The sequence below is a fragment of the Bacillus chungangensis genome (assembly GCF_030812995.1).
Taxonomy (GTDB): domain Bacteria; phylum Bacillota; class Bacilli; order Bacillales; family Bacillaceae_C; genus Bacillus_CF; species Bacillus_CF chungangensis.
In genome coordinates, this window is record NZ_JAUSTT010000027.1 from 1 (window position 1) to 57,671 (window position 57,671).

Genomic DNA, 57,671 nt, shown 5'->3' on the forward strand with positions numbered 1-57,671 from the left:
TTCTTGCGAAAAATATTTTTTGTTCTTCGTTTGGATATATCCGATATTTATATGCTTTCAACATTTTCTACACCTACTTTCTGCCTTGTTTTTCAACGTACTGCTTGATTGTTTCTACAGAAGTACCGCCTGTAGTAAACAAGCAGAAACTTCTTGACCAAAACATTTCTTTCCAAAGTTTTTTGTGAACAATGGGAAAGTCACGTTTTATTAGAAGAGAACTTGTACTCTTATACACATTTAGAAACTTTGATCACTCACTATTCGGATGCGCCTTAAACATGCACATGTTTTTTTATAGTGCTATCAAACTCATATTGTATAGACTAATCATAGAACAATCTTTTGGCTTACGCCAACCGAAAATTCATCTCCCATTTTCATTGGCTATGCCCTTTCACATAGTGGGAGAATTCTTTTCGGAAATCCAGTTAAATGGTTTTAAATAAATTAAATCCCCCTACAGAAGTATTCAATCTAAACTAGCTTCTGTAGGAAGTTTTAACTAAATCTACTTTTTACTTACAGATTAACGAAGACTAGTACAATTGATAATGCTTATGTTCTCCCTAATGTAAACCGGAGCGTACGATTCAAAAATGGTGGGATGACTGAAACATGGTCTTCTTCTTCAAAACAGTGATACTTCACTGTTAATCCCTCGATGCCAGCTGTAGATAAACGGTCATACATTTGCTGGGCATCCTCAACCATATGTGGTTTTTCTTGGCTGCCTACACCAATAATCAGACCTGTCTCGGTTTGGGTATCTGATTTTATAAAACGTTTCGCATCCTTCATAATGTAGTGATTTTTCCACCAAATAGAAGGGCTTCCTGCTGCATAATACTGAAAAGCGGAACGTTTCTTAAACAATGTATATAGAACAAAGAAGCCCCCTAAAGAATGGCCGAAGAGTGTTTGCCGGCGTTTGTCGATCGGAAACGCTTTTTCAATGATCGGCTTCAATTCTGACTCAATAAATGTTAAAAAGTCATCCGCTCCGCCTGTAGTCAGCAATTGAAAGCTTTCCTTGCGTACTGGAAACTCATCTTTGTCCGCATACACAGTATAATCGAAAAATCGTCGATTGGTATCAAACGGTTGGTCAGTATTGTAGCCAATTCCCACGACGACAGCAGGGTCAATCTTATCTTTTCTTCGGGACTGAAGGCGAATCATTTCTACCATTGATCCAAAAACCGCATTCGCATCTAAAATATAAATAACAGGAAAGCCTTCTGCAGGTGTTTCAACATGAGGTCTCCAAGTCATGATGCGATACTTAGAACTATTTTTACTAGTTAATTCCCACTGTTCTGCATGAGGGATCGAAAACAACGAGTGATTGGCAATTTGTTCAATGGCCATTCTGTCAGCTCCTTTTTAACAAACGTTTATTTTTTTCTTGCTCTATATAGTAAATAGATAAAATAAGGAACACCAATAATTGATATAACGATACCAACTGGCAATTCTGCCGGAGCAAATATTGTCTTTCCAATAAAATCACCAATGACCACCATCGCCATTCCAATAGCGCCACATGCAGGCACGACAAACCTATAATGAATTCCAACAAGCCTTCTTGCAATGTGAGGTGCTATTAAACCAACAAATCCAATGCTCCCTGCAACTGAAACACAGGCACTTACAAGCCCTACACAACAAATCAGCAGTACCCCTCGTTCTCTCTCGGTATTGATGCCAAGACCTGTGGCACTCATTTCATGCAATTGGAGTAAATCAAGCATTTTCGCTTTGCTCCATATGATCGGAACCAACATGATTACCCATGGCAGGGCTGTCATAACATGGAGCCATGAAGCACTGTAAATGCTTCCTGCTAGCCAAACAACAGCCATTTCAAAATCATTTGGATTCATTTTCAGTGAAATAAACAACGTTATTGCGCCAAACCCAGAACCTAATGCAATTCCAACGAGTATCAGCCTTTGAGGATCAATAGTCCCACGATGCCTTGCAAAAAGATAAAGCAGCATTACGGCAGCTAGGCCGCCTAACCAGCCAAACAACGGCATTGTCATGACCGAAAACCAGCTTGCGCCTTTGATCGTTCCTTGAAAGAAGAACATATATAGTACGATCGCAGTGCCTGCCGCGGCATGAATCCCTAATATACTAGGATCAGCTAATTCATTTTTTGTGATACCTTGAAGAACAGCCCCTGCAACTCCCAAACCAAACCCCACAACAGCACCGATCACGATACGAGGCAAGCGAAACTCGAAAATGACAAGGTCATATTCTGCTACGGTATGAATTCCAAATAATGTTTGCAAAACATCCGATATCGGGATATCAAACGAACCATTTGTTAAACTTACATACATTCCACAAACAGTCACCACGCATGTAAGAAGAAAGACGAGCCAAAATCGAGTAGAAGGCGAAGATTTTATCATTCTTTTTCTCCCCCTCTCGTCTTAATTAAGTATAGGAAAAAAGGGACGCCAAAAAGAGCCGTTACTACGCCAATTGGCGTTTCAAATGGATGATTGATAAATCGACTGATTAGGTCGCACCATGATAAAAATAATGCGCCTAGCATCGCTGCATACGGAATGATTTTTCTATAATCTTGTCCGATAAGAAAACGCGTGATATGTGGAATGATCAACCCTACGAAAGCGACTTTTCCAGCAATTGCAACTGAGATTCCTGTTAAGATAGCGACACTAAGCATTGCCAGCCCTTTTATTACAACAACATTCATCCCCAATCCCGTCGCTGTTTCTTCTCCAAGCGAAAGTCCTGTGATGGAACGGGCAAGAACGATAGCGAGGCCGATGCCGACAATCGCAAATGGAATAGATAGTTTGATAAGAGTAGGGTCCATTTGATGAAGGCGAGCATTGTACCAAAAACTAATATTTTGTGAAACTTGGTAATATGTAGCCAAAGCTTGCGAGATTCCACCTAAAAAAGTTCCAATAATAGTACCTAAAATTGCTAGTGTTAAAGGAGAGGAACCTCCTGGAAGCAGTCTTGCTGTTCCATAGACAATCGCTGCACCTAATGCCGAGCCCATAAGAGAGTACGAAATCAAAGCCATAGAAGAAACTCCAGGCATCAAAATCATACATAATGTAATCGCAAAGACAGAACCGTCTGAAACACCCATAATAGAAGGGGATGCAAGATAATTTCTTGTCATCCCCTGCATTAATGCACCTGATACAGCCAGAAATGCACCGATAAGAAATGCACCTATCGCTCGTGGAAACCGAGATGTCTGAATAATCAAATGCTCCATATTTTCTGGGTCAAAATGGAATAAGGCGTCCCACATTGTCCGATAACGGATCGTTTCTGTACCATACCGAACAGATAGGATGATCGTGGCAATTGTGAGAACAATCCACAATGCGATAATCACTGCTTGTCGATCTCCAACAGTTGACCGCATCTCTTATCTTCTCCTTTCAGCTACTTTACAAGTTCTTTTAGGGCAGCCTCTAAGAAATGCATTCGGCCCCATGCTGAACTGCCTTGTGCAAGTGGATCAATCACATTAACAAATACATTGTCATTCTTCACAGCATTCATATTTTTTACGATTGGATTATTTAGCAATTCGTCTAGTGCATTTTCGTTATCTGCATTTTCATCGTCAGCAAATTGAATGAACAAATAGTCTGGATTTATTCTCGCTAATTGCTCAACAGAAATATTTTCTTGTGCTTTAGCAGCCGCTACTTCATCTGGCAGCTTCAATCCTAGATCATCGTATAAAACGGGATTAAAGAATACTGCTTCTGGATAAATGAAAACTTGCCCACCCCGAATGCGAACGGCAAGGACATTTTTGTCTTGAACTTCAGCAATTTGCGATTTCGCGGTTTCTACTGCTTTTTGATATTGTTCAATTTCTTTCTCAGCTTCTTTTTGTTTTCCAGATAATTCAGCCAATAAATGTAAGTTAGCTTCCCAATTTACAGCATGATGTGAAACTAAAATAGTCGGTGCAATTTTTTCTAGTTTTTGTACAACCTCTTCAGGAAATTTCGCTGTACCAAGAATAACATCTGGTTTTAACTTTAATATTGTTTCAAAATTAGGCTGCGTTTTTTCCCCTATAGATTCTGCTTTGTCTGTAATAGATTTGTAGATTTCCGGGAACTCACCGCCAAATGTAACCGCTCCAACTGGATGTACATCAAGGACAACCGCATCTTCGAGTGCTTCTATTGCACCTGTAATAACAATACGCTCGACTTTTTCTGGAACTGTATATTGTTTGCCTAAGTATTCAATTGTACGTTCCCCATTCGTATCTTTTGCTTCTTTTGCTTTGGATTTTTCGTCGCTTTTCTCCTTCTCTGGAGCAGAAACTTCAGTGTCTTTTTTCGTGTTTTCTGCCCCACTTTTATCTGTGTTCCCACATCCAGCAAACACGAACATGAGTGCCAGCAATCCTACTAGCCAAATGATTTTTTTCATCTTTTCTATAGAACCCCTTTCGCTATATAAATGAAATAAATATATCATTGATAATGATTATCAATGATAAGCATAGCGAAAAAGCTGCTATATTGACATGGACTAAATCCAGAAGGATGATGGATAATTTTCTGACAGTATCCTCTCTGCTTCATTTAGCATTCGTAAATGTGCATGGGCAGAATATTCTCTCCATGGATCAGAGGTGATATCATGTACCTTGCAGCGCTTAACAGCACGTATCGATTGCCACTCATTAGAAATTTTCATTTTTCTCCATTCGTGAAGTGTTTCACTATCCTGACAAATCAGCATGAGCAGGTGATCTGCCTTCAGTGTATGTAGTTCTTTGACTGTCACAGCATCATTATAGATCCCTTTTCTATTCACAAAAGCTGGTGTTAATGCTAAGTCCTTATACAAAATATTTGCAACACCATGATTACAATACAAATACATATTCTGATGCAGCATTCTAATCACAACAATCGATTCATTGGCGATCGACTGCTGCAGTTGTTTTCTAACTGTGCGAACCTTTTGATCATACTCTTTCAGCCAGTGATTTGCTTGCCAAGTTTCCCCTAAAAAATCTGCTAATAAAACAAACTGTTCGCGCCAATTCTTGCAAGATGAGGGGAGATAAAAAACGGGAGCTATCGTCTCCAATGATTGTTTCTCCTCTTCAGAAATATCCTCCATTGCAATAATCTGCTCTCCTGAAATTTGTTGAAGCAATTGAATATTATCTTGCCAATAATAATTTTGGCGATATGCTTTTAAATGGATAGGGATCTCATTGCGGTAATGCTGATAATAATATTCCGTCCACTTAGGATGAAGAGGTGCTGCATATGGCATGATATTCAATGGCAACAAGTAGCCAAGCAGCTGCGGATGATAGACAATGAGCTTCCTGCGCCGTTTTTTCATATAGATTGTTGGTGAAACGCCAATTACTTTTTTAAATCTTCGGCTAAAGTAAAACTCGTCCGAATAACCGACTTGATGAGCAATATCACGAACACGAACATCCATATTCGCCAATAGTCTTTTTGCCTCTTTCAACCGCAGATCTGCAACATACTCCATAGCAGAAATGCCGTATTTTTTCTTGAATAAATCAACAAAATACTTCGGACTAATTTCTGCCATTTTTGCAAGCTGATCAATCGTTAAAGATTCTGAAAAATGCTCTTCTATATATTGTTTTACAACATGCAGCGCTTCAGATGCATTCTCTGCCTTTACACTATTATTTTTATAGATATAGTAGAGTATTTCCTGAAAATCTATTTGACAACGAAACTCTTTCATTCTTTCTTCGCTGTTCCATCTTTTACACAACTTAGTACACATAGCTGATAAATGCTCCGAAGGATAAATGATCATCCTCTTTTTTGGAAACAGCTTTGATTCCTTGGTCATTTTCATCGATTTTTGATTTTTATCTAAATACATAAATACATCGAAGTGAAATACAAAAAGTTCGAAATCATTGTCCGACGCGACTGTTCCAAACGTTTCATCAGGCATGCAAAGGCAAACGGAATGGCGATCTAGCTCATAGCGCTGATTACCAAGAACAAGCTCAGTTCTGCCACTTTTCATGATGATAAGCGCATAAGAAAAAACTAGCTGTTGCTTTATTCGCGCACCCCAACTTCCCTTTATGAAATCTACTGATCGGAGTCTGAATGATAAGTGATCTAGCATCGATTGAACCCTCCCCCACTTTCTCATCATGATCCATTTCTATCACCATTATATTGATAACGATTATCAATATCAAATTAATTTGTCATGATCGGTTCAAGCCATTAGAAAAAAAGCGGCTGAGAGCATAATCGTTTCTTACTTTAGAAATGACACAAAATTGCTTTACCTCATTCACCACTCATCATTCGTTTTTGTCTATTTATTTTTTTCCTAAGAGTCCATACAAAGCAAATGCAGTTAATTCCTCCTTCAATGCTTCTGAAAAGTGAAGGTCATACTTCTTTTTGCTGATTCTTTCGTGATTCAAAATAGATAGAACAGAGGATGTAAAGCCAAGCCTAAACAATAGAAAATCAGAAATAAGTTTCATTTCCCCTTTATTGATTCTCGTTATAATTTCTTTTTCATACCCATTTTCTTGATCGATTTGTTGAAGGTATATATCAGAAAGTTCATGGTGGTGGAGGCTCTCTGTCAGCAAAATTTTTAGTTGTTCCTGATGCTTCTCAATCCAGTTGATTTTCTCCTTCACATAAATTTTGATTAGACTTTCCGTAGACAATTCCTTGGCATCTTGTTTAGGAGGCTGTTCTTCATTTGGTGTTACACAAGCAATGAGCAAATCTTTTTTTGAGTGAAAATATTTATACACAGCTGCCTCTGACAGATTGCACGCCTTTGCTATTTCACTTGTTTTTGTCATATCGTACCCCTTTTTTGCAAAGAGAGATCTTGTCCTTTCAATAATAAGTTGCTTTGTTCTTTCTCCTTTACTCAACTTTTTCCTCCTTTTAACATTTTTGAATATAAAGTGAAACTTCCATCAGTGGGGGTTTTCTCTCATCCCCCACTGATAAGAAGTAGAACAAAGGCTAAGATCGCAACGTCCTGTTGCAACGCCTTTGTGACCGACATCCTGTCGGCCCGAACCAATCGGACATTTGACTTTCAGTTATCCCCCACCTAGACTTCTTCGATTCCTCTTAACTCTTGAGGTGGGGGCCTTACTGCCAGTTAGATATGGGATAAATAAATAAGATCAGCATCACTTATGCTGATCTTATTTGGCTATTTTCTATTATAGAGGCTGTTCAAAAAGTCTGCAAAAGTCACTAGCTAAAACAGAACTGCTCTTACTTAAATGAAGCAAATCCATGATCAGCCATGACAACACTTCCGTTTATTGCATCTGCTTCATCAAGTGATAGTAAATAAACGGCATCTGCAAGTTGCTCAGGAGTTGTTAAATCATTACCCATTACTTTTGACTTCATTGAATCAAGCAGCCCTTTATTTTTATAGCCCTGAATTATTGGTGTATCAACAATTCCAGGTGCTGCCGCAACAACCCTTATCCCAAACGGCGCCAATTCTAACGCAGCTGATTTCGTCATCATGTTGATAGCGCCTTTCGTTGCATGATAAGCAAAAGTTCCAGGAGAAGCTAAAAACCCAAATACAGAAGTTGTATTAATAATAACTCCTTTGCTGCCAAGCTCCTTCATTTTTCTAGCAGCCGCATAAATTCCGTAAGCAACCCCATGCTGATTGACATCAATTATTTGATGATATATATCCATGTCCATCTCTAATACAGGAGTAGACTTACCCATTCCAGCGTTATTAAACATAATATCTATTCGTCCATAGACATCCACTGCTTTTTCAACAAGCGCCTCCACTGCTTCTAATTTCGTCACATCTGTTTTCACAAAAATGGCCTCTCCGCCTTCAGCTTCGATTAACTTTACAGTTTCTTCTCCTGCGGACTCATTAAAATCCGCCACTACAACCCGATCCCCTTTTCTAGCAAACTTTAAACACGCTGCACGACCAATTCCACTTGCCCCTCCAGTAATAACCGCAACTCGTTTTGTCATATCTATTAACCCCTTTGCCTGAAATATAAGTTAGTACTCACTAACTATTACGGTAAAAAAAATAATCATTCATTTTGTGTTCAAAAAAGTCATTGAAAGGCACACGCAAAATGGTTGGGACGTATGTTCTACTTGGGCTCTCAGCCTCATAAAACGTCCAATTCAATATGGCATCTTACGATAAGACTTATTTTGAACATTGTTTATAGTAATGACTATAATGCAAGTATCTATTATTTTTATTTACTAGTCAACCTATTTGCACACTGCTTATATTATTTTTTAATAAAACGAAAATAGGATTCTAGACCTGCTGATCTAGAATCCTATTTTTAGAAGACAAAAAACTCTCCAAATAGCGAAACAAGAAAGGAAGGAACGGTCGCTCTCTGATATCGATTGAATAGCTAAAAGCGCCTTTTCTTACATATTCATCTTCCTCATTACACGACAATTTGTGTGGAAAACTAAAAAGTAACTTCTGCTTATACCGGTTGAATCGCTATTAAGAGTAGTAATTCTACCACTTTGAAAGCGTTACCAAAAATAAAATTGGTTTTTTATCGATATGACAGCCTAATGTAATGATTTTCTATTCAACTGTAAACAATGATAAAGTAGATTGTTTTATTTTTTCTTTCACATCTTCTATATAAGTATCTAGCTGCATTTTGATGCTGCTTTCGTTTAAGTCCACTTTTGCTTGATAAGTAGAAATCGGTAAATATACTTCTTCCCCTGCTTTTTTGACAAGATAAAAAATATACTCATTTCCTGTCTCAGTCGGTGTATAGCCTTCCGAGATGATTCGTTGGTTGTTATTGAATATCGCATATGGTTCAATGACAACAATTCTTTTTGATTGTTCGTTTACATTGTTAACAAAAACATCTTGAATGATAAATTCATTTTCCGTCCAATAATATAATGGTAGACCATCTTCTGTCGTTTCCATATGATTGATTGATTTATCTGTTGCTGTCACTTTTACGACTAAATCTGAATCTGCAGCTAAATCTTGTGCTTCTGTGTAAATTTTTTCATGCTTTTCATGCATAAAAACATTTTCAATATTTGTTGCAGTCTCTCCCCCATTTTTAAATGTTGTAAAGATAATTGTGATACAAGATACTAACACGATCAAACAAATACCAATGAACAATCGTTTTTTTCGTATATGCTCTTACTCCCCTTTCTATTTGAATCCCGATATTATTTTTAAGACGTCATATTTTAAATTACACTCACTTACCATAAATGGCACGAACAATTATAACTCCAATATAGGTTCTGAAAGCTACTTCGTAAAGAGTATTGGCGTGTATAGATTATAAACGCTTGGCTTGTATGAAAAAAGAGGAGTGGATATTTATGTAAACCAATATCCACGAGCTTATGTTTCTACTTAGTAGATTTTCCACATAAATATGTGCTTATAACGATTTTAATAGCACTTAAGTGACGTTTTCTTCGAAGTTTCCATGACATCTGTTACCCAAGTTTCTGCAGGCATTTGGTAAATTTTAATTATTTATATATGTCAACTGTTAGCATTTTTCTTCCAAAGGAATTCTGTTACTTTTTATACATGAAAAGCATATACCCATGTACTAATTGTTGACGCTAAAATAAAAGTGTGGAGAATCATGTGCTCTACATTTGGTGTCGGGTTATTTTTAATACTAGGCAAAATGATAATCGTTTTCGCAAAGATTCTCTCATGTACTTGCGGCCAAGTTTCGTTGTTTGGCATTTTATAAACGGAAATACCAGTTGTGTAAGGGAGCCACCAATTAAGAAATGCCCCCACCACCACGAGCATCCAAATCACTGCACCAATACCTATGAAGATAGGCTTATCCGTGAGCGTAAGGAAGATTGGAATAAGCATGGTGATGCCGTTTATGACCGCCTCTTTGCGGCGCTCTTTTACTGTATAGTAGCGAATGCCGTTGAAAGGATATAAATCAAATAAGGTAGTTACTTGATGATAAAACAACGTAACGATTTGTATTGCCAGCACTGCAGCCATTCGTTGTTCCTCCTTTATTACTTTATTTGCAAACAAATATTTAGCTAGGAGTCAAATTGCAATTGAAAACCGCTAATAAGAGCATTTAACCCCATTTCAAACCACTCATCGTAATATGCTTGCGGCGCCGTAGGTGGGTCAGGCAAATTGCCTACTTCGGCCAAAGCATGACCAATAACGAACACAGATATCGACTGAATAACAAAAAGCGCCTTTTCTTGCTCGATATTCATTTCTTTCATTGCTGCCAAAATTGGTGCAGAAAGCTGAAAGGCAACTTCATCTGATACTGGTTGGATCGCAATCAATGGCACTACGCCAGGGTGCTTTCGTAATGTAGCTCTAAAATTAGCTGCGAGGCGGCGCAAGGCTGTTGGCCACGATTTCATCGGCATTTCTGGCAGCACAGCTTGAACTGCTGAAAAATCGACGATTTTCTGCAGCAATATCCCCTTGTTAGGTAGATGATAATAAAGTGAGGCGGCCTCAACGTTCAAAGAGGCTGCCAGGCGACGCATCGATAAACCAGAAGGACCATGTACATCTAGAATGTCAAGAGCGGCTTTAATAATAAGATCGTGGTTTAATGACTTTTTTGATGAGTCTTTCATATATTTTAGATTCTCCTTCTCTCTATCTAACAATGTTAGTTTAACACTGTTAGGTTGTTAAACACAACGATTTATTTAAAAAGAAGACACTTTTTTCTTTATGTGCTGCTGATTCATAAAGTTTTCCTTATCCTTTAGTCCCAGGCATTTGGATTTCAGTAATCGTTCACCAAGCACTTCTAATCTTCTATTCTTGAAGCAAAGGCTGTGTTGCAAATGAAATGTAGAATAAATTAATTGTTTTAGTTATTCGTGAAAAAGGCTGAAAAGCAATGCTTTTTTTGTCATGAATTCCTTGACGTTATATGCTAGAATAGGAGAGGAATGATCCAGTTCTTAAAAGTTATTGCACATCCGTTTTTTTATCTCTGGATCATAAAAATAAGGGGAAAAGGAGGGAAAACGATGAGTGAAAAATTACTGCAATTAATCGTTGAGAAACTGAATCATATTGAAACTGATCTTTGCTCCATTAAAGATGAACAACAATTGATGAAAGCTGACATTCAATCTATTAAAGATGAACAGCAATTGATGAAAGCCGAGATCCAAACAATGAAAGAAGATATCCAAACAATGAAAGAAGATATTCAAACGATGAAGGAAGATATTAGAAGATTGGAGGCCAAATTAGATAGCGTCACTACCCAAGTAGGACATAATACCGAAGAAACAGTAAAAATCAATTACATTGCGGATAAAGTGAACGAACATGATTTAGATATTAAAATGCTTAAAAAGATGGTTGCGATGTAAATGAAATAGCTCCTGTATTAGGTGTGAGTAAGCCCGTTTTATTAAAAGGCAAAGCTTTTAATTGCCCCACCAACAACACTTTTAGTTTTTATCACCAGCTCTTAAACCTCGATTAACTTCTTTTGAATATAAAATCTCGAAATTTAGTACAAGTACAATTCATTTATTAAAAAGTTTATGAAAGAAAGAACGGTTTCATTGATGCCGTTCTTTCTCAAAATTTAAAATAACAATAAAAAAATCGAAAAAGTCAACGAAGGACGTTGACTTTTTCAAATATTCATCATTCTAGTTGGTTATATTTTAATTTCTTGATAAATCAACAGCTAAATCATTGATTATTTGAATTTTTAAGGCAAGTACGTACAAGAGAAAATCTTTATTAGTAGACCATATCAAAAATCGGCTGAGAAGAGAACGTACTGTACAATGTCAGAGGAACACTCTTTCCATGCCCTCCTAAACCCACATTATCATAGTAAAGAACCGGTTGCCGATACAAAGAGTTTAAGTGATACAAGTTATTTAGTTGTAACAAAGCATTCCTCTGAACGTCCTGGTTTATAGTAGTATGATCCAAGCTCATGCCTACATATGGTTGTGAGTAATGATACAAGCTAGGGACAGTTTTAATCAATGGCAACCACGTATTATCTACTTTTCCTTCCTCCTTATTAAGATCAATGTTCGTTATATTTTTTGGGGAAAATAGGTTTTTAATTCGTTTCTTCTCATTATCGATATTTATTGTATTATTTGCAGCTGTTCGAAGTTCTGACTCAGCTCGCGTAGGCATAAATTGTTTCTTAGACAAAGGAGTAGGAACATGACGAATATTCATTCTATCCCCCGCTTCAGGAAAATGTCTGGATGATTGTTCTCTTGGAGTGATCAGATAATGACGATAGTCTGTTTTAAAACCCATGGATACATTTTGTTCATTCAACTGCTTTTGAAAGATATCTTTAAATCGAAGGTTAGGGTTTTCGCGGCTACGAATGTTTTGGATATTAGACGCGACCGCCTTCTTCCAATTTTCACCGAACGTACGGTTCCATTTATCAATCCCTTTATTCCACAAGTCATCATGATTTCCTCCACTAACAGCAACTGTACTCATTTGAAAAACTCCTTTCTTTATCGAGGTTTAGCGTTTGAACCTTTCATTGCAACTTTTATCATGTTTTTACTGTACTATTATTGACTTACTTAAGTATTTTGGATTGTCCTAATAATCGTCTACTTTCAAAATGTTGAATTCCGTACTTTGATAAAACCTCCTCCAATGAATACTCATTACACTGTTTGACTGTAAAATATAATAGGGAGCATTCCTCCTTTCTATCTTTTAACAGACTATATTTATAGTCCTTTTTGTTAGAAAAAACGATAAAGTTAAGTGAAACTTCCTTCAATTGTTTTTCTCTTATAGGATTTTAAGCTAAAAAACGCATCTTTGTGCCGATGTGTTCAAGAAGATTTCCTAATCCTATCATAAAGGACATTTACTGGAATAGAAGTGAGAGGTGAGAGATGACCTTCCCACCACTCATAATCTATGAATAGCCTAACCTTCTCGATTACTCTAACTCTTGAGAAGAGGGTCTTAACTTACCAGTTAGATTTTTTAAATATATCGGCTAACGATAGATTATGTTTATAGTCTATAAGATTATTTTTTGAATATCATTAATATAAATTTACATTGTCCAAACGCTCTAAACTCTTTAAGTCGAGTATGATATTTCTCCCCCCACTCATTGAAAAATGTTTTGTAAACGCAAAGTGGTACTTTAAAAAGATACATATATTCCCTTTCTTTAGTTCTCTTCTCTGGACTTCCTCTCTAATATCCTTCACGCTTACCTCAATAGGTCTCTGCGAATAGTAAATAGAGAAAGGCCAAGTTTGTTCAAACAGCAAAGTAGTTCGACTTTCGGTGTTTGCCAATGCTTTCTTATCAGTCATAAGGAGCACTACATCTTTATCTACAGATGAAAGACCCGCCATTTGTTCTGCAATGCTGTTTATTGCTTGTCTATTAAATGGGTCTACGTGATCATTCAACCAAAAGGCATAAAGAATTGGCTCTGCTTCAATGTAAGCCTTTTGTTCAGCGTATATATAGTTCGCTGTAAGCAATGTAACAGACATTAGTAACAATAGACACGTTCCATAGATCCTGTGTATTTTTTTTGGCTTTAACTGATAGTATATGCCTATCTTTCTTATTCTAAGCACTAGTTGTGAGTGGCCTCCAAACCAATTTGCAGACATGCTGCTTTTGGAAAATTGGCTGATGTTAAGCTCTGCCTGCCTGAGAAGAAGCATTCCATAATCGATGCATTCATTCTTTTTTAGCAGACGCATCACTTGAAAATCACATAAAACTTCACTGTCGTCCTGCATTTTCCGCATCCCGAATTGGATAAGGGGATTAAACCAATGGATTGCTTTTAACATATCTCCAATAAAAAACACGATCGTATCCTTCTGTTTATAATGTTGAAGCTCATGTAATAAAATGTACCGCAATTCCTCCGTTTTAAAGTTTTTTTTGCAGTCAAAAGGAAGGAGAATACACGGTTTCAAAATACCGTGAATAACAGGGATCACGCTCCCTGACATCATCAAATCTATTTTCCTTTTAATACCGAGTTCCTTCTTGCAATGGTCAAATATATGAATGATTTCCTCGTTTTCACAAACATTTCCGTTTACAAACAGCTTCTTAAACTTTCGATTGCGATATATGTTTTTTGTTGTAAAAATGATGAAACCGATCAACCATAGAATGCCACATCCTGTTAAAATTCCATTCATAGTAGTGCCAAATTTGTATTGTTCCACCACGGAAGGGTCTTTTATAGTGGCGGTATCGATCGTTAAAGCACCGTCTTTATATACCCTCACCGCTTTTTTGATCTCACTCTTTCCATCATATATATTGTTGATTGCGTTTACTGCGGAATTCAAAACTGGACCAATGCTATACTGTTTTTGATAGAAGTATCTATCGGTCATATTCTCAATACTAAACGTACTCGGAATGTGAAAGGGAAGTATTAACTTTATGAGAACGATAAGCCACAAGCAGTAGATCATCCATGGGTGAAGCCATTTTCCACCTATACGTCGCAATAGTAATATGATTAGGACAATAACAGAAGCAGCAATAGATAATTCCATCACTTTTAAAAAAAGTAATTGTATGGCCATAGACATCACTCTTTTTCGTCTTTTTTCTCAATACAGCGTTCTAATACCTCTTTTAATTCTTTTACGTCATTTTTTGATATTTTTGCGTCTTTTAGAAAACTTGCTACCATTGTGCTGATATTTCCATCATAATACATATCAACAAATTGCTGTCGTTCAAGACGAAGATAATCTTCCTCCTTTACAAGAGGGAAATAATGGTATACTCGACTGTCATTTTCGTCGATGGTGTAACCTACTATCTTTTTATTGACAAGGTTTCTCAGCAGTGTCTTAATTGTTCTAAAATGCCATTTCGAATTTTTAGATACCTCATCAACAATTGCAGCTGCGGTACACGTCTTTTTTTTCCAAACTACTTTCATGACAACCATCTCAGAATTGGTTATATTTCTTGTATTCATCTACCTTCTCCTACAATCAATTTATAGGTAGCACCTGTTACCTGATATTTCTTCGTGGTATATTTCCTCAATTACATTTAGACTATTATTATAGTCTACCCTTCCTGTATAAACAACATTTTCATTTCTTCATACATTTTAACCAAAACATACTTTTCTAACAAATTTATAAGAGAAGGCCTCTATTCACCATTGTTTCTCTCCAACAGATGTACAGCCGTTTAACCTTATATTTCTAGATCTTTAATGATAAAAGAAAGAACAAAGGATCTTAGAATTTACGTTTATCTTAACATTTCATTGAACTAGAAAAGCCAACGACTTCTAAGAAACGTTGGCTTTGCAAATGATTAGTAGTTCCAGTTTTTCACTAGTTAACTGTAATCAATGATAAAGTAGATTGTTTTATTTTTTCTTTCACGCCTTCAATATGAGTATCTACTTCCATTTTGATGCTGCTTTCATTTAAGACCACTTTTGCTTGATAAGTAGAAATTGGTACATATACTTCTTCCCCTGCTTTTTTGACAAGATAAAGTGAAACTTCCATTAGTGGGGTTTTCTCTCATCCCCCATACAAAGGATCTCAAGCTAAAAAGCGCGACGTCCTGTAGGCTCGAACCAATCGGACATTTGACTTTCAGTTATCCCCCACCTAGACTTCTTTGATTCTTCTTACTCTTGAGGTGGGTGAATTACTGCCAGTTAGATGTGGGATAAAAAGTATACTCATTTCCTACCTTCGTCGGTGTATAGCCTGCCAAGGATTTTATACCAGTGAAAAGAAGCAAACATTTAATTCTTCGTTAAAATAATCGGCTCACCCTTTGTAACGACAATTGTGTGTTCTACTTGAGCAACAAGGCTTCCATCCGGAGTTTTGTAAGTCCAACCGTCTCCTGATTCAACGATCATATCCGCTTTTGTGGAGATGAACGGTTCTACAGCGATTACTAACCCCTCTTTCAGCAATGCATTATCCAGTGGGTCAAAGTAATTCAAAATATGGTTTGGCTTTTCATGAAGCGCTCTGCCGATGCCATGGCCAGTCAAATTCATGATCACTTGAAAGCCATTTTTCCTTGCTTCATTCATTACTGCTCTGCCAATTTGATTTTGCCTTGCGCCAGCCTTAGCTTTCGAAATCCCTTTTTGAAAGGCGCTTTCGGCTGTATCGCAAAGTTTGTATAGGATCGAATCGCCATTTCCGACAACAAAAGAAATACCAGTATCAGCAAATAGGTCATTTTTAGAGCCAGAAACGTCAATATTAACTAAATCACCATCTTTGATCACTCGATTTCCTGGAATGCCATGAGCCACTTCATCATTTACACTAATACATGTAAATCCAGGAAAGTTATAAGATTTTTTCGGACCTGATTCCGCTCCATATTGATCAAATAAAATACCCGCACGATCGTCAAGTTCTTTTGTCGTCACCCCTGGAACAGCAAGCGCCTTCAGTTCATCGCGAATATCCGCAACAATCTTCCCGATTTCTCTTAATCCTTTTAATTCTTCTTCATTCGTAACAAGCATCTCGATCTTCCTTTTTCATTTATTTTATAATCTACAGTATGTTAATCATGTTAAAAAATAGCCGCAATCAATTTTTCTAAAACTTTAGGCTGGTTTTTTTAAAATAGCATTAGCTTCGAGCACTAAACAAGCAACACATATACCGTCATTATATTTATATGCATGCCTATGATCTATCTTTCTTCAGCTATTGTCACTCTGAAAGTTTTCTGAGCTTTAGCTGTTTTTGATACGTGTATTTGAAATGCCTTGGAGCGAACAACGCACTTAGATTTAGTTTACATGGACAAATAAAAAAACTCAAAGCAACCTTACGTTTCAAATTTTAAAAAGTGCTAAACCAATATCCGATAGCTGATCCGACATAGTTTCCTACAATATAACCTAACGTTCCAATTAATAAGATAGGAACGATCAATTTTGTCCATCCTTTTGAGATTGCCATAGCTGCGGCAGTTGTTGGCCCTCCGATATTGGCATTACTTGCTAAAATAATTTCTTCCAGGCTAAATTTAAATAGCTTTCCAAGTACAAGCGATACACATAAATTAGTCAGTACCATAATGGCTACAAACACTAGCAATAAAGGTGATTTTTGAAAAATGAGAGTAATGGAAGCAGGCACTCCTATTACAACAAAGAATAGATAGATTAAGAACGTTCCCAGTTCTTGTGCGCCGTTTAATTGCTCAAAAAAACGGGAAAATATCGTGACAACAAGAACCGTTATCGTTGTTAACATCAAATATTTATCTGCTAATATGCCATGGAGCACATTAAAAATGAAAGTTTCATTTTCCCCTGAAGGAATCATGGTGCCAAATAGCTCAGCCATTTTAAAGGAAACAGCCACAAGCGTAAATGCAGTACCGATCGAAAGCGCTATATCTTTTAATGAAACCTCACGTCTTTTCCAATAGGAGGAAGCCTGATTCTCTGCATTAGAAGCTTTTGCTGCTTCATCTATATAAGGTGTATGAAACCGCTTCCTAATAACATGAATAGCTGGGAGGATCATTAATACAAAGAAATACAATGCCATCATCATATTATCTGAGACAACGGCAGCTGAAACAAGCTGGCCAGGCGCCTCAAACTTTGTAGCAAGTGCTGCAAAGTTTACTCCTCCCCCAATATAAGAGCCAGTCATCATCGCTCCCACTTTTTCGAGTCCTGGGATAGCATCTTTTAACAAAAAAAAGCCGATTATAGCTCCAGCCGTCGTTCCAGCAGCGCTTAGAAAAAACATGATAAGCAACCGACCGCTCTCATTCCATATTTTCTTGATGTTCGCTTGAAATAAAAGTAATGGGATAGCTAGAGGTACGACATAACTCCATACCGCATCGTACACAGACGCTTCTGTTGGTATGATATATAAATTGGATAATAGCATAGCACCAACAAGAGCAATGATCGCTCCCGAAACCTTTGCTGCCCATTTATATTTTTGCTCTAAATAAATACTAATCGCTGCCCAACCAGTTAGGAATGCCCACAGCAGCCATGTATCGTCTGGTTTAATCAGAGTGTGACTCATACATATCCTCCAGCTTTTATGTTTTTCTTTCAATGAAGTGTTTTATATTGTAGCTTACATCTCTTCATTTGAAAATACCATTTTGGAATAAATCATGATTGTTTCATCAAGATAAAACAAAAAAACCTTTAATAAAGACGATGTTCTTTCCAAACAAATCATTCTAATTTGTTGATGGAATGAAATGGCAGTTAGAGGTGTTTATTCGTATATCAGATAAAGTTGAACTGCACTCCAATTGTTAGATACACATCTAACAATTGGAGTACAGTTCATTTCTCTTACTCTTGAGGTGGGGGTCTTGACTCGCCAGTTAGATGTGGGATAAAAAAACATGCGTACAAATATGTACACATGTTAGAGCATTTCTATTATTTTTATTACGTCTTAGATCTAGCAAGCAAATAAAGAAAGTATGGTGCACCTATAATGGCTACAACGATTCCAGTTGGAATCTCGGAAGGCTGCAATATCCAGCGGCCGATTGTATCGGCTAGGATAAGAAGCAGTGCTCCTGTCAACGCAGAAGCTGGAAGCAAGAACTCATGCTTTGATCCTACTAGACGGCGAGCCAAATGCGGACCAATCAAGCCGACAAAACCAATGCCGCCGCTTACAGCTACACAGGCGCTGGCTAAACCGACAGCAGCAGCTAATAAAGCTAATCTTTCTCTTTCAATATCGATTCCAAGCCCGATTGCCATTTGTTCTCCAAGGTTGAGTACGTTTAAAACCCGCGCTTTATAAAAAACGAAAGGTAGGAGCACTAAAATCCATGGAAGCAGCGCTAGTACAAATTTCCAGTTTGATCCCCATATGCTCCCAGCGAGCCATGTGGCAACAAATTGATAATTTTCCGGGCTTAAACGAAGCGTAAGTACAATCATAGCAGCACTAATTCCTGCTGCAACTGCAATCCCCGTTAGCAGCAAACGTGTTGGCGACAATCCTTCGCCTTGCTTGTAAGCTAGAATGTAAATCAACGTCGCTGTTAGTCCTGCTCCTATTAACGCGAGCACCGGCAGCAGAAAAACAGGTGCAGCAGTTGTTGTTGGAAAAAAAGAAATAAACAGCATGACAGCCAGACCTGCCCCTGCATTAATTCCAAGAATGCCGGGATCTGCCAAAGCATTGCGGGAAATCCCTTGCATAATACAGCCTGAAACAGCCAAGCCCGCTCCAACTAGTACAGAAATCACAATGCGGGGCAAACGAAATTCAAATAAAATTAAATGCTGCTTCTCTGTCCCAGCGTCAAACAATGTTTGGACGACCTCTATAGGCGACAATCTAATAAAACCAGTATTCATACTAATAATAAAAGCAATAACAATAAGAATTCCAATGATAAAAAGCACAACAGTATTTTTTCGGTTTTTTTTCTGCTCCATTTGAGAAGTATGTACAGTTTGCATCACAGTTCCCTCCCACCTTTACGCGCAAGATAGAGGAAAAATGGCACCCCAATTAGAGCAATAAGCGCACCTACTGGCGTTTCATATGGAGGGTTGACCATTCTAGCTGCTAGATCTGCAAGAACCATCAGCAAGCTGCCAAGCACAACGGAACAGGGAATGATCCATTGGTAATCTACACCTACCAAATGGCGAGTAAGGTGGGGAATGATTAAGCCTACAAAGCCTACTGAACCTACAACCGAGACAGCTGCACCAGCCAATACAAGTACGATGACCGTTCCAACAAGCTTTACCACTGTATTGCGCTGTCCAAGACTTGCCGCCACTTCATCTCCTAAACTAAGGATTGTAATCGAACGCGAAATGATCATCGCACCGATAATGGCAGCAACAATCCAAGGCGCCATTATTTTAAGATGAAGCCATTTTGTACCTGCAACTCCTCCTGCGTACCAAAATGCCAAGTCTTGTCCAATCCGAAAGTAAATGGCAATTCCTTCACTAAGCGCTACAAGCAATGCACTTACTGCAGCACCAGCTAAAACGAGACGCAGTGGAGTAAGCCCGCCTTTTGCCAATGAACCGATGCCGTACACTAAACCAGCACCAAGAGCAGCGCCTAAAAATGAATATAATATTAAGTAAAGATAAGGCAATCCAGGGAAAAACGCAAAGCAAAGCGCTAACACAAAGCTAGCACCAGCGTTCAGTCCAAGCAATCCGGAATCTGCCAACGGATTTCGGGTCATTCCTTGCATCATTGCACCGGCAACAGCAAAACAAGCCCCAACCATTACAGCACCGAGCACACGCGGCAAGCGCAATTCTTGAATAATTTGATGTGAAGTTAAATCTGGATTAAACCGAAACACCGCTTCCCACACAGTTGCAAAATCGATATCCGCAGCACCAAAAGAAACAGAAGCTGCAATAGCCAAGACCAAAGCAGCCACTCCGCCAATTAAGATAAGAGAGGCTGTTATTGGACGTGTATGGACATGAAGCTTTGTATTACCATCAAATTTCTCTGATGCTTCTGTTGATGTAGACATAGACGTCCCCCTTTTGTTCATAAGTAACTTCAATCAGTAAGGGTCCATTAATCCCCTGAAAAATCAAAATCCTAGACAACATTAATTTGCTGCATTCTACTGACCTAGTTTCCATGCAACGTCTGTTTCATTCACTTCATATTTCAATCGATTTCTACTTGCATGGAATGACCATACCGACAACTGCGATTAGGGAACATCATTGATGGCGAAGTCTGCTTCGTTCATGTTTAGTAGACTACTTTTTACTGATAATGATTTTCATAATCAATCATCATTATAACAAACGTTAATTAGATATGGAACTACAATTTGCATAAATAGGCTTACTAAATGCTCCTTTTAAATGAACATAAATACGAAGCACATATTAGCACGCTCGTTTCCCTTGTTTCTACCAATTAGCGGATACAATACTGGTTTAACGGATGATAAAAAATATGTCCGTGAAGACGCTGTATAGAAAACGCCAGAACAAAATATTCTGGCGTTGCATGAATCATTTTAAATGAGATGGATTTTATTAGAAATTCATTAAATATGCCTTATTTTAATCATCCCAATTCCACAGTCGAACCTCTCCAACACGAACCGTTTTCACCCATGGTTCTTCCTGAAGCTTGAGCAATTCTTTCGTTGGCCCAGTAACAACTGCTCCATACAGCTTTACTCCATTCGCTTCCAAATAATCGACTGCTTCGTCAATCTTGAAAGAGGGAGCTATTTGTTTTGTAATGGAACGATATGTTTGCATTAGCTTCAATGTTTGTAGAAAATTTTCCTCACGCAGCTTGCCATCTCCATAAGGATCAACGCTTGGAGTAGAAGAGGATTTAGTAATGACTTTACCGAAAAAGCCTGACTTTTCTTCCTTATAACTATCTACTATCCAGTCATCATGATGCCAGATCGGTGTAGAAGGAAAGCCAACAGGATCATCACCACTATCAGCCTCGATGCCAACATCAGCAGCAAACCAGACAGGCTCCATATTTTGCTGTTCAAATTTTTTTAATAACTCGTCTGTTGTAAACAGCTGCTCAAACGATAGAAACACTTCTGCAACCGTTCCCTCAGGCAATTTCTCTAAAATGTTCCATTCTTCGCTATCTTCTACTTCTGATCGTTTCGTTTTTGGTTCATAAAAATGAATCGTGTCTGCCATACGATCATCAAGCCAAGAAATCGTATGGTTTCCAGGCTTCCCTAACAAAAACGGCATCGAAAACTCACCGATCGATTCATATGAACTGCCAATCTTTTTCTTCAACTTACCGTCCACATCCATTGAGAAAAAAGTATGAACATTGCCGCTTACATTGAGATTAACGTTAGGTCTTGTAACAGCAATGGTTGATGAAACAACATCTCTGTAGGTATCCATTCGGTTTGGCTCTCCTATTCCAAAAAATAAACTCGTCATGGATGAACTAACAATCGTGATGAGCAGCAATACAGACAAAACTGTCCACGTATTCGCTATTCTTGCTTTCCATTTTCCTTTTCGAATAATGGCTTTTTCTTTGCGGATCTTAGGAGGCTGGTCTTGTCCTTTTATATCATGTATTGGCATATTTTCGTCATTCATTACCTTTTCTAGATGAGCTTGGTACATCTCCATTTTTTCCATTTCTTTCTCTATCTCGTCTCTTTCTTCAGCGGAGAGCTTACCCTCTACATAATCCTTTAATTTTTTTTCAAATTCCTTGCTCATCCCGATCCATCCTTTCCTTCTCTTCCCTCAGCTTCTGTCTTGCTCGAAACAGCAAAACCTTGAAATAGGACAACCGCACATCGAGAATATCTGCGGCCTCTTGGTAAGAAAATTGATGAAAATCATACAGCAAAATGGCTTGCTGTTGTTTTTCCGGCAGCCTCATAATAACTTGTCCCATTTCACTCCAACGTTCCTTCTGCAACAGTCTGTACTCAGGTGTTTCTTCATCACCTATCCCATCAAAAAATTCGCTTTCGCTTGTAAAACTGCGGCTATCCTTTCGTTTGAAATCAACAAAAGCATTGTATGCAACACGAAACAACCATGGCTTCACTTTCTCATCCTTGCAGTTCTCTAAGTATAAATAAGCGCGGTAAAAGGTTTCCTGCATCAAATCTTCTGCAGTATGATGTTGGAGACAGAGGGAGTATAAATAGCGATAAACATCATTTACATACATTTGATAAATCTGATCCAAATTGTCAGGCTTCATTCCCTCCTCCTCCTCACATTAAACACGTATCAGATTGTTAAAGGTTACACATTCTTTTTTCGTTTATTCATCAGAAATTTTCCTGCTCTATATTTTCAATGCTAAGTCCTTTATTTTTAAAATGATCAGCTTTCTATCTCATTTAACGGAAGGAGCATATCAGCCAACCGCTTAGATAATATTTCTTCCACATTTGATTGCCGGTACAAATGTGTTGCTGGATAATGGGTATCAACAAACAACTTGAATCCATTTACTACTGCTCTTATACAAAAATGCCGATCTTCACCTGGAAAAGATACATTTTTTATTTCCCCAAAATGAACGCCTGCTTCTAAAACGCTTCTCTTAATAAGTGTAAGGGCACCTAATCCCCCAACTTCATAAATCCCTGGTTTTCGTAATTTATTGAGGAACTCCATTAAACGTTTATTAATCTCTTCATCAGTTAAATGCTCTCCAAAATCTTGATCAAACAATGTATAATTATCCTTTACCCATACTTGTGGGAGCTCCATCCCATTAGGTGTCCATCTCGTCCAAAATATTTCAGACACAATATCTTTATCAGCTTTCATTAATTGCTGCAATGTCGATGGGTGAAGGAGGAGATCAGAGTCAACAAAGAATAAATAGTCATAATTTTCTTTTAACACATGATCAATGATGTGATTCTTGATGCGAGCTACTTTTTGGATAAGCGACCCTGTCCAATAGTGTGTACGCTCATCCTTAAAGTAACTCTCATCTTGCATGTCATGATAGCTTTCTATAGTGGTATCTTGTCTTCTTCCGAATATCTCTAAAATCTTTTTTGATAGTTCATCATTATTATCATCAACAAAAAAATAATCGACCTTAACTCCCTCTTTTTCCAATTGTTTTAAAGACAATAAATATAGCTTTAAAATAATAGGATCTTGGCGTACAGGCGTTCCGATTAATACTTTCTTCATGTGCTTCCTCCTCAAGCATATTAATCAAATCATTCGTATACTATGAAGCAAAAACAAATAACGTGAACACATTCAAGAAAAATGACACTTAACATCGGTAATTGCCGGAAAATATTCATTTACCTTGTGACCCATTAGAAAAAAATACTCTTATTTTCGCTTTTTAAGCATATGGTAAAAATGAATAAGCTTTTTATAAAGGAAGCCGGACTTATTAGACGAGCGTTGTTATGAACCTATGAAAGTCAGCACGTTACAGTAAACAACATGTAAGAATACTTACATGAATACTTTTTATCTAGAAAGTTTTTAAAAAGTAGGAGGGGGAGATGGAAAAATGGAGTCTGAACCACAGCTAGTCCTTTCTATGGCAGTAAAAAATGAAGAAAATCGTTATTTAAAGCAGGCTTTAACATTGCATAAGTCATTTGTAGATCATGTAGTCATCATTGATGATGCAAGTACAGATCAAACTGTTTCACTTTGTGAAGAAATGTTGGAAACTGTCCCGCATACATTGATTAAAAACGAGACATCTATGTTTCATAACGAAAAAGAGCTCCGAAAAAAACAATGGGAAGAAACAACTAAAGTAAATCCAAAATGGATACTCGTATTAGATGCAGATGAAATATTCGAGTCAACCTTTGCTACGCAAGTAAAAGAAATCATTTCCTCATCTGAGTATGATGCTGTCTACTTTCGTTTATTTGACATGTGGTCTGAAACTCATTATCGAGATGATCAGTATTGGCAAGCTCATCATTACTATCGTCCTTTTTTAGTAAGATACCGCCCTGAGATCGAATACGAGTGGAAGGACGCCTCTATCCATTGTGGAAGATTTCCAAAAAATATTCACCATTTTCCATATACTCTTCACTCGGCAAGAATAAAACATTATGGGTGGGCGCGGAAAATAGACCGTATAAGAAAGTATGAACGCTATAATACACTTGACCCCAATGGTGAGTTTGGGTGGAAGGAACAATACGAATCGATCTTAGATCCCAATCCTCATCTCGTTAAATGGGAGGAACACGAATCATTGTAAGTATATCGAAAAAAAATCATCCCCATATATGTTAGAGATCAAATAAGCCCCATCAAAAAGGAGGTACAGCTGTTGAAGCGTGTACCTCCTCCTTTTTCAAATCCCAACGTTATTTTTTTCACTTTAGATCATTTAACAACATCACTATTTATGGAACATTTTCTTGTATCTTAACATTAGATAACGTTTTTAGTGCAGATTGAATCACTTCTTTCTTCGTATTGATAACATGGGATAAACCTAATGCCTCTAATTCAATAGAAGCTAAAAGCAAATTAACAGCTTCCTTTCTAATATTAGAAACTTCAGAAGCATTGCATTGAGACATGCTACATCTTCCTTTCGTTATTTTTTTCATTTCTTTATTCTATTAATATAAGAAAAATTGTTAAAAATGTTCCAATGCCGATAACACTGCTAGTTGCAAGCATTTCAATACGTTTGCATTTCTGTCGCATGTGACTACTTGAGACAACTTATAGTATGATTAAAGTTGTGCGTATCTATATATAGAGATGGAGATGAAAGTATGAAAACAATTTGTGTTTATTCTGGTTCAAACCTTGGTGCCGATGAATTATATCGAATAAAGGCAAAAGAACTTGGAAAAGCCATTGCAAAACAACAATACCGCCTTGTTTATGGAGGCTCTAAAATAGGATTGATGGGTGAAATTGCTAATGAGGTGCTTGCTCATGGCGGAGAAGTAACTGGGGTTATGCCTAGAGGTCTTTTTAAAGGAGAGATGATTCATACAGAGCTGACAAATTTCATTGAGGTAGAAGATATGCATGCTCGAAAAGCTAAAATGATGGAATTAGCAGATGGATTTATCGCTATGCCAGGCGGATTTGGAACATTTGAAGAATTGTTTGAGGTCTTATGCTGGTCACAAATTGGCATCCATCAAAAACCGATTGGACTTTACAACATTAGAGGTTATTTTGATCCAATGCTGCAGATGGTAAAACATAGTATTCAGGAAGGTTTTTCAAACGATACACATTTGGACCTAATCGTATCCTCACAAGAACCAGGTGATTTGATTGCTGCCATGCAGCAATATACACCACCAACAATGAAAAATAAATGGGAGCAGCTAAAATAACGTAACATTTGCTTCATAACAATATCGTTTGCTTTTTTCCATGCAGTTACCTATCCTATTTATTGCAGTTCCCAAAAAATAATTCAATATAGAAAAAACAGTTTGCCGTCTTTATCATAAGAATGGCAGGCTGTTTTTTTATAAAAACAAAACTTCGAACAAGCTTGCCTCGTCAAATAAGTAAGAGGTTAGGAGGTTCAGATATTGGAAGAATTTGTTTCTGAAGCGCTTCAAGCAGCAGATCACGATGTGCTGTTTGATAGAATCATGACGGAGTATGGCCAAAATATATTAAATCTCGTATATTCATACGTTAAAAATAAAACTGTGGCCGAGGACTTAACGCAGGAAATCTTCGTGAAGTGCTATCGGTCGCTTCACACATTTGAACAGCAATCGAAAATCAAAACGTGGCTCTGTAAAATCGCGATTAACCATTGTAAAGATTATTTAAAAAGCTGGCATTTTCAAAGAGTGCAAAGCTTTGATCCGAATGACATGCCTGTCACCGCTTGTGAGGATGACACTGAAAATAAGGTGATCAGGAAGGATGAACAGCAAGAGGTGATAGCCGCACTCTTTCAATTGCCTCTTAAATACCGAGAAGTGATCTACTTATATTACTTCGAAGATTTATCATTAAAGGAAATGGAACAGTTAACGAAAATAAAACTGAATACAATCAAAACAAGAATGCGAAAGGCAAAAGAACTGTTAAAAAATGCATTGGAGGACTGACGAGTGGAACGTTTAAAAAACTTAAAACACGCTGGCAATAAAGTGATGTTCAACAATCTTCAATTTACAGAACAGCTGCGCCACAATATATATGATGCTATTCAGAAAGACGAAGAAAAAGATGAAGATATCCTTATTACTGTGCTGCAATTGCTCATGCAACCAAGAACTGGCTTTACGCTTCTATGCAAATTACGAAGCCGCGGTTTTAGAAAATTTGAAAACAATGAAGGATTTCTATACACCTTGCTCCATGAGTTAGAAAAAAAAGAATGGATTGAAACGGAATGGAGTACAGATCATGTAAAGCAATATATAATTAGTCAAAAAGGGAAAAAGATGCTGCACAAAGCAGAGAAACAATCCCATTCTTCCTCCATCAGTCTAAAAAATCTTATCAAGGGAGAAATGCTGTATGAATGAAAAAGAGACCTTTCTAAACACAATTCAAAGCAGCATTCGCTCAAAGGAAGCAAAGCAGTTTGTCTCTCTAGAGCTGAATTATCACATTGACGAAACTGTAAAAGGGTTGATTGAAGAAGGATCGACAAGAGAAGAAGCAGAAAAACAAGCAATTAAACAAATGGGCGACCCAATAAAACTCGGTATAAAACTAAACAAACTCCACCGTCCCAAAATAGATTGGAGCCTGCTTGCATTGTTTGTCGTTACTATCGGTATAGGGTTCCTTCCTCTCATGATTTTGCCTGATGCTATTCCTGATGGTCCTATACAGTATACAGGAAAAATAAAAATAGCGACTGGCATTTTCGGAACAGCCTTGATGATTGCGATGATGCTTTTTGATTATCGTCATTTAAAGAAGTATTGCTATTTCTTTTATGGACTTGGAGTAATGCTCTTATTGGCAATAATATTGTCCCATACCCAAATAAATGGAGCAATTATTTTGATTTTGGGTGGAGGAATTCGCATCACTTCTATCATTACCCTGCCGTTGTTTTTATTAGCATGGGCAGGTTTTCTGCAAAAAAAAGCAATGAATCTATGGGTATTAGCAGGGTTGTTTTTACTTCCTTTTGTCCTATTGGTTGCAATCTCCGATATTACCGGCATCATGATATTTACTTCTTTTATGGCGGTTATGTTTTTATGGAAAATGAAAACAAATAGAAAGATCATGATTACCTCCATTACTGCGGTTGTTCTTTTGGCAGCCAGCAGCATCCTCTTTGTATTGTTGGTAGGACTGCCTTATCAAAAGCAAAGATTGATTGAATTTCTACGCGCTGAACAAGAAGGATCTATATACTGGCAATTGAAGCGCATGATAGAAGAGGCAGGCTGGTTTGGACAGTATATGACGAATCGTGACTTCTCCATTCCTTACACTCATACAGGAATGATTACAGACATGGTTTTCACTACCTTAACGTATGGATTTGGCTGGTTGTTCTCCATCACGCTAACAATCGTGTTAGCAGCATTTTCTGTTAGAATGGCGTGGATGACGAAAAAAATAAGAGATCCATATGGCCAACTTTTAATTATCGGTGGACTTACCTTCTATACAGTGCCTTTTGTATATAATGTATTAATGTCGATAGGCTTTTTACCTTTTCTCGACTTTTCCCTTCCGTTTATTAGCTATGGGATCATGCCTACACTTTTACATGCATTTGTTATTGGCATCATTTTAAGTGTTTATCGACGAAAAGATCTCGTTCTATCAAGGAGCATATAACTCAGATAGAAACCACCTGTATATATCCAACATACAAGACGGACATAAAGTGAAACTTCCATCAGTGGCGGTTTTCTCCCCCCACTGTGGTTAGTTGAACCAATCGGACATTTACTGGCAGTTTCCCCCACCTAGACTTCTTTGATTCCTCTTACTCTTGAGGTGGGTGTCTTACTGCCAGTTAGATGTGGGATTAAAATACAATGTCTAACAACATTTTGCAAAATTGATTTATGTTAGAAGGGCAATTAAATGGAATCACATTTGATTGTCCTTAGATCTAGTACGCGACAACAAATAATATTTACATAGAGAACAATTTAAGGTCGTATACTTCCTTATGGTTTGTCCTCAGGCAGGCGGCTATAAAGTGAATCCTATTCATTTATGTTCGATCTGCCATTTTTTTATCAAGGTCCATTCCTTTCGCAATTGAAAGTATAAGCTAAAAATCGTATATTCAAGCACTTGGAAATTGGATTAGCTTTGAAGAGATAATCGCAGATTTTTTCGCACTAATTACTTTTTAAAAAAGCGATACGATAAAAATATTTATAAAAGGAATCACTTTACAAAGAGGTATTTCACCATAAAGTGGGAAGGGAGAAAAAGTGATTTTCTCCCATTTATTAGAATGGTTCCTCAGGTCACTATCATAAGGGGGATGATTAAAACAAGACTTTACGGCAAACTCTCATAACGAACATCAACCCATGCATTTTGGTACAATTTTAATCCTAAATCAGCAGCAACGTTAGGTGTTAAATCAATTCCCGCAGGATTTAACACTTTGCGTCCACTTTGATCTTTGCCGCCATTATGGCCGTTCGTATATGCTTCATAGGCCTGCGGAGAACCTAGACTTAAGTCAGTGAATTTACGTCTCGGATTGTTGCCATTTTTTGAATCCCAGTAATTATCATCTGTATTCCATGGCCCAACATCATCTACTTTTACGTTTCTTACAGATTTATTCGTATCGGGATTATAAATATTCACCGTATACGGGGGATTGCCATACGTAGACCGCAAATGAGATGGGATGTCATTCTTCCATCCGAGGTTGGCAAACTTAACATACTTATCTGGCAGTGCTACTTCATAAGCTCCACTCGTATTAGGAAGATATTGCGTTGCAAAAATACCTACTATTTTGTCCTTATCAGCTTGAATACTTGCTCTTGAGTGCAGCCATTTATTTCTGTATTCTATTTCGTTTTGCCACCATACAGCAATCCATTCTTCAAATAAAGGATATTGTTCTCCAAATAATTCTTTTAAGGCTGTGTTTCGTTCTTGAAAAACACGGCTTGCAATACTGTTAAATAAGTCGACATTTTGTGTCTCCTCAAATTGAAATGATGTCAGCTCGGCTTGAATCAACTGGCGTTCTTTTAAACCCCAATTTCTTAATTGTTCCATCTGGTCATCTGATAGTTGAAAAGTTTGCTGTAATGCGATGACATCGTTTTCTAACTTCTCATCCACTGTCCACAGCAAGTAGTTCAATACCTCTTTATCTGCATATAAAGGGTTATTGAATCTTGCATCTGTACCTTCCTTTACTACAGCATGATCATAAGCAAGACTAGGTGCCGAAAATAACCCGATCATGAAAGCAAGCATGAATATTGACGCCAACATTTTTCTCAACATATACATACTCTCCTTCATAAATGTTATTCCTGAACACATCCTACTAAGTACAATAACGTAACTTAAATGTTAATTTCTTGAAAAACATCCCCCCTTTTCATGAGTAAAATCCTAAAAAGCAGTATCGTGTTGGATTGGTTACATGCTAAACGTAAAAAACCTTCTATACATGTAAGACGATCTATCGCTATTAAATATAACGATTAAAAAAGAATTTTTTGAATAACTTTACAATTTATTGCTAATATATTACAATTTACTCATAATTGTTGCCAACAACGAACTCACAGAGAATAGAATCATTTTTCTGGAGGGAGATATAGTATGGAACAATGGCATTCTCTCATATTCACCAATGTTAGTGATATGGAACATGATCTACAAGAAATGATCTATGATTCTCTTAGGAATTTCCTTTATCAAGACATCTATTTCTTATTGAACGACCATGCTTTTACGGAGGATGTTATCCAAGAAATATACTTGAAAGTCGCAGCATTGGGAAAAGAGTCGCAAATTTCTAACAAAAAGGCTTGGATTAAACGAGTTGCACGCAATACAGCCTACGATCTGCTAAAGAAAAATAAGAAATATCATTATATTTTCGATTCATTAGTCGAAAAAGACTATCTGCCTCTTCTGTATCCCTCACATGATGAAGTTGCTGTTTCTAGCCAAATAGAGGAAAAAATACAAAACGATTTACTTTATCAAGCGCTTACAGAATTAAAAGAAGACTATCGAACCGTACTGCTTCTATACTATTTTGAGGAAAAATCTTATAAAGAGATAATGGAAAAACTCTCTATCACTCAAGGGGCTTTAACCCAAAGGCTAGTCCGAGCTCGAAAAAAACTTCAACAAAAATTTTCAGAAAAATATGGTTGATATGAAAAAGATCATTTCACGAATCATGTATAACACAACAACACACATCACTTGATTCGAAAAACCGCTCCTTCGTTTATCTCCATTCACTTCATAATGAGTTCACACATTATCGATGTTTCTAAAACATATAAACCCTTTAAGTAAGGCACATGTAAATAACAGACTGCATTCATCAAGTGTATGATGAAGTAAATCTCCTTTTGTAACTATGTATGTCCTTTTTTTCGCATTGAAGAGATTGGCTTAAATAGCAAATTCAAAAAAGACGACTCAAATGAAATGTTGCACGTGGAGCCGTCTTTTTTTTATGAATCGTAATTCGATATACGATTTTTACTCTTAGAGGACTTTTTAGGTATTCTCTTATTCTTCGTGAAGAGGGATGCTTCCTTTTGATGAAAGTAATGTAGAGGCTGCAATGATAACGTTTGTGTTCATATCGCCGCAATATTCTGTGAGGTTTACTTTCTGCAATCTTATAGAGAGAAAATAGATGAAAATATGAATGAATTTTAACTTTATCAATCTTTTTTTAACGTTTGTGGCGAACGAAATGCAACGAAAAACCAAATAATATTAACGATTGAAGCTGCTATGTTAACACCTACAACACCAAATGATGCAGGAAAGATCGCTTCAACAAATACACTTGTCACGATAATAACTACAATGAACGATAGATTCATGAACACTCCTAGTCCACAAAGAATGGCCATGATGTACCTCATCATATCCACACCTAGCATATATATTCCGAGAGGCAGGATATAGCATAAAAGAATAAAGCCTATTGCGAGCCACATGCCCTGGCTGCCAAATTGATTCGCGTTAGGCCCTAAATCTGCAAGTGGTGAAAGTGAAGTAATGACCACCAAAACGCAAAAGAGGAATGCAGAGGCCAAGGTCATGACAATAACACGATTTCTTTTCTTTTTTTCCATGGTTCTTTTTCACTCCTTTCTTAAAGGCTGCCTGGCAGAAGGTTTTATTTCACCCGATTAGATTTCTTCAGAAAAAAAGTTCACTGATGATCTCCTAAAAACCGTCTGCCATTTAAGTGTATGGAATTCCAATAATTATTCTTTTTCGATTAAGTTAATAATTTCTTTTACAATGAGATCAGGATCATCATGATGGACGTAATGTCCTGCTCCTTCGATAACAATCTGTTTGCTTTTATCTGACCATTTCGTAAAATCCTTTTGTGTTTGTGACCATTTTTTCTCTTGATTATTTTTTCCTGAAGTGAAAAGGGTTAGTGGGATGTTTTGCAATCGCCCGCCATCTATCACTGTTTCTGCATTTTTTGTAACGTTATTCGATTCTTGTATTAAATTCCGATTGTATGTATTCTTATTGACCATCACTGCATTTAATTTCTTTAATTTTTCAGGAGTTAACTCACCGTATCCTTCCTGTGGTTTCGTTAGCAGATTAGCAACGCCGTCAAAATGCATGAGCGTTCGTAAAACACCTGTATGTTTTAACATTTGGATCCCATATAGAGGCAGAGCAGGGGAAGATTTATCGGATTGATAGAATTCTGGACTGCCGCCGTCCAACATCACGATTCCAGCCACTTCATCTTCATACATTTGGGCAAATCTAATAGATTCTAATGATGCAAGAGAATGGCCGACAAATAAGTAAGGAGGCTTCTCTCCCGCTTTTTCCAGAAGCGTATGAATTTCCTCTGTAATGATATCAACCTCTCGATTATCTTTAGTCGTTTCACTCCAGCCATAACCTGGACGTTCATAAACGACGACGCGAGTATGCTTAGATAATTTGCTATATAATGGATAAAAATCTACATATGGACTTGGAGTACCAAAACCAGAACCAAGTACAACCGTTATTTCTCCCTCACCTTCTCCATACATATGCATCCGGTGATCATTCACTTCAATCATTTTACCAACTGGAGGATATTTTTGTTGATCAGCTCGAAGACTAGCTGCTTGGTAGATAGCCCCTACAATGAAAACAACAAGGAGGAATGCTAAAATTCCTATCACTATCTTTGTCGATCGTTTTCTTTTTCTAGATTTCGTTTTTTCTATTGTTTGCATCAGCGTCTCCTCTTCATCTTGTATTCTAACGTTTAGATTCACGAACTACTATGTGTTCACAATGTCCCTTATCCTTTAACAAAAGGAAATCAGATGGAATTTATCCACCTGATTATTTTATCATAAGCGAGAAGGCTCATTTTAAAACGTGTTTAGCCTTCTGCAGTTAACTTATTCTATCGTATAATAGAAAAGTTTTATGCGTCATTGGTCGGAAGATGGTTTTTTTTCTACTGCTGAAGGCTGAGACGTTCAATGTGAATCTAAACAGATTACAAACAAAATCTCGCAGTCTTAAACCTTTATCCCACATCTAACTGGCAGTAAGACCCCCACCTCAAGAGTTAGAGTAATCGAGAAGTCTAGGTGGGGGATAACTGCCAATAAATGTCCGATTGGTTCAACTAACCATCAGTGGGGGATGAGAGAAAACCCCCACTGATGGAAGTTTCACTTTATTTGCACTCATTCATTATAGAAAGAAAACTTCTCTTTTAGATAGTAATATAAGCCATTCTCTGCGTACGATAAACTAGTTGTTTCCTTGGCATGGCTTTTAACATAATCTGAAGCATTTGCCATTGCTGCAGCATGTCCAGCAAATTGGAACATTGGCAAGTCATTCTCACTATCACCAACTGCAAGCAAGTCCGTATTGCTAATCTGGCAACTATCTAATAACACTTGGAGACCGGTCGCTTTCGAAACGCCAGCAGCCATCATTTCCACATTATGCTCTGAAGATGAAAATGCAGCAAATGGCGAACTTTCTCTCATTTTTTCTAAGGTTTCCTTCCACTGATGCATTCTCTCTTTTTCTTTGCTGAAAAAATACATTTTCATCACTACGTCATTATTATTTATCGATTCCGCCCAAGCGATCTCCTTTTTCATTGCAAAAATACGTGATCTCCATTCATTGTCTTCAACACTAGACGGCTTTGCACCCGATATTTCTTGCTCCATCAACCCTTTATCGTGTATGAGTGCGTACCTACTAGCAGTATGGGGATGAATTTCATAGTAAATGTTCGCTTTTCGCGCCTCTTTTGTTACGTGTTTCACAAGTGAATGTGGTACATGGTGTTGTTGAAGAATCTTTCCTCTACTATACGTTAACATGCCATTTGCTGCAACAACCCCATCTACATCTAGATGAGGGAGGATATGCGCCATTTCATTTACTGTTCTTCCCGTTGCGATAAATAATAGCAGACCTTTCTTGCGTAAATGAGTTAAGCAACGAACGGTGTCATTCTCTAGCTCATTGTATGGATTTAAGAGGGTGCCATCTAAATCTAAAGCAATCGCACGAATTCTCATGATTTCATCCTTTCATTATCACTGCTGCACGGAAAGAAGTACATTTCTAACAATTTACATAATAAATGATAAATAGGCAAATGCAGCTCTTGAACTGCAGGAGTAGATTCAGCAGGAACTTTTATTGCTGCATCACTATAATGACACATTTCCCCACCTGCTTCACCTGTTAACGCGATTGTTCTTATGCCAAGCAATTGTGCAGTTTGTAACGCATAAACAACGTTGCGAGAATTTCCAGAAGTACTAATGCCTAATACAACATCCTGTTCGTTTCCGTAGCCATATACTTGCTGAGCAAATATTAAATCAGCAGCTACATCATTAGAAAATGCTGTATTTAGTGCCTGCTGATTAGCAAGGGAAATTGCTGGCAATGCACCTTGCAGATGTTGAGCCAAATATTGACCGCTTGCTCCAAAGCGATTTTCCCATGCTTCTTGCTGTTTTTCCGCAAGCGGTCTTGTATGCATAAATCCTTTCATTAATTCTCCAACGATATGATCGCTATCAGAAGCACTGCCGCCGTTTCCACAAATGAGCAGCTTTCCTTTTTGCTGATAAGAGTTCTTTAATAGCTCAAATGCTTGTATGATTGAAGTTTCACAAGACTTTAAACACTCATATTTTTGAAAAAAGCGAGTAAGAAGCGATTCCATTTTGTCTTCAACTCCCTTTAAGTTTATCTAAAGTTGACATGTTGAATCATCTCATATTGTTCATTATTTCCATTCCTAGTCTTCATCACAAGTCTAATGGAATAAGCTAATTAATTTTCCTAACAAAATACCTACAACACCAAAGTCTGCATCACCGAATGTCGACTCTTGAAATCCTAGATCACCTAAGACCGGCAATAATAATGCAGGTAAAAATGAAATGAGCAGCCCATTGATAAATGCACCTAATATAGCTCCCCTTCTTCCCCCGGTGGCATTACCATAAACACCTGAAGCAGCACCGGTAAAGAAATGATTTACAACCCCTGGTACAATCACTTTTAATCCGAATATCGGCAGTAAAAACATCGATATTAGCCCTGCAATAAAGCTAGATAAAAACCCAATTACAACTGCATTTGGAGCAAAAGGAAAGACGGTTGGACAATCTAGCGCTGGTTTTGCATCAGGAACCAATTTGTCTGCAATCCCTTTAAAAGCAGGAACAATTTCTGCAATCAGCATCCGCACACCTGCTAACACAACGTATACACCAGCAGCGAATGTAATCGCCTGCAATAATGAGAAAACAAACATATTTTGTCCGCCGCTTAATGTCGTTTCTACATATTCTTTTCCAGCAATCGGAGCAACAATTAGAAACAATAACACCATTGTTAAAGAAATCGATACAGATGTATCACGAAGAAAGCCAAGTGATTTCGGTACAGGAATTGTTTCAGTAGATTTAGATTTGTCACCAAGTTTTGCACCTATAAAACCAGAAGTTAAATAGCCTAGTGAACCAAAATGCCCCATTGCAAAATCATCTGAATTTGTTACTTTTCGCGTAAACGGCTGTGTCATAGCAGGAGAAAATACCATGAGCGCACCTAATAAAATGGAACCGATAATGACTAAAGGAACGCCAGTAATCCCTCCAGTTGAAAGAACAGCCGCTAACATACATGCCATAAATAAAATGTGATGGCCAGTTAGAAAAATATATTTAAAACGTGTATAACGAGCAATAAGAATATTCACAATCATACCGAAAAACATAATAAGGGCTGTTTCTTTCCCAAAGACATCTTGCGCAATCGCAACAATGGCCTCATTATTCGGAATAACTCCTTCAATATGAAAAGCTTCTGTAAACATTTTTCCAAACACATCTAAAGAGCCAATTAATATCATTGCTCCACCATTTAAAATTAAAAAACCCATCGTTGTCTTTAAGGTACCTGATACAACATCTGCAACATTCTTCTTTTGTAGCAATAAACCTAACAGTGCAAACAATCCGACTAAAATAGCTGGTGTAGCAAGAATATCGTTCATGATAAAATCAAGCATGCTGATCCCTCTTTTCATTTTAATAGTAAAAATCATCATGTTTTGTAATAGAGAGCATGTTTGGTAGCTACTGAATAATTATGAGATAAGATTAAGAAGGAAAGAAGGGAGACAGTGCCAATGCCGCCCAACTATCTTCCTTAAAATACTTTTTGTAAAGCTTCTTTAATCTCATCTAAATCTAAAATGTTTTTCAATCCGATTACTTGGCGCTCCCCATCTTCTAGAAGCGATACAATATCTTTAGAGCCTAAATAAATATCTGCTGTTTCTGTTTTGCTCGAAGCTAAATCAGTGTGGCTCACTTCAGCTTCTACGCCTAATTCATTTAAGATTTTTTTCACATTCATCTCCACAACAAAACTGCTTCCAAGTCCATTTCCACACACAACCAATATTTTTTTCATGTTAATCCTCCTCGATAGAATATTGTTTTACAAGAGCTAGTACATCATTTGTATCATTGGTTTCAATTAATCTATTAATATTGCTTTTATTAGTAAGAAGTGTCGTTAATTGAGCTAAGGCCTTTAAATGTGTTTCATTATCGATTGCCGCTAGAACAATCATTAACTGTACTTGATGTTCAGGCTGATCGGTAAATGAAACAGGCTCCTTTATACGCAAGAAGCTCATCCCTAGTTTTTTCACTCCATATTCGGGGCGAGCGTGAGGAATCGCAATTCCAGGAGCAATCACGATATAAGGGCCTAACTCTTTGACATTCTGAATCATTGCTTCTTCATATGCTTCTGTAATGTACTGTTTTTCTACAAGTGGTTGGGCTGCGCATCTAATTGCTTCTTCCCATGAATCTAAACGTTCAATGAATTGAATATAATCTTTCGTTAATAAATCCGATAACAAAGGCTTCCCCTCCTCTACAAGACTATGTGGTTCATAAAAATATTGACGCAAATCTCTAATGAGTGCTTTTTTGTTTTTAATAACAGCATGTTTGCTAATTAATTGAAGCAATGATTGCACTGAATTATTTGTCGCATTGCCTCCTAAAACCATGTGTACATTTTTAAGCAGCAATGTTTTTTGTTCGTCCGTTAAAATAGGCTGCACCATGATAACAGGGACTTTTGCGGAAGGAAGTGATACAGTTGAGAAAATAAGATCAACGTTAGGCATCGTCTGTTCAAATTCTCGTTTCGATAAGGTAGATTGGATATCGATAAATGTAAACAAATGCTTTAATTGATTTTGTAAAATTCGCGACGTTCCTACTCCATTTGCACATACGATAATTGCTTTCTTGCGAGTGATCGGAATAAGTCCTTCCTTTTTTAGCCATCCGCCAAAATGCATCGCGACAAAAGCGATTTCATCATTTGTCATTTGCTGTTTCGTTAAAGCTTCAAAATGTTGAATAACTGTTTTTGTCAGATGAAAGACTTCTGGATAGCATTTGATGATCGTATGGGTGATTGCATTTTCCATCTGGATATTATACTTCAAGCGAAAATAAGCTGGTTTCAAATGGAGCAATAAATCATTTTTTAAATCATCAACATCCGAAAAGAAAACACATGCATTTTTTTGAAAATCTTCGACCATTTTATCGATTACTTGCTGAATTAGTGTAATGTGGTTTTGCATATTTTCAAAACGTTCCACACTTTGGACTTTGGCTCCTAATAAATGTGTCGCAATATAACATATTTCGTCTTCTGGCATAACGACATCATAAATGGATTCTATTCCCTCTGCTATATATTGAGCCGCTTGGTAGTGCTTTGTCGTTTTCAGCACTTGTTTCTCATCAAGATCAATAGAAATAGCATTGCCGTTAACAAAACGCTTACAAAATAAAAACAAATAAACGCTTAATTTTTCCAGCACCTCATCTGTAAACGACAAGTGAAGCATTTGTTCACTTGAAACAAGCCTTTGTTGAATTTGTTCTATTGTCTTAACCGAAAAAAATAATCCAGCCGCTGCTTTTATGCCATCTAGCAGACTGCCTTGGTCCGGTATCAACCATGTAACATATGAAATGAGCGCCCTTCTCTTATGGAATTCATCTCCTTGTATCACATAGCCGAGCTTATGATTGAACTCAAGCCTCAAATAAAAGCGCTTCAAATCACGATTAAGACATTTTAAATCAGTCAGTGTTGTGTTGCGGCTAACCCGATTGCGGGTCATAAAATCTTCTAGTAAAAACCGATGGCCGTCTGTTAATAATAGTAGAATAATTCTGGCCTTGCGCTCTTTAGGGGAATACTCATACTGCCAATGGTTTAATTTTTTTACATTTTGTCTTGCTATTTCTTTCGTTTTCTCATCTAAGCTGTATCCTAATGATTTCACATATACGATACGGTGCAACCCTTGCTGTTGAAGCCAGTAGTTAATTTTTTCAATGTCATAATATAATGTACGGGTCGAAATTTGAAACTTATTTGTTAACGTTTTTAAAGAAAGATGGGTTTTTTCTTCAATTAAACAATTTAGTATTTGCACAGAACGATAATCCATTGACATGTTGATTCACCCTTGTGTATACTTTTTTGCAATATACAATTCGAAACGGACTGTTTCTATGAAAACGCAACATTGACTAACCTAACTTTAGTATAGGTGCTTTGTTAGGAGATGATAAGTCCAATTGATGTAGATAGCGTCTGCAATAATTGGACTCCCTTTGATGTAAAAAATATGCACGCTATTCCGATTGTTTGGTTTTCGTTTTCTGCTCCCCGTCCGTTCGATTTGTACAAATAAAAGAACCCATTTAAACTTTTTAAAATGAGCTCCTTCCAAAATTGCTTGAATGCTTTATTTGCTACTAATTTCTGTTTATCAGCAATACCTTCCAGTAGAACAGGCTTAACATACTGCAGCCATTTAAATAAAACGCCACTGCTAAGGCCTTTGAAGTGTATATAGTTAGGAAAACAGCCTTTAGTAAAAGGTAGAAAAGGTATGGACAAAAAGAACTCGAAAAGACGATCGGCATATTCCGGGTCGTCTACTCGGTTCTGAAACTTTTTTAGTGATCGATTTCATTGATTGCGGCTGCCAATAGTGCGACGGCATCTTTCTTATCATACTCACCCATTTTTTGTTTCATGTCGTTCGCTTCCCGCTGGAGCTTGCGCAAGTGTGCTAAAAGGCTTGACGTAACTAAATTTTTCTCCTCGAGAAATAGACAAAATCCATTCTTGGCAAAGGATTTAGCATTTAGAATTTGATCGCCCCTACTTTGGTTTTCAGGCAAAGGAATGATCAACATTGGTTTATGCAAAGACAAAAACTCAAATATAGCGTTGGACCCGCCTCTAGTAATCACATAATCTGTGGCAGCTAGAATATCAGGAAGTTCATCATGAAGATATTCTACTTGCTTGTAGCCAGATACGATCTCCAGCTTGCGCTCGATATTTCCTTTCCCACATAGATGCATGACCTGAAATTCTTTCAATAATTCCGGCAGCACCTCTCTCACAGCTTCATTGATCCTTTTAGAACCAAGACTTCCTCCCATAATCGTAAGAATAGGACGATCGTCATAAAAACCCATCAACGCTTTACCTTTTTCTGTATCTCCTAAAAATAAATCCTCCCGAATCGGTGATCCCACTACATACGTTTTCTTTTTTGGAAAATAGGCTGCTGTCTCTTCAAAAGAAGTAAAAATCTTTGCGGCAAACCACTTCGCTATTCTATTAGCCAAACCGGGGGTAATGTCACTTTCGTGTAAAAACACAGGAATGCCTAACGTTTTAGCGGCTATGACAACTGGTACGGATACAAACCCCCCTTTTGAAAAAACAACTTGAGGTTTTAAAGATTGAAGGATTTTTCTTGCTTCCCATATTCCTTTTAAAACACGAAATGGGTCTTTTATATTCTCTAAGTCTATATATCTCCTAAGCTTCCCACTGGAAATTCCATGATATGGAACTCCGTTATTCGTTATTAACTCTTTTTCAATACCTTGATGAGATCCGATATAATGAAACGTCCACCGTTCTTGATCAAGAGCGTTCATGATCGCGATATTAGGGGTAACATGACCTGCAGTTCCACCCCCGGTAAAGACGATGACTTTTTTCTTATCCATTTTCTCTTTCTCCTTTAGTTGCATGTACGATAGCTCAAATTAGCTAACAGTTGTCTCATGGATCAATAAGAATCTTCCAATCAAGTGAAGCCTATCCTCACCTGTTTGCCGGATAGTTCAAATATTTGATCGTTTCCTTTTATACTAGCCTACTAATCATCTCACTTCAAAAAACAAAAATTTCATAACCTATTAAATTCATTTTGAAAATAAGTACCATAATATGTAGGTGGTGCATCAGGAAATTTTTATGGAATTCTATAAGCGGGATTATTTTATCATCTCACGTTAAAAACACGGATGTTCTTATTGCTTCGGGAGCTTTCCCTATCCCATAGACACCCGGATCAATTGGATATTTGACTTTCCGGTTATTCCTGTATGGACTTCTACGATTCCTTTAATTTGAGGTGAGGTCTTGTCTAATGTGGAAATTTCATAAGACTTTTTAAAAACAAATTCTTATAAAAAATGAATGAACATTCTATTTCAGTATACTCCTCATGGACAATTTATGAAACACCCGTCTGTACAGGAACGGCGATTTGTCACTTGGTCAAAGTCTTTTTGAACAACAAATTTAACTTATTGATGCTCCTCGAAAAATAAAATAACACTTTAAGAAGCAAATCTCAAAAAAACACTCCTTCATGTTAAAAATGCATGAACAGTATTTTTTTGTTTGCTTTATAAAGTGTACTTCCTTTTAGCAGTATTTTCTTATCCATGTAAAACGATGAAACACCCGCTAGTTGTCGTTAATCGAAATCGTTATCTTATTTTCTTGCAGACATAAACCATCTCATCGCTATCGTTTGAAATAGGAGTTTGATTCCAATCCTTATATATATGTTCAATTTCAAATCCATTATGAGACAATAAGCGTTCCATCTCTTTTGGAAAGACATATCGCAAGCTTATATTCGTACTTTTCTCTTTTACAACAAAACCTTGTTCACTTTTATATTTCCTATTTGTTTGATAATGCTGAATTTGGTTCAGTGAATCATAATTGCTAATCGTATAAACATCGACTAACAAACCACTTTCTTTATCCTTATATGTTCTCCAATATTCCTCGCTATTTGGCTGGAGTAATTCTTCTTTGCTAGGAAATCTTGTATTAAAGATAAAGATTCCGTTATTTTCTAAATGTTGATTGACCGATGTTAAAAGCCGGTCTTGAGCATCATTTGTTAGAAAGTGCTGAAACGAATTTCCAACCATATAGATGAAATGACTCTTTACATTGAGAGCGAGTTTTGTGCAATCTTGTTGTATCCATTGAATTTGTATATTTTCTTTATTTGACTTCTTTTTTGCTTGTTCTAACATCCCTTTATGCAAATCAACGCCAATCATTTTGAATCCTTTACACGCCAAGGGAATAGTCACTCTTCCTGTCCCACAAGCTAAATCAATGATGATTCCGTTTGATTTCTCAACCAAATTTAATAGAAAGGAAATCTCAGCTATCATGTCATTTTCGTTATCATATAAAACAGGATCATCATATTCTTCCAAATTATATAATACTGCTTTTTTATCCATGGAAATCTCCCCTATGAATTCATTTTCTTAAAGGCTAACATAACTATTAATATTTGGAATCTATACCATTTGCTAATATGAGATAGCAACTGCTTTATTTACTGTCTCTCTTAAAAGTTTAATCGCTTTATTAGACTTCAACAAGCATCTTTTACACATCTTTATCATCTCTGTTCGGTACGGGTAAATAAGTTGGGACGGAAACTTCATTGATAAAAAGAATCGCATCGTAGGCCTGTTGCGGTGACATTCTTTTTGGGTATTTTCCCATCTCAAGTAATTCCCATTTTCGTTGATACCACATACGCTTGCTAGACTCTCTTGCACCTGTTAAATCTAGAAATAAATACCCTGAATACAACTTGTAAAACAATGACTCAAGATAACGCTTCTTTAAATCTGCTACTCCCAGATTCACACGCAAATAACTTGCCATTTCTCCGCTTCCAGCATAGAGTCCAATACAATACACTTCATCATGATACTTTTCTGTAAGTGCTTCTCCAACGGGCTTCATCTTTATCAGCCAATTAGCAATGGTCCTAGACTTTGTTATATGGTAATTATGAGCCCAGATTATCATCTTTTCGTCTTTATAATAATCTTCGATGAGCCATTCTAGATTTTTAAACATAAAGGCGCTTCTTAATGCCCCAGATGAAAAATACCCTTTCATACATACTTGCAGCCACTCAATTCGATTGAGAATGCCGCGCCGTATGGCCTTGAGCATTCGCGGATGATGATCCTGATGGGCATTTATGTATTCATCAAAAAGTGCTAAGAAACGTTCGTAGCGATGCATAGTGTCCTCAACTTGCGGCTTTTGCCTCTTTTTTACTTTCAAGCGAATTTGTTCGTCTAAATCAAAAAAGCGTTTATCCAGTTCCTTGTATTCTTCGCTTATAGTCAAATCAACATTTTTCTGCAGCCACATTTGTACATGTCTGGAGACATTAGGATAAGTAGGTTGCACATCCATTCCGGTTAGGTGAAGCCTTTTTCCCCACTCAACATCAAAAAGAGGCAGCATTTCTTCCGTATGGTAAATATCTAAACATGCAGTTTGAACCTTTTTTTCTAGCGAATATTCAGATAATAAATCATGACATAATGTTGTTTCCATGAATCCGTTCTCTAAAACGACGACATGAAAACCATGGTTATCATGAAGATAGCGAATGAGCTCTATTTTTGCCGTTTGATAATCACCTACACCATGACTGCTTTCGCCTAACATGACAATTCGTTTTCCTTTCACATATGAATCGATAAACGAAAACGATGCTTCTTTTCCTGGCGTTGCCTCGTGAGCGGATTCACTTATTTGCTTTTTCCATTTTTTTCGAACTCTATTGCATAAATAAAACATCCGTAGCCTCCTCTCTGATATATCCCTTCTATCATTAGAATTCACTACGTTTACTATACCAAAATAAAGCGTGCTCATAATGGATTATTTTTAGAAAATAGTGTATGTAAGTATTCATTCTATAAAAGTCTGTTAATAGGGTTAATTCTAGGCAACTAATTCATATTTACACAGGAATTTGCTAAGATGTTTTTAGTCGGGCTGTTTTTATGAAAAACAACTTGTTTAATTGGCGCTAAACATTAAATAGTCAGAAATATTAGACCGATACAAATAATGAATCCATTAAAACTGTGGATGAAAGGGGAAAACAAATCATGAATCAAGTCGTAAAGCTTGGAAAACCAATTTATTCCTTTAGTAAAGATCATCAGCCAGTTTTCCATACAAAACCGGGGGAACGCCTGACAGTGGAAACATACGACTGCTTTGAAAATCAAATTACATCCAGTGACACCAATATTAGCGGGATTGATTGGAATCGAATTAACCCTGCAACTGGACCGATCTACGTAGAAACAGCACAACCTGGAGATGCACTTGCTGTCACGATTCATCACATTGACATCCATGACCGCGGTGTTCTAGTGACAGGCGCCAATATTGGTGTTATGGGGCATCGAATCGATGGATTTGACGTAAAAATGGTTCCCATTAAAGATGGCAAAGCCATTTTTAACGACAAGGTGCATATTCCATTAAATAAAATGATCGGTGTGATCGGCGTTGCTCCTGAGAAAGAAGCAGTGCCATGTGGAACGCCTGGAAATCATGGGGGAAACCTAGATACGAAGCTTATTACAGAAGGAGCGACTATTTATTTTCCTGTCTTTCACGAAGGTGCTTTGTTCGGTCTTGGAGACATGCATGCAGCAATGGGAGACGGGGAAATCGGCGCTTCTGGGATTGAGATCGGCGGCAAAGTTGACTTAACAGTAGATGTCTTGAAAGCGAAAAATTTACGTCATCCTGTCGTAGTCAATGACGAAGGTGTTAGTGTACTCGTTTCCGCTGATACTTTGGATGACGCCATCAAGACCGCTGTTGAAGAGATGATAGATCTTTTACTTCCCCATCTTGACATGAGCTTGAGTGAGTTAACGATGTTAATGAGTGCCATTGGGCAGACACAAATATCCCAAATCGTTGATCCAAAACTTACAGCAAGATTTTTCGTACCAAAATGGTTTTTAGATGCTTGCGACGTGAAGCTTTTTTAAGAGAGAGAACGTTCTTTGACAGTGGGGATCACAGCTTTGCCCCACTGTTTCTCATGATTGCTTTAAAATTAAACCCGCTATAAAGCGATTAAGAACAAGTATCCAGAACGCAATGACAATAAAAGTATACACAAGTTCAAAGACTGCCTTTAAAAAAACGTTAGCAACTGATTGGCCGACAATTCCACCCCCAATGATGATACAAAACGAAGCGAAGAGGGAGGCAACAATAAAGGCGCCTATCGAAGATAAAAAATGATAAAGAGACAACCCTTTCGTTTCCTGCCAAAATCGCAACACCATACATGCACCTGCTACAGCTAAGAAAATGATGGGCCATACAGATTCAGCCCAAATCTTCGTTATGATGAAATAAAAGATTAGTGCTGCTAAAGCAAGCGAATTTAGATGCTTAGACATTCCTTCATCCCCTTCAATGTGAACCTTTATTAATGCTATTATACAAAGTAATTTGCAGCAGCGAATGAATTAACAAATATAATCTAAAGTTTATTCTAAAAGAATGATGAGCGGATAGGAAAACAGTCTTCTCTTTTATCCCATTAAACGAACAATATCCCCTTTCTTGGAAAGAAATATAGTCCTAACTTGATTGTATTTTTAGGAATAATTGTTCTGGAATCTGTTTACATACTTCCTTGCCGATTTCAATCGCTGCAGTTGCTGCTGGTGATGGAGCATTGCAAACATGAATACTATTTTTTCCATTAATAATAAAAAAATCATCTACTAAGCTACCGTCACTTCGTAAAGCCTGTGCTCTTACCCCAGCTTCGGCTGCAACCAAATCATCCGCCTCGATATCTGGCATTAATACTTGGACACTCTCGACAAACTTTTTCTTACTGAAGGAACGAACCATTTCATCTATTCCTTCTTTCATATATTTTTTCGCAAGCTTCCAAAAGCCAGGGTACATCGTCACTTCAGCAACATCCTTTATATGAAAATCTGTTTTGCGATACCCTTCCCTTTTTAGTCCAAGAACAGCATTTGGACCTACATCTACTTCGCCACTAATCATTCTTGTAAAATGAACCCCTAAAAATGGAAAATCAGGGTTGGGCACAGGATAGATTAAGTGATTGACGAGATAACGTTTTTCTGGCTTCAACTTATAGTACTCCCCACGAAAAGGAACGATCTTCATGTCTGCATCATACCCGGCTAACATTGCAATGCGGTCGCTTTGCAAACCTGCACAATTAATTAAGAACTTGCTCTTAAACGTTTTCTGCTCTGTTTCTACTATTACTTCGTCTTCTGTTTCAACGATTTTCTTTACCTCTTCTGCCAACATGATTTCTCCATCTTTGGCTTGAATCAAGTCCGCCATTTTTTCGGAAACTTGTTTGTAATCAATAATTCCCGCCATCGGAACATGGATCGCCTTCACGCCATTTACATATGGCTCTTTTTCATGTAGTTCTTCCTTATTTAAAGCCTGAATATCGAGTCCATTTTGCAAACCACGTTTAAATAAATGATCTAATAAAGGAAGTTCGCTTTCGTTAGAAGCAACGATTACTTTCCCGCAAATATCATAATTTAATCCATGCTGTAAGGCAAAATCTCGCATTGAGTTACTGCCTTTTTTTGCAAACAATGCTTTATAACTGTTGGGCTTATAATAAATTCCTGAATGAATGACACCACTATTATGACCAGTTTGATGTTGTGCTAGCTTTTTTTCTTTCTCAATGATGAGAAGTTTTGCGGACGAATATTTACTGCAAATTTCCATTCCAACAGATAATCCAACAATTCCTCCACCAATGATAATAAAATCATACATCCTTATTCTCTCCTATTATATTATCTACTTCACAGCTTTCCGCTAATAATTCAATGAGATGAACGACTTTTATGTTGTTTTGTAAGCCTTCTCTTCTAACTCCATGCATCATTTGTAAATGGCAGCCAGGATTAGTCGTTACGATGACTTCTGGCATTATTTCGTGGATTATCCTCATTTTTCGATCCAATATGTCCATTGCTTCATCGTAATGCATCATGTTATAAATTCCAGCAGATCCACAACACATATCCATCTCTTTCATTGGTGTATACGTCATGCCAGGAATTCTATTAATAAGTGCAATTGGTTCATCCGATACTTTTTGAACATTTTTCAAATGACATGAAGGTTGATAAGTGACATTCTTCCGAATGGGGGTCTTAAAAGGCAGTTCTAATTGTGCTAATATAATAGTCGCATCTACACATTTTTCTGAAAATTGTTTTGCTCGCATATACCATTCATCTTTGTGATCAAACAAATGATGATATTCGATAAGCATCGCACCACATCCCCCGATGCTGTTCACCACGTAATCAAACTCATGCCGTTCAAAGACTTCGATATTTTTCTTTGCAAGATTGATTGCCATTTCTTTTTCCCCAATATGGTGATGTAATGCTCCACAGCAAGTTTGTTCTTTTAATAAAATAACTTCACAGCCGGCAGCAGTTAATAATTTCATACTTAAATCATTCACTTTTGAAAAAAAAACATCCATCACACAACCGACAAAAAACCCGATCTTATAGCGAGGCTGCTCTGCTTCCTTCATTCTTTTTTGCTTGCGTTTCGCTTTTTTTGGTATGAGGGGTACAGCCTTTTCCATCTCCTGTAAAGGCTTTGGCAAGATGGTTGTTATACCCAATTTACGAGCTAATTGATCGAACCGTGTATGTTGATATAAAGATAATCCTGAACCGATGAAATGAAGTACGTTTCGATAAGGGAACATATGTGCAAAGACAAGCTTTCTAATGACTTTCTCGGCAACAGTACGTTTCTGTTTGTTATAGTCAGACAATGCTTCCACTGCTGACGCTAAAATCTTTCCGTACTGCACATTTGTTGGACATGCTGTTTCGCAAGCTCTACACCCAAGACATAAATCGATCGGTTCTTTTAATGCTTCGAGAGAAATGTTCCCTTCCGCAGCCATTTTCACTAAATGAATACGTCCGCGAGGGGAATGTGTTTCTTTCCCCATTGTTACATAGGTAGGACACGACGGTAAGCAGTAGCCGCATTGAACACAACTAAATGTTTCATGATATGCTAGTTTTTGACGCAGTTTTTCGTGATTACCCATTTGTTAACACTAACTTTTGTCCAGGCTCAGGAAAAATCTTACCTGGATTTAATATGTTATTAGGGTCCCATGCTTGCTTTATCCGCTTCATCATCTCTAGTCCTGTTCTTCCTAGCTCCATTTCCATAAAAGGGGATTTCATATTGCCAATTCCGTGTTCCCCTGATAACGTTCCACCTAGTTCAATTGCTGCTTTAAAGATCTCTTCTACTGCCTTTTCTACACGCTTCATTTCTTCTATATCCCGTTCATCTGTTATAATGTTTGGATGCAAATTACCGTCGCCAGCATGTCCAAAAACAACTAACTCGATTTGATATTTATTTTCAATTTCTTTTAATCTTCTAAACATTTCTGGTATTTGACTTCTTGGTACTGTTGCATCTTCGGAGATTTTCGTCGGCTTCCTCCTGACGATTGCAGGAGAAACCAATTGCCTTGCTTTCCATAATTCGCGGGCATGCTCGTCATCTTTTGCGATGACAATATCTCGTGCACCAACTTCCAAGCACGTTCCTTTTACTTTTTTCACTTCTGCTTCAATCGCTTCCGGATGACCGTCAAGCTCTAACAGTACAATGGCCTCTATATCCATCGGCAAGCCCATCGGTTGATACGCTTCTACTGCGATGATAGAAGCTCGGTCCATTATCTCCATCTTTGAGGGAAAAATGCCAGAACTTAAGACTTTAGAAATAACGCGGCCGGAATCAACAAGATCATCAAATAACACCATGATTGTTTTAGACGAAAGAGGTTTAGGTATGAGTCGAAGTGTTGCTTCCGTAATAATACCTAGAGTGCCCTCAGAACCAACGATTAATTTCGTTAAGTCATATCCTGTTGCATTTTTGACTGTTTTCCCGCCCGTTCTCATAATATCACCCTCAGGTGTTACTATTTCCAAACCAATGACATAATCTTTTGTCACACCGTATTTTAACCCTCGTGGTCCTCCTGCATTTTCAGCCAAATTCCCGGAAATGGTAGAAACATGGGCACTGCTTGGATCTGGTGGATACATTAATCCCCATTCGTTCGCCTTTTCATTGATTTTGGCAGTTATCACTCCTGGAGAAACTGTAGCAATTAAATCTTCGGCATTAATAATTAATTTATCATCCCATTGCGAAAAATCGAGAACGATTCCTCCATGAACCGGCAAGGGGCCTCCACTCAAGCTAGTTCCACTTCCACGTGGGTAAATTGGCGTTTTAAATCTGTTCGCTAACCGTACAATCCCTGCCGTTTCTTCCGTTGAAATAGGCTGTAAAACCAAATCAGGTCGATATGTACCGAAGGATGCATCAAAGGAATAACTGTATAGATCAGACTCGATTTGTAAAATTCTCTTCTCACTCGTCATCACTTTCTTCATTTCCGCGATAAACTCTTTGGACAACTTCCCCATTTAGCTGCCTCCTCTAGCATTTTTAAGTTAGTAAGTATATGCTTTTTCCACAAATAGATCATTGCATATTCCTTGTCGTGCTCCTGTCATTAATAGCAGGATGAAATATATCAAGAACATGGAATCATTATTCATAATCATTCCATAGCTATATCAGTTCAATTTCTATCGTACTAATGCTTTCGTCGCCAAGCTTGATTCTTGTATTGATGAGATGCCGTTTCATATTATAAGCAGCAGCTTTACTATCGCGACTTTCTATAGATTTAAAAATAGCTAAGTGTTCCGAAAGAACTTGCTCTCTTTTTCGTGGCATTCCAATGTTTTGTTTGAGTGAAAAATTGAGCGTTTTTTCGTATAAATCTCGCAGGCTATCTACTGAATGTAATAAAAATGGATTGTAAGATGCTTTTACAACCTCATGATGGAATGCAAAGTCTGCCTCATGCCCAATAGATTGTTCATCTTCCATTGTTATAGCAAATTCATCTAAAGCTTTTTTTATCGCCAATAAATCATCGTCTTTCCATCTGATTGCAGCAAGTGCTGCTGCCTCGGATTCTACAATTGTTCTCATTTCTAGTAAATAAAAAACTTCTTTTACATCGATCACTTCAAACATATACGAATCCAATAAATTCACTAAATTTACTTCTGTAACATAGTTGCCCCCGCCTTGTTTAGAATCTACTAATCCACTAGCCTCAAGAACACTTAACGCTTCACGAACAGGAGACCTGCTGACACCAAACATTTTTGCTAATTCATTTTCTGATGGAAGTTTACTTCCGGGGGGAAACCTTTTTTCTTTTATCAATTTTTTTAATTCTATTGCGATTTGTTCTGATATTTTTTTTCTTTGAATTGGAGATACCATCCATTTCTCCTCCTAGAAGTGATGAGTCTCTTAAGCAGCTGTTGTAGCAGTCGAAGTTTTTCTCGCTCTTCCAATATTGATCACAACCAAGAGAGCCATAACCGATATTCCAACGATATCGGTAGCCAATCCAGGTTTGATTAAGAGCAGCGAACTTCCAAAGAATCCAATTCTTTCAATCAAATAAAATCGAGTAGAAAAGAAATTATTTATTGCTACAGCTAATGAAAAAATACCTAAAATACCACTTATTAACACAAGTATAACCTCAATTACAGCAATTTCATTTCCATCAGGCGACTGCATAATCATAATCGGGTTATAAGCAATCATGAACGGAATAATAAACCCTGGCAATGTTAAGCGCAGAGCTGTCCAAGATGTTTTCATTGCATCTGCACCTGCAATGCCAGCGGCAGTATAAGAAGCTAAAGCGACAGGGGGCGTTACATTTGAAAGTGCTCCAAACCAAAATACAAAGAAATGGGCTGCAACAGGATGTACGCCTGCATTGATTAAAGCAGGGGCTGCAGTAACTGCAACTACTATATAAAGGGCGGTTGAAGGCAGGCCCATACTTAAGACGATGCATGTAAACATGACTAATAATAATATGATCCATAAGGTTCCTCCAGAAACTGCCAATATGTTAAAGGCTATCGTAGAACCTAGCCCTGTCATTGTAACAACTGCAATGATGATTCCAATTGCTGAACATGCTATACCTACTTGAATACTGCCCTTTGCTCCATCAACAAGCGCTGCAAAAGCCTTCTTCATTGTGATGCGATTTTCTTTATTTTTTGTTAGCCAACTTGCCGCAATCACAGATATAATACCTGCAAAGCCTGCGAAAAGCGGTGTTTTCCCCATTAATAATGTACTGATAACGACTATTATCGGTAAACCTAAAGCTCCGCTATCCTTTATGACATTCCATACTTTAGGAATAGAATCCTTACTAACCCCCTTTAACCCTAGTTTTTTCGCTTCTAAATCAATTGCGATAATTAATGACCCATAGTAAAGAATACTTGGAATAATGGCTGCTAAAATAACGACTGTGTATGAAACACCTAAAAATCCCGCCATAATAAATGCCGCTGCTCCCATAATTGGCGGCATCATCATTCCACCGGTGGAAGCAGCCGCTTCCACTGCCCCTGCAAACCGAGGTGAAAGTCCGATACCTCTCATCAGCGGGATTGTAAAGGTTCCTGTAGTCGCAACATTCGCAACCGCACTTCCGCTTAATGACCCTGTTAGCGCACTTGAAATAACCGCAACTTGTGCAGGCCCTCCCCTTTTTTGACCAGCAATGGCCAATGATAAATCATTAAAAAACTTTGATGCGCCGCTTGCGGACAAAAATGCTCCAAACAAAATAAACAAAACAATATAAGTAGATGCTATAGACAATGTAATCCCAAAAATTCCTTCGCTTGTCATATACATTCTATAAAGGAACCGTTTTATCGTAAAACCAGAATGCGAGAACATACCTGGAAAATAAGGCCCAAATAACGCGTAAATAATCGCAATAACAGATAGCAGAGGGATAAATATCCCTATCGTTCTTCTTGCCGCTTCCAAAAGAACGATCATTGTGATTATTGCAAATATATAGTCCGTTAGAATAGCTTGTGAATGGCGCTCTATATGAATGATGGAGTAATAAAATAAAATATAACCGATGCCAGCTAGTCCAAAGATTGTAAAAATAATATCCATAAGCGACATCTTACTATTTACAGATTTTTTTCCCGATGGGTACAAAAGAAATGTAAGCAGCATTAAGAAACCAACAAAAATGATATTACGATAAATTTCTTGTGTATTCGTAAAACCATTTATATAAATAGAAAATATCGATAATCCAGCTGCTGAGATGAAGAAAAAGTTGTAATAACCTCCGCTCAATTTTCTCACAGCATTACTTGCTTCTTTATCTATTGTTTTACTTCTATCTTGTTTTAAAGACAACATCCATTCTCCCCCTCTTTATAAAAACTAGCAGGAATCCTTGCAGTTTTCCTTTTTTAAAATTATCGTGCTTCTGGTGGAATTAATTCATCACGAATTTCAAGGCCAACTTCTTTAAAATATTTATAGGCGCCAATATGCAAGGGAACTGGAAGACCGTCCAAGGCCGTTTCTAACTTCATATTTTTGGCTGAATGATGTGATTCATACATAAAGTCTAGATTTTCATATAGCGTTTTCGTTAATAAATAAACGGTATGTTCATCTAATTTCTTTGATGCTGCTAAAAAGTTTGGTTGTGCAATTGTTTTAATATCTTCCTCTTGTTTCGGATAAGTACCTTTAGGAATAATAAACTCATACCATGTATGATATATCTCATTTATTTTATTCAATTGCTCATCCGTTACTTCTAAAATAGAAGCTTTTACCCCACTTGCATACATATCGGTAATAGCAGATACTGGAACTCCTGCACCTAATGATCCGCCATCAAGACGTCCATCACGCATCGCTGAAATAGTATCGTCGTAACCTAAATATTCTGATTTAATATTATCTTTTGTTAGATCTATTCCTTCCATCATAACGAGAGTAGATTGTTCCGTACCACTCGCTTGGGGGCCAACAGAAAATGAAGTTCCTTTCATATCGCTAATCGTGCCTGATTTTATTTTCTCATCCATTAACACAAAATGTTCGACATTCGGCCAAAGCATAGATATAGCTCTTAATTCAAGATAAGGTTCTCCCTTAAAGCTTTCTTTTCCAGTATAGGCTTGTACGCCAATTAAACCTTGTAAAATTGCTAATTGTGCCTCGTCATTTTTAATTAAATCAATATTTTCTATTGAGCCCGCCGATGATTGTCCACTAGCTTTTATTCCTTCACTATATAGTTTTTCTGACCAAAGATTTCCCATTCCAACACCAATTGGATAATACGTGCCTCCAGTTGAAGCAGTTGCGATCGTTAAAAACTGTGTTTTTTTCTTTTCACCGGAAGCATTTTTGTTGCAGGCACTTATAAATAGCAAGGCAATCATCAAAATAATACAGTAATAGATTTTTTTCATTTTACCAAATCTCCTTTCTTTAAAAATGAAAGCGCTTTTATAAGTCGTAATACAAGTATACAATATTACAAATTATTTTCAATCATCAGAATTTATAGTCAGTAAAAAATATAGGAGTTGATTATTTGAAGTTTAAGCGATTTTCAAGATCATAAAACCAACAAATATTAAGTGAAGAATGGAAAGAGCGTATGTTATGAATATATCTTTATAGAACGAATGCTTTAAAAATCTTTAATTACAGGAAACGCTAACATACATATTTTATTTCCATTTGGTAAACATAATATTAATTTTATCGGAAAATGGAGGTGAAAAGATGAGTAATCAACCTCACTACGAAGAAGAAATAAAAGTAAACAATGATAACATTTTCAGTTCAGTCACAGAGGAAGAAAAGATAATAGAGAATAAAACCAAATCTGAAAAAATGCGATATAAAAATGCAGATAATATTTATGAGTGAACACGTTTAAATGCTTTAACACGAGGGAAGATTGATGAGAAAAACATGATTCTGCAGTTGCAGCGTATAATAGAGCCTAAAACAAATACAAAGCAAGTAATGAAATAAGCAGGATTGAAAATAGTCCTAGCAATCGTAACGATTTATTAACCTTTATATTACGACCGGATAGAGATTTAATACATTTTAATAACACTTTTTGCTAAATTCTTTCCACCTTTTTTCATGGAGATAGTAGTAATGACAAAAACAGAAGCCAAATGCCTTACGCCCTTTAAGGCGCTTCGGATGACAATATAGGATTAATATATATAAACGCTTCATTCTCTTGCACTTCTATTAACATCATCTAGCTAATTTTCTATATATGCAGAAAAAATCGCACCAACATCATTGCCGACATCTATACATTTCCTCATTGAAACAAAGCGTAAGCCTAATTGAACTGATAACAAAAGACCTTCACAATGGAAGGTCTTTTACTTGTTCATATGCATCTATATTCGAAACAGGAGAGACTAAAACTCGCCTAATATTCATTTGAAGTCAGGTGGCTTGATTTCCACCTCTAACCCCCTAAGAGTTAGAAGCATCGATTCAGGATAAAAGAAAACTTCTTCATTTCAAGAAAAAGCGGTTTCCTTTTTTCAAGGAAGCTTGTGTAATAGCTGAGATTCTCAGTATGGGAAATCCCAACTAATGGAATTTACTCTAAAATACAGTTAATCGTCCAATCCCATTTCTTCTTTCACAACTTTTGTAATTCGTTCTACATAAATATTACAATCTTCAGGAGTAACCGCTTCTACCATGACACGCACTAGCGGTTCGGTACCAGAAGGACGGACAAGGACGCGGCCATTGCCTGCCATTTCTGTCTCTACTTGAGTAATGACTTCATTCACCCTTTTATTGTCCGTTACATGGTGTTTATCAGTAACCCGTATGTTCACAAGCTTTTGAGGGTATTTCGTCATTTCCTTAGCAAGCTCAGATAATGGTTTTTTTGTTTGCTTCATGATATTCACGAGCTGTAATCCGGTTAGAAGACCGTCTCCAGTTGTATTGTAATCAAGAAAGACAATATGGCCTGACTGTTCACCACCTAGGTTATAGCCGCTTTTTTTCATCTCTTCCACAACATAACGATCACCTACAGCAGTTTGAACACTCTTGACTTCGAGCTCTTCCAAAGCTTGATAAAATCCAAGGTTGCTCATTACAGTTGAGACGACTGTATCTGCTTTAAGGGTGCCTTCTTTTTTCATATACTTGGCACAAATATATAAGATTTGATCTCCATCAATCACATTGCCATTCTCATCAATTGCAATCAAACGATCTCCATCTCCATCAAACGCGAGACCAACATCTGCCTCTTTCTCTTTCACAAGTTGTGCCAAAGCCTCTGGATGAGTAGAACCTACACCATCGTTAATATTTAATCCATTTGGAGAATTGCCCATCGTGGATAAATCGCAATCTAAATCAGCAAATAAATGGGTTGCTAAGGATGATGTAGCTCCATGAGCACAGTCGAGAGCGACATGGATGCCAGAAAAGTCATCATCAACCGTTTGCTTTAAAAATTGCAAGTACTTTTGACCGCCTTCAAAATAATCATTAACTTGTCCGAGAGCCTCTCCAACCGGACGTGGAAGGTCATCTTGCTCTAGTTCTAATAACTTCTCAATTTCTGCTTCTTGTTCATCTGAAAGCTTATATCCATCTGGTCCAAAAAACTTAATGCCGTTATCTGGAACTGGATTATGAGAAGCTGAAATCATTACGCTTGCTTGTGCACCCAATGCTTTCGTCAAGTAGGCGACACCCGGAGTTGAAATAACACCGAGCCTCATTACCTCTGCTCCGATCGAGAGCAAGCCTGCAACTAGAGCCCCCTCTAACATATAGCCAGAAATTCTTGTATCACGGCCAATCATCACTTTTGGTCGTTGCTTATCTTTCGTTAACACATAACCGCCATAACGGCCTAACTTGAAAGCTAACTCAGGGGTTAACTCTGCGTTTGCAACGCCCCTGACTCCATCAGTTCCAAAATATTTACCCATACTTCATTTCGCTCCTTCTTCGATTAAGATCAGTGTTTAAGCACTGCTGCTTTCTTTTTCTATTAACCGAATTTTAGCTTTATTTTCCGATAATTTCCAAGAGATGCCATTTGGCGCTTTTACTTGCAAGTCTACTTCATGCTCTCCCAGTTCTAAGCCAGCTGCATTAAAAAATATCTCAATCTGCTCTGGCTGCAATCCTTTTACCAATTCGCTCAAGCCGCTTGCCTCCATGTCAACTTTGCCATCTGCTGGCTGAACAAATTGTAGTTCAAAATCATCTGTCACCCCTAGTCCATGAATAGCTAGGTTAGACAAAGTTCGAGTTTCTATAGGATCTTCTACTTCCGTTTTTACTACTTCTACCTTCACAGTCATTTTTTCAGGCTCTGTTTTATAGATTCCATTTGGGAGACTAATCGGGATTTCTAGATCTGTATCTTTGTCAATATTATTGACATCAACCTCCACTTGAATATTATCTAATTTATTTAATGCCTCTTCATTGCCAAAAAGGATCAGTTCTTTTGGGTTAAATGTGATGTTTTTAATTTGATAGCCTTCTTTTGGTAATCCTGTTTCTTTAATTCCTAAAGGAATTTTCTTGCTTAAACTGCGTACAGGAACCTTTAACCGTACGGATTGCGGCTCGACAACGACATCCAATTTATTTAAATCGCGATCAAGAACTTGCACTTTCGCTTCTCGAGTAAACGTGTTCTTCATCTCGCCGTTGACATTCAACGTTGCTTTTACAAAAGAGATTTTTTCAATAACGTCTTTTGCCCCTGTAACATTCACTGTTGCTGGTTCAACAATAGGTGAATCCGTTTCATACCCTTTAGCGACAACATTTTTGTTAATTTCTGCATCTACTTTAAATTCTTTGGTTACTTTCTCTTGTACAGACACTTCTATTTGAGAAGGATCTATTTTTACCTTCAGTTTATCTGATATATTTTGGTGTTCCATTCTTACTATTTGATTGCCAATCTGTGCATCGGCCAAATCAACAAATACTGTAAAGTCTCTTAGCGCTTTCGTTGATTGAACGATGCTTTTTGGGCCTTCTACGATAACGTTAACAGTATGTGGAACACCAGTGACAACGAGATTTTCTTCATCATAGTGAACTTCGACAGGAACATTTTGAATTGTTTCTGTATCACGCTGCTGTGTAAACCCATTTCTTCTAGTAATTTCTTGCTCATCAAAATTTACAGAGGTGTAAAGAAGTACAGCTAAAAGCATGGCAACGATTCTCATGAACCATTTACTGTCCATAAATTTATCCATTTTGCTTCTTCCCCCTCCTTAAAATTGATGAGGAAGCTTGTTTTGCTCTCATAGAAGCACTAAGCTCTTTCTCTAACATTTCTCGGAAAACATCTGTATCTAGGTCTCTGTGAAGATCGCCATTTTTTGTAATCGATACACTGCCAGTTTCCTCCGAAACAATAATCGTCAAGCTGTCTGTCACTTCACTTATACCCAATGCTGCCCGATGTCTTGTACCCAATTCCTTAGAAATAAAAGGGCTTTCTGATAAAGGCAAATAACAAGCTGCTGCAGCTATTTCTTTTTTTTGAATGATGACAGCACCATCGTGCAACGGTGTATTAGGAATGAAAATATTAATGAGAAGCTCAGATGATATTGTAGAGTTCAGTGGTATCCCTGTCTCAATATAATCGCTCATTCCTGTTTCTCTCTCAATTGAAATTAAGGCGCCTATCCGCCTTTTCGCCATATAATTAACAGATTTAGTAATGGCTTCAATAATATGCTTTTGCTCTTCCTCTTCTTGAGTGCCTGACCTTGAGAATAGTCTACCTCGTCCCAATTGTTCAAGGGCACGACGAAGCTCTGGTTGAAAAATGATAATGACAGCAATAGACCCCCATGTCAATGCTTGTTCCATCATCCAACTTAACGTGTGGAATCCAAGAAAACCGCTCAAACTTCTTACAATAATAATGACGAATATTCCTTTTAAAAGTTGCACGGCTTTTGTTCCACGGATGACCATAATGAGTTTGTAAATTACGAACCATACCAGGAATATATCAACG

The 57,671-nt window shown here is 37.4% G+C and carries 54 protein-coding genes and 1 pseudogene (1 of these 55 running past the window's edge); 9 read left to right on the forward strand and 46 right to left on the reverse strand.

Features of this window, described 5'->3' with window-relative positions; translation table 11 throughout:
• The 12 genes and pseudogenes from J2S08_RS22625 to J2S08_RS18110 form a co-directional block, all read right to left on the reverse strand.
• Positions 1-64: helix-turn-helix domain-containing protein (locus tag J2S08_RS22625; RefSeq protein WP_370875695.1), on the reverse strand; the 64-nt coding region annotated here is incomplete at its 3' end.
• A 9-nt stretch (positions 65-73) separates the two neighbouring features.
• Positions 74-283 (reverse strand): annotated as a pseudogene (gene tnpA, locus J2S08_RS18060) (IS200/IS605 family transposase); the annotation flags it as partial.
• 275 nt (positions 284-558) lie between these two features.
• A complete protein-coding gene (locus J2S08_RS18065) occupies positions 559-1,371 on the reverse strand; it encodes an alpha/beta hydrolase (RefSeq protein ID WP_307232044.1) in 813 nt (270 codons plus the stop codon).
• Positions 1,372-1,397: 26 nt separating this feature from the next.
• Positions 1,398-2,426, reverse strand: coding sequence for a FecCD family ABC transporter permease (locus tag J2S08_RS18070; protein ID WP_307232046.1), 1,029 nt, complete (start codon positions 2,424-2,426; stop codon positions 1,398-1,400).
• The gene (locus J2S08_RS18075) at positions 2,423-3,430 is read right to left on the reverse strand and encodes a FecCD family ABC transporter permease (RefSeq protein ID WP_307232048.1); all 1,008 of its coding nucleotides are present in this window, start codon (positions 3,428-3,430) and stop codon (positions 2,423-2,425) included. The genes J2S08_RS18070 and J2S08_RS18075 overlap by 4 nt, the downstream gene beginning before the upstream one ends.
• Positions 3,431-3,450: 20 nt before the next feature.
• Positions 3,451-4,464, reverse strand: coding sequence for an ABC transporter substrate-binding protein (locus J2S08_RS18080; protein WP_307232050.1), 1,014 nt, complete (start codon positions 4,462-4,464; stop codon positions 3,451-3,453).
• A 102-nt stretch (positions 4,465-4,566) separates the two neighbouring features.
• Positions 4,567-6,180 (reverse strand): AraC family transcriptional regulator, encoded by a 1,614-nt coding sequence (locus J2S08_RS18085; protein WP_307232052.1) that lies wholly within the window; start codon positions 6,178-6,180, stop codon positions 4,567-4,569.
• A gap of 202 nt (positions 6,181-6,382) precedes the next feature.
• On the reverse strand, positions 6,383-6,961 hold the full coding sequence (locus tag J2S08_RS18090) for a TetR/AcrR family transcriptional regulator (protein ID WP_307232054.1): 579 nt from the start codon (positions 6,959-6,961) through the stop codon (positions 6,383-6,385).
• Positions 6,962-7,316: 355 nt separating this feature from the next.
• The gene (locus J2S08_RS18095) at positions 7,317-8,063 is read right to left on the reverse strand and encodes an SDR family NAD(P)-dependent oxidoreductase (protein ID WP_307232056.1); all 747 of its coding nucleotides are present in this window, start codon (positions 8,061-8,063) and stop codon (positions 7,317-7,319) included.
• 592 nt (positions 8,064-8,655) lie between these two features.
• The gene (locus J2S08_RS18100) at positions 8,656-9,201 is read right to left on the reverse strand and encodes a hypothetical protein (RefSeq protein ID WP_307232057.1); all 546 of its coding nucleotides are present in this window, start codon (positions 9,199-9,201) and stop codon (positions 8,656-8,658) included.
• A gap of 444 nt (positions 9,202-9,645) precedes the next feature.
• Positions 9,646-10,095: a hypothetical protein gene (locus J2S08_RS18105; protein WP_307232059.1), complete on the reverse strand. Its 450-nt coding sequence runs from the start codon at positions 10,093-10,095 to the stop codon at positions 9,646-9,648.
• A gap of 44 nt (positions 10,096-10,139) precedes the next feature.
• Positions 10,140-10,706 (reverse strand): TetR/AcrR family transcriptional regulator C-terminal domain-containing protein, encoded by a 567-nt coding sequence (locus J2S08_RS18110; RefSeq protein WP_307232061.1) that lies wholly within the window; start codon positions 10,704-10,706, stop codon positions 10,140-10,142.
• A 405-nt stretch (positions 10,707-11,111) separates the two neighbouring features.
• Here J2S08_RS18110 and J2S08_RS18115 point away from each other — a divergent pair, with 405 nt between their 5' ends.
• Entirely contained in the window at positions 11,112-11,462 is a 351-nt protein-coding gene (locus J2S08_RS18115; protein ID WP_307232063.1) for a hypothetical protein, read from the forward strand.
• Between the two features lie 382 nt (positions 11,463-11,844).
• Here the strand turns inward: J2S08_RS18115 and J2S08_RS18120 are convergent, their stop codons facing one another.
• From J2S08_RS18120 to J2S08_RS18170, 11 genes are all read right to left on the reverse strand, one after another.
• Complete coding sequence (locus tag J2S08_RS18120; protein ID WP_307232065.1) at positions 11,845-12,582, reverse strand: hypothetical protein; 738 nt, start codon at positions 12,580-12,582, stop codon at positions 11,845-11,847.
• A 569-nt stretch (positions 12,583-13,151) separates the two neighbouring features.
• Positions 13,152-14,681, reverse strand: a complete 1,530-nt coding sequence (locus tag J2S08_RS18125; protein WP_307232067.1) for a M56 family metallopeptidase — start codon at positions 14,679-14,681, stop codon at positions 13,152-13,154.
• 5 nt (positions 14,682-14,686) lie between these two features.
• Complete coding sequence (locus tag J2S08_RS18130) at positions 14,687-15,085, reverse strand: BlaI/MecI/CopY family transcriptional regulator (RefSeq protein ID WP_307232069.1); 399 nt, start codon at positions 15,083-15,085, stop codon at positions 14,687-14,689.
• A 370-nt stretch (positions 15,086-15,455) separates the two neighbouring features.
• On the reverse strand, positions 15,456-15,635 hold the full coding sequence (locus tag J2S08_RS18135; protein WP_307232071.1) for a hypothetical protein: 180 nt from the start codon (positions 15,633-15,635) through the stop codon (positions 15,456-15,458).
• Between the two features lie 245 nt (positions 15,636-15,880).
• Entirely contained in the window at positions 15,881-16,627 is a 747-nt protein-coding gene (map, locus tag J2S08_RS18140) for a type I methionyl aminopeptidase (RefSeq protein WP_307232073.1), read from the reverse strand.
• Positions 16,628-16,952: 325 nt separating this feature from the next.
• Positions 16,953-18,167, reverse strand: a complete 1,215-nt coding sequence (locus J2S08_RS18145; protein WP_307232075.1) for a DUF819 family protein — start codon at positions 18,165-18,167, stop codon at positions 16,953-16,955.
• Positions 18,168-18,547: 380 nt separating this feature from the next.
• The gene (locus tag J2S08_RS18150; protein WP_370875715.1) at positions 18,548-19,558 is read right to left on the reverse strand and encodes a FecCD family ABC transporter permease; all 1,011 of its coding nucleotides are present in this window, start codon (positions 19,556-19,558) and stop codon (positions 18,548-18,550) included.
• A 23-nt stretch (positions 19,559-19,581) separates the two neighbouring features.
• The gene (locus tag J2S08_RS18155; RefSeq protein ID WP_307232079.1) at positions 19,582-20,637 is read right to left on the reverse strand and encodes a FecCD family ABC transporter permease; all 1,056 of its coding nucleotides are present in this window, start codon (positions 20,635-20,637) and stop codon (positions 19,582-19,584) included.
• A gap of 550 nt (positions 20,638-21,187) precedes the next feature.
• Positions 21,188-22,351, reverse strand: a complete 1,164-nt coding sequence (locus J2S08_RS18160; RefSeq protein WP_307232081.1) for an anti-sigma factor — start codon at positions 22,349-22,351, stop codon at positions 21,188-21,190.
• On the reverse strand, positions 22,335-22,847 hold the full coding sequence (locus J2S08_RS18165) for a sigma-70 family RNA polymerase sigma factor (RefSeq protein WP_307232083.1): 513 nt from the start codon (positions 22,845-22,847) through the stop codon (positions 22,335-22,337). Before J2S08_RS18165 ends, J2S08_RS18160 begins: the two co-directional genes overlap by 17 nt.
• A gap of 125 nt (positions 22,848-22,972) precedes the next feature.
• Entirely contained in the window at positions 22,973-23,803 is an 831-nt protein-coding gene (locus J2S08_RS18170; protein WP_307232085.1) for a glycosyltransferase family 2 protein, read from the reverse strand.
• 337 nt (positions 23,804-24,140) lie between these two features.
• On the opposite strand from J2S08_RS18170, the gene J2S08_RS18175 reads away from it, so the two are divergent.
• Positions 24,141-24,857, forward strand: a complete 717-nt coding sequence (locus J2S08_RS18175; protein ID WP_307232087.1) for a glycosyltransferase family 2 protein — start codon at positions 24,141-24,143, stop codon at positions 24,855-24,857.
• A 148-nt stretch (positions 24,858-25,005) separates the two neighbouring features.
• On the opposite strand, the gene J2S08_RS18180 is transcribed toward J2S08_RS18175, so the two are convergent.
• Positions 25,006-25,185, reverse strand: a complete 180-nt coding sequence (locus tag J2S08_RS18180) for a hypothetical protein (protein WP_307232089.1) — start codon at positions 25,183-25,185, stop codon at positions 25,006-25,008.
• A gap of 201 nt (positions 25,186-25,386) precedes the next feature.
• On the opposite strand from J2S08_RS18180, the gene J2S08_RS18185 reads away from it, so the two are divergent.
• The 4 genes from J2S08_RS18185 (at position 25,387) to J2S08_RS18200 (ending at position 28,408) form a co-directional block, all read left to right on the forward strand.
• Positions 25,387-25,965, forward strand: a complete 579-nt coding sequence (locus J2S08_RS18185) for an LOG family protein (RefSeq protein ID WP_307232091.1) — start codon at positions 25,387-25,389, stop codon at positions 25,963-25,965.
• Between the two features lie 204 nt (positions 25,966-26,169).
• A complete protein-coding gene (locus J2S08_RS18190) occupies positions 26,170-26,703 on the forward strand; it encodes a sigma-70 family RNA polymerase sigma factor (protein WP_307232093.1) in 534 nt (177 codons plus the stop codon).
• A 3-nt stretch (positions 26,704-26,706) separates the two neighbouring features.
• Positions 26,707-27,126 carry a PadR family transcriptional regulator gene (locus J2S08_RS18195; RefSeq protein ID WP_307232095.1) on the forward strand — a complete coding sequence of 140 codons (420 nt, stop codon included), beginning with the start codon at positions 26,707-26,709 and terminating at the stop codon, positions 27,124-27,126.
• Positions 27,119-28,408: an FtsW/RodA/SpoVE family cell cycle protein gene (locus J2S08_RS18200; RefSeq protein ID WP_307232097.1), complete on the forward strand. Its 1,290-nt coding sequence runs from the start codon at positions 27,119-27,121 to the stop codon at positions 28,406-28,408. The genes J2S08_RS18195 and J2S08_RS18200 overlap by 8 nt, the downstream gene beginning before the upstream one ends.
• A 681-nt stretch (positions 28,409-29,089) precedes the next feature.
• On the opposite strand, the gene J2S08_RS18205 is transcribed toward J2S08_RS18200, so the two are convergent.
• Positions 29,090-30,064 carry a hypothetical protein gene (locus J2S08_RS18205; RefSeq protein WP_307232099.1) on the reverse strand — a complete coding sequence of 325 codons (975 nt, stop codon included), beginning with the start codon at positions 30,062-30,064 and terminating at the stop codon, positions 29,090-29,092.
• Positions 30,065-30,388: 324 nt separating this feature from the next.
• On the opposite strand from J2S08_RS18205, the gene J2S08_RS18210 reads away from it, so the two are divergent.
• Positions 30,389-30,952 (forward strand): RNA polymerase sigma factor, encoded by a 564-nt coding sequence (locus tag J2S08_RS18210; RefSeq protein WP_307232100.1) that lies wholly within the window; start codon positions 30,389-30,391, stop codon positions 30,950-30,952.
• 524 nt (positions 30,953-31,476) lie between these two features.
• Here J2S08_RS18210 and J2S08_RS18215 read toward each other — a convergent pair.
• The 11 genes from J2S08_RS18215 to J2S08_RS18265 form a co-directional block, all read right to left on the reverse strand.
• Positions 31,477-31,896, reverse strand: coding sequence for a DUF5391 family protein (locus J2S08_RS18215; RefSeq protein WP_307232102.1), 420 nt, complete (start codon positions 31,894-31,896; stop codon positions 31,477-31,479).
• A gap of 135 nt (positions 31,897-32,031) precedes the next feature.
• On the reverse strand, positions 32,032-33,027 hold the full coding sequence (locus J2S08_RS18220; protein WP_307232104.1) for an alpha/beta fold hydrolase: 996 nt from the start codon (positions 33,025-33,027) through the stop codon (positions 32,032-32,034).
• A 465-nt stretch (positions 33,028-33,492) separates the two neighbouring features.
• Entirely contained in the window at positions 33,493-34,350 is an 858-nt protein-coding gene (locus tag J2S08_RS18225) for a Cof-type HAD-IIB family hydrolase (protein WP_307232106.1), read from the reverse strand.
• A complete protein-coding gene (locus tag J2S08_RS18230; protein WP_307232108.1) occupies positions 34,347-35,009 on the reverse strand; it encodes a D-sedoheptulose-7-phosphate isomerase in 663 nt (220 codons plus the stop codon). Before J2S08_RS18230 ends, J2S08_RS18225 begins: the two co-directional genes overlap by 4 nt.
• Positions 35,010-35,102: 93 nt before the next feature.
• Positions 35,103-36,365: a PTS ascorbate transporter subunit IIC gene (locus tag J2S08_RS18235; RefSeq protein WP_307232110.1), complete on the reverse strand. Its 1,263-nt coding sequence runs from the start codon at positions 36,363-36,365 to the stop codon at positions 35,103-35,105.
• A gap of 140 nt (positions 36,366-36,505) precedes the next feature.
• Positions 36,506-36,772, reverse strand: a complete 267-nt coding sequence (locus J2S08_RS18240) for a PTS sugar transporter subunit IIB (RefSeq protein WP_307232112.1) — start codon at positions 36,770-36,772, stop codon at positions 36,506-36,508.
• A 1-nt stretch (position 36,773) separates the two neighbouring features.
• On the reverse strand, positions 36,774-38,861 hold the full coding sequence (locus tag J2S08_RS18245) for a BglG family transcription antiterminator (RefSeq protein ID WP_307232113.1): 2,088 nt from the start codon (positions 38,859-38,861) through the stop codon (positions 36,774-36,776).
• Positions 38,862-38,965: 104 nt separating this feature from the next.
• Entirely contained in the window at positions 38,966-39,310 is a 345-nt protein-coding gene (locus tag J2S08_RS18250; RefSeq protein WP_307232115.1) for a hypothetical protein, read from the reverse strand.
• 59 nt (positions 39,311-39,369) lie between these two features.
• Entirely contained in the window at positions 39,370-40,443 is a 1,074-nt protein-coding gene (locus tag J2S08_RS18255; protein ID WP_307232117.1) for an undecaprenyldiphospho-muramoylpentapeptide beta-N-acetylglucosaminyltransferase, read from the reverse strand.
• 771 nt (positions 40,444-41,214) lie between these two features.
• Positions 41,215-41,994 (reverse strand): class I SAM-dependent DNA methyltransferase, encoded by a 780-nt coding sequence (locus J2S08_RS18260; RefSeq protein WP_307232118.1) that lies wholly within the window; start codon positions 41,992-41,994, stop codon positions 41,215-41,217.
• Between the two features lie 151 nt (positions 41,995-42,145).
• Positions 42,146-43,366 carry an erythromycin esterase family protein gene (locus tag J2S08_RS18265; RefSeq protein ID WP_307232120.1) on the reverse strand — a complete coding sequence of 407 codons (1,221 nt, stop codon included), beginning with the start codon at positions 43,364-43,366 and terminating at the stop codon, positions 42,146-42,148.
• 317 nt (positions 43,367-43,683) lie between these two features.
• On the opposite strand from J2S08_RS18265, the gene J2S08_RS18270 reads away from it, so the two are divergent.
• Positions 43,684-44,586 (forward strand): acetamidase/formamidase family protein, encoded by a 903-nt coding sequence (locus J2S08_RS18270; RefSeq protein WP_307232122.1) that lies wholly within the window; start codon positions 43,684-43,686, stop codon positions 44,584-44,586.
• Positions 44,587-44,637: 51 nt separating this feature from the next.
• Here J2S08_RS18270 and J2S08_RS18275 read toward each other — a convergent pair whose 3' ends face one another.
• The 7 genes from J2S08_RS18275 to J2S08_RS18305 all read right to left on the reverse strand — a co-directional run bounded on the left by J2S08_RS18275 (position 44,638) and on the right by J2S08_RS18305 (position 53,061).
• Positions 44,638-45,006 (reverse strand): hypothetical protein, encoded by a 369-nt coding sequence (locus tag J2S08_RS18275; protein WP_307232124.1) that lies wholly within the window; start codon positions 45,004-45,006, stop codon positions 44,638-44,640.
• 184 nt (positions 45,007-45,190) lie between these two features.
• Complete coding sequence (lhgO, locus tag J2S08_RS18280; RefSeq protein ID WP_307232126.1) at positions 45,191-46,402, reverse strand: L-2-hydroxyglutarate oxidase; 1,212 nt, start codon at positions 46,400-46,402, stop codon at positions 45,191-45,193.
• On the reverse strand, positions 46,395-47,714 hold the full coding sequence (locus J2S08_RS18285; protein ID WP_307232128.1) for a (Fe-S)-binding protein: 1,320 nt from the start codon (positions 47,712-47,714) through the stop codon (positions 46,395-46,397). The genes lhgO and J2S08_RS18285 overlap by 8 nt, the downstream gene beginning before the upstream one ends.
• Positions 47,707-49,125 carry an FAD-binding oxidoreductase gene (locus tag J2S08_RS18290; RefSeq protein ID WP_307232130.1) on the reverse strand — a complete coding sequence of 473 codons (1,419 nt, stop codon included), beginning with the start codon at positions 49,123-49,125 and terminating at the stop codon, positions 47,707-47,709. The genes J2S08_RS18285 and J2S08_RS18290 overlap by 8 nt, the downstream gene beginning before the upstream one ends.
• Positions 49,126-49,273: 148 nt before the next feature.
• On the reverse strand, positions 49,274-50,002 hold the full coding sequence (locus J2S08_RS18295) for a FadR/GntR family transcriptional regulator (protein ID WP_307232132.1): 729 nt from the start codon (positions 50,000-50,002) through the stop codon (positions 49,274-49,276).
• Positions 50,003-50,032: 30 nt separating this feature from the next.
• Positions 50,033-51,988 carry a TRAP transporter permease gene (locus J2S08_RS18300; protein ID WP_307232134.1) on the reverse strand — a complete coding sequence of 652 codons (1,956 nt, stop codon included), beginning with the start codon at positions 51,986-51,988 and terminating at the stop codon, positions 50,033-50,035.
• A gap of 59 nt (positions 51,989-52,047) precedes the next feature.
• The gene (locus J2S08_RS18305) at positions 52,048-53,061 is read right to left on the reverse strand and encodes a TAXI family TRAP transporter solute-binding subunit (protein ID WP_307232136.1); all 1,014 of its coding nucleotides are present in this window, start codon (positions 53,059-53,061) and stop codon (positions 52,048-52,050) included.
• Between the two features lie 319 nt (positions 53,062-53,380).
• On the opposite strand from J2S08_RS18305, the gene J2S08_RS18310 reads away from it, so the two are divergent.
• Positions 53,381-53,527, forward strand: coding sequence for a hypothetical protein (locus tag J2S08_RS18310; RefSeq protein WP_307232138.1), 147 nt, complete (start codon positions 53,381-53,383; stop codon positions 53,525-53,527).
• 722 nt (positions 53,528-54,249) lie between these two features.
• On the opposite strand, the gene glmM is transcribed toward J2S08_RS18310, so the two are convergent.
• The 3 genes in view from glmM to cdaA are tightly spaced (at most 36 nt apart) and all read right to left on the reverse strand, a layout consistent with a single transcriptional unit that may run on beyond the window.
• Positions 54,250-55,599 (reverse strand): phosphoglucosamine mutase, encoded by a 1,350-nt coding sequence (gene glmM / locus J2S08_RS18315; protein WP_307232139.1) that lies wholly within the window; start codon positions 55,597-55,599, stop codon positions 54,250-54,252.
• Between the two features lie 36 nt (positions 55,600-55,635).
• Positions 55,636-56,895, reverse strand: a complete 1,260-nt coding sequence (locus J2S08_RS18320) for a CdaR family protein (protein WP_307232141.1) — start codon at positions 56,893-56,895, stop codon at positions 55,636-55,638.
• A protein-coding gene (gene cdaA, locus J2S08_RS18325) for a diadenylate cyclase CdaA (protein WP_307232143.1) crosses the window boundary here: on the reverse strand, positions 56,888-57,671 show its 3' portion. Its footprint extends 44 nt past the window's final position; 784 of the gene's 828 nt are visible here — the last part of the coding sequence; its start codon lies off the right edge, out of view; the stop codon is at positions 56,888-56,890. Before cdaA ends, J2S08_RS18320 begins: the two co-directional genes overlap by 8 nt.

Coding starts and splice junctions, on each gene's coding strand:
- J2S08_RS18300 (WP_307232134.1), bottom strand. CDS start 51,988: ATGTTGTCTTTAAAACAAGATAGAAGTAAAACAATAGATAAAGAAGCA.
- J2S08_RS18125 (WP_307232067.1), bottom strand. CDS start 14,681: ATGGCCATACAATTACTTTTTTTAAAAGTGATGGAATTATCTATTGCT.
- J2S08_RS18150 (WP_370875715.1), bottom strand. CDS start 19,558: ATGGAGCAGAAAAAAAACCGAAAAAATACTGTTGTGCTTTTTATCATT.
- J2S08_RS18180 (WP_307232089.1), bottom strand. CDS start 25,185: ATGTCTCAATGCAATGCTTCTGAAGTTTCTAATATTAGAAAGGAAGCT.
- J2S08_RS18255 (WP_307232117.1), bottom strand. CDS start 40,443: ATGGATAAGAAAAAAGTCATCGTCTTTACCGGGGGTGGAACTGCAGGT.
- J2S08_RS18105 (WP_307232059.1), bottom strand. CDS start 10,095: ATGGCTGCAGTGCTGGCAATACAAATCGTTACGTTGTTTTATCATCAA.
- J2S08_RS18205 (WP_307232099.1), bottom strand. CDS start 30,064: ATGTTGAGAAAAATGTTGGCGTCAATATTCATGCTTGCTTTCATGATC.
- J2S08_RS18085 (WP_307232052.1), bottom strand. CDS start 6,180: ATGCTAGATCACTTATCATTCAGACTCCGATCAGTAGATTTCATAAAG.
- J2S08_RS18115 (WP_307232063.1), top strand. CDS start 11,112: ATGAGTGAAAAATTACTGCAATTAATCGTTGAGAAACTGAATCATATT.
- J2S08_RS18235 (WP_307232110.1), bottom strand. CDS start 36,365: ATGCTTGATTTTATCATGAACGATATTCTTGCTACACCAGCTATTTTA.
- J2S08_RS18155 (WP_307232079.1), bottom strand. CDS start 20,637: ATGTCTACATCAACAGAAGCATCAGAGAAATTTGATGGTAATACAAAG.
- J2S08_RS18270 (WP_307232122.1), top strand. CDS start 43,684: ATGAATCAAGTCGTAAAGCTTGGAAAACCAATTTATTCCTTTAGTAAA.
- J2S08_RS18170 (WP_307232085.1), bottom strand. CDS start 23,803: ATGAAGAAAGTATTAATCGGAACGCCTGTACGCCAAGATCCTATTATT.
- J2S08_RS18075 (WP_307232048.1), bottom strand. CDS start 3,430: ATGCGGTCAACTGTTGGAGATCGACAAGCAGTGATTATCGCATTGTGG.
- J2S08_RS18185 (WP_307232091.1), top strand. CDS start 25,387: ATGAAAACAATTTGTGTTTATTCTGGTTCAAACCTTGGTGCCGATGAA.
- J2S08_RS18065 (WP_307232044.1), bottom strand. CDS start 1,371: ATGGCCATTGAACAAATTGCCAATCACTCGTTGTTTTCGATCCCTCAT.
- J2S08_RS18285 (WP_307232128.1), bottom strand. CDS start 47,714: ATGGGTAATCACGAAAAACTGCGTCAAAAACTAGCATATCATGAAACA.
- J2S08_RS18310 (WP_307232138.1), top strand. CDS start 53,381: ATGAGTAATCAACCTCACTACGAAGAAGAAATAAAAGTAAACAATGAT.
- J2S08_RS18160 (WP_307232081.1), bottom strand. CDS start 22,351: ATGAGCAAGGAATTTGAAAAAAAATTAAAGGATTATGTAGAGGGTAAG.
- J2S08_RS18130 (WP_307232069.1), bottom strand. CDS start 15,085: ATGAATACAAGAAATATAACCAATTCTGAGATGGTTGTCATGAAAGTA.
- J2S08_RS18120 (WP_307232065.1), bottom strand. CDS start 12,582: ATGAGTACAGTTGCTGTTAGTGGAGGAAATCATGATGACTTGTGGAAT.
- J2S08_RS18200 (WP_307232097.1), top strand. CDS start 27,119: ATGAATGAAAAAGAGACCTTTCTAAACACAATTCAAAGCAGCATTCGC.
- J2S08_RS18245 (WP_307232113.1), bottom strand. CDS start 38,861: ATGTCAATGGATTATCGTTCTGTGCAAATACTAAATTGTTTAATTGAA.
- J2S08_RS18295 (WP_307232132.1), bottom strand. CDS start 50,002: ATGGTATCTCCAATTCAAAGAAAAAAAATATCAGAACAAATCGCAATA.
- J2S08_RS18275 (WP_307232124.1), bottom strand. CDS start 45,006: ATGTCTAAGCATCTAAATTCGCTTGCTTTAGCAGCACTAATCTTTTAT.
- J2S08_RS18320 (WP_307232141.1), bottom strand. CDS start 56,895: ATGGATAAATTTATGGACAGTAAATGGTTCATGAGAATCGTTGCCATG.
- J2S08_RS18135 (WP_307232071.1), bottom strand. CDS start 15,635: ATGGAAGTTTCACTTTATCTTGTCAAAAAAGCAGGGGAAGAAGTATAT.
- J2S08_RS18165 (WP_307232083.1), bottom strand. CDS start 22,847: ATGAAGCCTGACAATTTGGATCAGATTTATCAAATGTATGTAAATGAT.
- J2S08_RS18260 (WP_307232118.1), bottom strand. CDS start 41,994: ATGGATAAAAAAGCAGTATTATATAATTTGGAAGAATATGATGATCCT.
- J2S08_RS18305 (WP_307232136.1), bottom strand. CDS start 53,061: ATGAAAAAAATCTATTACTGTATTATTTTGATGATTGCCTTGCTATTT.
- J2S08_RS18225 (WP_307232106.1), bottom strand. CDS start 34,350: ATGAGAATTCGTGCGATTGCTTTAGATTTAGATGGCACCCTCTTAAAT.
- J2S08_RS18110 (WP_307232061.1), bottom strand. CDS start 10,706: ATGAAAGACTCATCAAAAAAGTCATTAAACCACGATCTTATTATTAAA.
- J2S08_RS18240 (WP_307232112.1), bottom strand. CDS start 36,772: ATGAAAAAAATATTGGTTGTGTGTGGAAATGGACTTGGAAGCAGTTTT.
- J2S08_RS18095 (WP_307232056.1), bottom strand. CDS start 8,063: ATGACAAAACGAGTTGCGGTTATTACTGGAGGGGCAAGTGGAATTGGT.
- map (WP_307232073.1), bottom strand. CDS start 16,627: ATGCTTGTTACGAATGAAGAAGAATTAAAAGGATTAAGAGAAATCGGG.
- J2S08_RS18175 (WP_307232087.1), top strand. CDS start 24,141: ATGGAGTCTGAACCACAGCTAGTCCTTTCTATGGCAGTAAAAAATGAA.
- J2S08_RS18230 (WP_307232108.1), bottom strand. CDS start 35,009: ATGGAATCGCTTCTTACTCGCTTTTTTCAAAAATATGAGTGTTTAAAG.
- J2S08_RS18265 (WP_307232120.1), bottom strand. CDS start 43,366: ATGTTTTATTTATGCAATAGAGTTCGAAAAAAATGGAAAAAGCAAATA.
- J2S08_RS18145 (WP_307232075.1), bottom strand. CDS start 18,167: ATGAGTCACACTCTGATTAAACCAGACGATACATGGCTGCTGTGGGCA.
- J2S08_RS18290 (WP_307232130.1), bottom strand. CDS start 49,125: ATGGGGAAGTTGTCCAAAGAGTTTATCGCGGAAATGAAGAAAGTGATG.
- J2S08_RS18080 (WP_307232050.1), bottom strand. CDS start 4,464: ATGAAAAAAATCATTTGGCTAGTAGGATTGCTGGCACTCATGTTCGTG.
- J2S08_RS18070 (WP_307232046.1), bottom strand. CDS start 2,426: ATGATAAAATCTTCGCCTTCTACTCGATTTTGGCTCGTCTTTCTTCTT.
- J2S08_RS18220 (WP_307232104.1), bottom strand. CDS start 33,027: ATGCAAACAATAGAAAAAACGAAATCTAGAAAAAGAAAACGATCGACA.
- glmM (WP_307232139.1), bottom strand. CDS start 55,599: ATGGGTAAATATTTTGGAACTGATGGAGTCAGGGGCGTTGCAAACGCA.
- J2S08_RS18210 (WP_307232100.1), top strand. CDS start 30,389: ATGGAACAATGGCATTCTCTCATATTCACCAATGTTAGTGATATGGAA.
- lhgO (WP_307232126.1), bottom strand. CDS start 46,402: ATGTATGATTTTATTATCATTGGTGGAGGAATTGTTGGATTATCTGTT.
- J2S08_RS18215 (WP_307232102.1), bottom strand. CDS start 31,896: ATGGAAAAAAAGAAAAGAAATCGTGTTATTGTCATGACCTTGGCCTCT.